Below are 56,993 nucleotides of genomic sequence, written 5' to 3'. Positions count from 1 at the left end.
GACGACTCTCGTTGTCCGGCCCCGAAGTGATCGAGACCGTGCGCGGGGTGGAAGAGTTCGATGCACGTGATCGCGCGCTGGTCTGGCGCGTCACCGGCGGCAAGCACCGCTACCTGATCGACCAGGCGCAGGTGCTGGTACCCGATGCGATGGACGCGTTCGCCCAGGCCGCGTTCGATGCGCTGCACACCGATGCCGACAGCACCGATACCGACGCGGCACTGGCCGCACTGCAGGCCCGCCACGCCGCGCTGAAGGCGCGCGCGCAGGCCTGGGGCGACTGCCGCGATGGCCTGGAGATCTGGGCCCGGCTCGGCATCGCCGATCCACAGCAGCTGCCGCTGCTGGAAACCGACGCCTTCCTGGCCGCCACCGCACAACGGAGCCTGCCATGACCGCCCCGCTCGCCCCACTGCTCGACGCGCTGTTCCCGCGCGGCCATGCCATCACGGTCAACGACGCAGTACTGACCGGCAGCGCCAACACCGACGCTGGCGAGGTGACCGTGATCGGCACCACCGACAAGATCGAGGTCGGTGTCGACCACGCCCTGGTACTCGCCGACACCGTGCTTGCCAGCACGGCGGCGCATCCGCAGCGCCCGATCGTGATGCTGGTTGATACCGCCGGCCAACGCCTGGCGCGGCGCGACGAACTGCTGGGCATCAATGGCTACTTCGCGCACCTGGCACAGACCCTGGACCTGGCCCGCCGCCGTGGCGCACGCCTGGTGACCTTGGTCTATGGCGAATCGGTCAGCGGCGGCTTCCTCTCGTTCGGGCTGATGGCCGACCACATCCACGCGCTGCCCGAGGCGCAGGTGCGGGTGATGGACCTGCGCGCGATGGCGCGGGTGACCAAGCAACCGCTGGAAAAGCTGCAGGCCCTGAGCCAGAGCTCGCCGGTGTTCGCACCGGGCGTGGAAAACTACGTTGCCATGGGCGCGGTGGACTCGGTCTGGCAGGGCGACCTGGCGCAGGCACTGCTGCAGGCCCTGCGTACACCAGCCAACGGCGACCCGCGCGCGCAGCGCGGTGCCGAACGCGGCGGTCGCCACCTGGCCGCCCGCATCGCCGCACAGGTTGCCCGCGGCGATGCCTGACCGGCCCGCCCGCCACACGCTGGTCTGGTTGTCGGCGCACGCCGACTGGCGGGCCGATGTGCCCACACACGACAGCCGCCTGGCGGCCTGGTTCGCGTGCGGCTGGCCGGCCGTGGTGGCGCGCCATGCCGCCGACGATCCCGATCCGCGCATCCGCCTCGGCGTTCCCCTCCCCCCCGCCGAGGGCAAGCAGCGGCTGGCATTGCGCGTGCCGCTGCACGACATCGTGCGCCAGGCGCCGCCGTTGGCCCTGTCCCACGTAGCAGTGCATGCGGGCGTTCCGGCGGATTGGCAGGTGCCGATCCAGGCGCTGGAGAGATTGGCGCCGGCGCACGTGTTCGGCGCGTTCGCCTGGCAGGTGCTGACCGGGCTGGACTACGTGCATGCGCGTTCCGATATCGACGTGCTGTGGTCAGTGCAGACGGCCGACGCCGCCGATGCGCTGGTCGCGAAGCTGCAGGTGTGGGAGCGCCGCTTCGACCGCCGCCTGGATGGCGAGCTGTGCCTGCCCGAAGGTGGCGCGGTGAACTGGCGGGAGTACGCCGGCTGCGCCCGTGAGGTGCTGGTCAAGCGCGTGGATGGGGCTGGGTTGGAGGCGCGTGCGTCCCTGTTCGACGGTGTGGGGTTGCCACGCATGGCGTGGCACTACGATCACGTAACGAAGGTGGCGATGTGAGCGCGGTTCTTCAGCCCCGCGTGGCGCCGCTGCCGCGTACCGCAGTGGCACAGCTCGGCCGGTTGGCCATTGCCAGCCTGCACACGGAGCTGGCGCTCGCGCCCAAACCCGGGCTGGTCACACCGTTCGATTCGGGCAGCCATGACGACATGGAGGCCGGTACATTCCTGCGCAGCCTGTTCGCGCTGCGCCACTACTTCAGCGACATCGCACACGCCGGTGCCGATGACGCGCCGTTCGACGTGCTGCGTCGCCACGGCATCGCGGCCGAGGCCGCCATGCGGCATGCCACCGGTGGGATCAACACGCATCGCGGCGCGATCTTCAGCCTGGGCCTGCTGGTCGCCGCCGCGGCGGCATGCCGGCGGGAAGGCCTGTCGACGTCGGGCGCACAGGTCTGCCTGGCCGTGCAGCGCTGGTCGCAGTCGCTGCAGGACGCACCGCTGGATGCGGCCAGTCCGGGCCAACGCGCCCGTGCACGGCATGGCGTTGCCGGTGTGCGCGAGCAGGCCGCCGCCGGCTACCCGGTCCTGCGCACGCTGGCGCTGCCCACCCTGCGCCACGCGCTGGCCACAGGGTTGACGCGCGACGCCGCGCTGTGCCACACGCTGATGACGCTGGTCGCCGAACTGGATGACCTGAACCTGCTGCATCGCGGCGGCCGCGACGGGCTGGACTGGGCGCGCGCGCAGGCGGCCGCCTTCCTGGCCGCAGGCGGCGCCTTCGCGCCGGACTGGCGCCCGCGCCTGCAGCAGCTGGGGGCCGCCTTCGTCGCGCGCCGACTCAGTCCCGGCGGCAGCGCGGACCTGCTCGCCTGCAGCTGGTTCCTGCTGCAGCAGGAGGCCGCATGAGCCTTGCCCTGCTCTGCCCCGGACAAGGTGCGCAGCATCCGGCGATGTTCGATCGGGTGCGCGATGCGGGCGCCGCGCAGGGCGTGCTCGACGCCGCGAGCCAGTTGCTGGGCCGCGATGTGATCGCCGCCGCCGGTGCCGAGGACCGGTTCGACAACGCGCAGGCCCAACCCCTGCTCTGCGCGGCCAGCCTGGCGCACTGGGAGGTCCTGCGCACCGCGCTGCCGACGCCGGCCGCAGTGGCCGGCTACAGCATCGGCGAACTGGCCGCGCATGCCGTCGCCGGCAGTGTCGACACCACGACCTGCCTGGCCTTGTCCGCGCAGCGTGCGCGGCTGATGGATGCGGCCAGCCCTGCCGACGCCGGCATGCAGGCAGTGCTCGGGCTGGATCGCGCCCAGGTGCAGGCGCTGTGTGCGGCCCATGGTGCCTACGTGGCCATCGCGAACGGCCACGACCACGTCATCCTGGGCGGCACCCTGCGGTCCCTGCATGCACTGGCCAACGACGCGCGTGCGCAACGCGCGGAGATCCGCCTGCTGCCGGTGCATGTGCCTGCGCATACGCCGCTGCTGCAGGACGCCGTGGCGGGCTTCGCGAGCGCCCTGCAGTCCGCGGGCGTGCAGCGCCCGACCCTGACGGTACTGGCCGGGATCGATGCACGCCCGGTACGCGACGCCGCCGGCGCGGTGCACACGCTGTCGGCGCAACTGGCGCAGACCATCGAATGGCAACAGGTGATGCGCCAGCTGTTCGAGCGTGGCGCGCGCGTGTTCCTGCAGTTGGGGCCCGGCACGGCGCTGGCACGCATGGTCGGCAGCGCCTACCCGTGCTGCGAGGTGCGCGCGGTTGAGGAATTCAAGCACCTGGAGGGTGCGGCGGCCTGGGTGCACAGCGCCCTCGGCCGCCAGCAATGAGCGGTTCGCTCCACCTGTAGCACGCCACATCCCGGGGATGGCGGGTTCCCATCCGTGCGGTACGCGCATCACGTGTCTGGGAGGGCGCATGAGTCCACAAATTGCAACGATCATCGGTCTGGTGATCATGTTCATCGTCGCTACTGCCTTGCCGATCAACATGGGCGCAGTGGCCTTCGCGCTGGCGTTCCTGATCGGCGGCATCTTCGTCGGCATGGAGGGCAAGGAAGTGCTGGGGGGGTTTCCCGGCGATCTGTTCCTGACCCTGGTCGGCATCACCTACCTGTTCGCCATCGCGCAGAAGAACGGCACCATCGACCTGCTGGTGCACTGGGCGGTGCGCGCGGTACGCGGCCGGATCGTGGCCATTCCGTGGGTGATGTTCGTGGTGACGGCCATTCTGACCGCGTTCGGCGCGTTGGGACCGGCGGCGGTGGCCATCATCGGCCCGGTCGCGCTGCGCTTCGCCAAGCAGTACAAGATCAACCCGCTGCTGATGGGGCTGCTGGTCATCCATGGCGCGCAGGCCGGCGGTTTCTCGCCGATCAGCGTGTACGGCAGCATCACCAATGGCGTGGTGCAGAAGGCGGGGCTGGAAGTGACCGAGATGGCGGTGTTCCTGACCAGCCTGGGCTTCAACTTCATGATGGCCACGATCTGCTTCTTCGCCTTCGGGGGCATCGCGCTGATGCGTCGGGGTGCGGTCGCCGTCGGTGGAGGCGAGCTCGCCTTGGCGGGTGGCCCGCAGGCCTCGTCGCGGCAGTTCGCGATCGAAGGCCACGGTGCCCTGGTCTCGGCCGGCGGCGGCACGCTGTCGAATGATCCCGATGCACTGGAGGCGGTCGGCATCACCCGCGAACGCCTGTTCACGCTGGTCGGCCTGCTCGGTCTGGGCGTGGCCGCGCTCATCTACAACCTCAACGTCGGGCTGGTCTCCATCACCGTGGCCGTGGTGCTGGCGCTGCTGTCGCCGAAGAGCCAGAAGGGTGCGGTGGATGGCATCAGCTGGTCCACGGTGCTGCTGATCTGCGGCGTGGTGACCTACGTGGGCGTGCTGGAGAAGGCCGGTTCGGTGGACTTCATCGGCAACGGCGTCTCCAACATCGGCATCCCGCTGCTGGGCGCACTGCTGGTCTGCTACGTCGGCGGCATCGTGTCGGCGTTCGCGTCCTCGGCGGCGGTGCTCGGCGCGACCATCCCGCTGGCGGTGCCGTTCCTGCTGCAGGGCCACCTGGGGGCCGCGGGCGTGATCTGCGCGCTGGCGGTGTCGTCCACCATCGTCGACGTGAGTCCGTTCTCCACCAACGGTGCGCTGGTGGTGGCCTCGGCCGCCAAGGAAGAGCGTGAGTCGCTGTTCCGCCGGTTCCTGGTCTACAGCGGCCTGGTGGTGGTGTTCGGCCCGCTGCTGGCGTGGCTGCTGTTCGTGGTCCCGGGCTGGATGTGACCAAGGGGGCGCCGGCCACCGGCCGGCGCTACCGCTTACAATTGCGCATGGCCATTGCCCCTGCCCCGCGTTCCAGCAAGAAGCGTGCGCCTCTGTATGAAGAGGTCGCCGAGCATGTGCGCGAGCGGATCTATGACTACCGGCTGCCGCCGGGCGAGTGGATCGACGAGCCGGCGTTGTGCGAGGAGCTGGGCATCAGCCGCACGCCGCTGCGCGAGGCGCTCAAGCTGCTCGCGGCCGAAGGGCTGGTGCAGATCGACGCAGGACGCGGCGCGCGCGTCACCCGGCTGACGCTGGAAGACCTCAACCAGCTGTTCCCGGTGATGGCCATGCTGGAAGGGCGTTGTGCGCACGAGGCGGTGAAGCACATCGACGATGCCGGTGTGCAGCAGTTGGAAGCGTTGCACGCGGCCATGGAGACGGCAGCAGCCGACGGCAACATCGCCGACTACTACCGCAACAACTACCTCATCCACGAGACCGTGCAGCATTACGCGGGCAATCCGTGGCTGATCCGCATCACCCACGACCTGCACCGCATCCTGAAGATGCACCGCGGTCGCCAGTTGCTGACGCCTGGGCGCACCGCGCAGTCACTGGCCGAACACCGCGAGCTGATGGAATGCTTCCGCCGCCGCGACGCCGACGCTGCCGAGCGCACGATGGAGCGGCACCTGCTGAGCCAGGGCCAGGCGCTGGCCGCGTATGTAGCGGCGGGTGGGTTGTTGAATGTCCCGGCGCCGTTGCCCACCGAAGGCGGCACGTGACCTGAACCGCGAAGCCACCCATGGGGTGGCTCTACGTGGTCGGGCGGGTTTCGCGCAACCCCCACAACACCGGCAGCACCAGCGCGGCGACCACGGCAATCATCGCGCCCGGCGCGGCGGCCCAGCCGGTGTGGCGCACCAGCAGTTCTGCCAGCAGCGGCGTGGCACCGCCGAAGAACGCGGTGGCCATCGTGACGCCCAGTGCCAGTCCGCTGAGACGCCCTTCGCCGGGGAACTGCTCCGCCGTGGCCGGCGCCGCCACCGCGCTGACCCCGCCGGCCAGACAGGCCAGCACCACGGCGGCCATCGCGACCTGCACGACCGTTCCCTCTGCCATCAGCCCGAACATGGTCAGCGGCAGCAGTGCCGACAACAGCGCCAACCCGATCAGCACCGGTCGTCGCCCCACCTTGTCCGACAAGGCTCCGGCCAGCGGGGTCACCGCGATCACGGCCACTGCGGCGACAGTGGACAACCACAGGGCCTGCGATTCACTCACCCCGCCGGCGGAGCCCAGGAAGGCCGGCACATAGGTGATACCCACGTAGTAGGTGATCGAACCCAGCGCGGAAATCGCGAACGTGCGCGCCACGGCAGCGCGATGGAAACGCCAGGTATCGCGGATCGGCGAGGTCGGCACCGTGCCTTCGGCCTGCTGCCGCTCGAACTCCGGCGATTCGTGCATGGTCGATCGCGCCAGCAGGATCACGCCGGCCAGCAGCGCGCCGACGAAGAACGGGATGCGCCAGCCCCAGCCATCCAGCTGCGCCGTGCTCAGCAGCGCCACGGTCAACGCGGACAGCGCAACCGCGAGCAGCGCCCCCACCTCGCTCGCCGCCGAGGCCAGCGAAGTGACCAGCCCACGGCGGCGCGGCGGTGCGGTTTCCAGCAGGTAGGCCACCACGCCGGTGTACTCGCCGCCGACCGAGAACGCCATGACACAGCGCAACAGCAGCAACAGGACACCGGCGCTGGCGCCGATGCTGTCGAAGGTGGGCAGCAACGCGGTGGCCAGCATCGCCGCCGTCATCAGCGCCATCGACGCCAGCAGCATGTAGCGCCGCCCGAAGCGGTCGCCCAGGTGGCCGAAGCACAACGCACCCAGCGGGCGCATCAGGTACGACACCGCAAACCCTGCCAGGGTCGCGAGCAGAGCACTCTCGCCACCGCCGAAGAACACCCGGGACAACACCGTGGCCAGGTACAGGTACAGGGTGAAGTCGTACCACTCCACCACCGTGGACAGGCCGGCGACGATCATGGAGCGGGTGGGCGTGGCCGAGGCAGGCCGGGGCGCGGGGTCTGGATGGGTCATGGGCCAGCAGCCTACCCGTGCAGACCTCCACGCGGTGTCATGGTGGATCCGGGTTCGCCTGGGACACGCATGGCGTGTCGCTACGCGTGGGCGACCGGGGCATGCCGCCAATAGCGGAGCAGCCGCCCGCGTCCGGGCGATGGGCTTTCTTCGTCGCCGAAGCCGCCGACCTCCTCCATCTCGTACCCCTGCGCGGCCATCGCGCGGGAGAACCCGCCCAGATTGCCGCGCCCCGGATCGGTGAGCAGCAGCTCCGCGCTGGGTTTGGCGTGGCGCTCCATCATGGCCGCGATCTGCACCCCATGACCGCGTTCGTACAGCACATCACTGCCGATGATCAGATCGAACCGGCCCAGCGTCGCGTCAGGCAGCTCCCACGGCAGGTCGCGGTAGTGCACCGACGGCAGGTCGTTGAGGCCGGCGTTGTAGGCCAGGAACGACTCGGCCAGCGGATGGTGGTCGCTGGCCACCACGTTGGCACCCCGGTGGGCCAGCACCAGGCTGGACAGCCCCAGGCCGCAGCCCAGTTCGAGGATGCGCTTGCCGGCGATGTCGAGCTGGCTCATCGTCTCGGCGAGTACCCGCCCGGCCGGCCAGACCTGACCAAACAGACTCCACAACGACGAATGGATGCCGACGCGCTCGGCCCGCCCGGTGGGGTCGGCGAACTGCTGCAGGTCGCTGAGCGCGCGGATGCGGAAGTCGTGGCCACCGACCGGAATGGTGAGAATGCGGGTGGTATAGCCCGGCATGTGCGCTCCATGAAACACGGTGAGCCTGCCCGACAGCACTGACGGACGGCTCGAAGGAAGGAGCGAAGCGGGCGACCGGGACACGGCCGCGCAGGACGCGCGAAACGGCGTGGGACGACCTGATCCTACAGGACCGCCGCGGCGCGCCCTTCACCCGTCAGGACACGCTGCGCCAGTCAATACCGGACCTGGCAGTTCGGGCAGAAGAAGGTGCGCCGCCGGCTGTTGCCGGGATAGGTCTTGGACACGGGGCCGCCACAGTTCGGGCAGGTCCGCTTGGTATGGATCTGCCAATGCGCGCGCAGCTCGAACGCACGCTTCCACGCCAGGAACGCGAAACTGTAGTCGCGGGCATCGGCAATGACCCTGCCGAGCACACGCGGCGGCAGATCACCGACTGTCGACTCTGGATGTACGCGCTGACGGAACAACACTTCGTTCTTGATGATGTTCCCGACGCCAGCGAACAGGTCCTGGTCAAGCAGTGCATCGCAGATCAACGTCTCCGGCTGCTGCTTGAGCCGACGCCGCGCCAGCCGCGGATCCCACGCATCGTTCATCACGTCGGTGCGCCAGTCGTAGGTGTCCTCCAGCGGGCCTTCGATGTACTTCACCGACGAGGCATAGATATTGAGCTCACCGGTGTCGAACTGCAGCGACACCCGCGGCGGCGACGGTTTCCGTTCGTCGATGCGGTAGCTGCCGAACATCAGCATGTGCACGCGCAGGCTGAAGCTGCTGAACTGGATCAGGAAGTGTTTGCCCCAGCTGCGCAGCGCCACCACCCGCCGTCCCTCCATGCGGGTGAGGTCCAGGCTGCTGTTGCCCACTGCTCGACGCACCGTCTTGCCGCGGAACTTCGCGGCCGCCTCGCGCAGGATGACGATGGAAGGACCTTCAGGCATGTGCGGCAAGCGCCTGCAGACGCAGCGCATTGGGAACGGCAAACCCGTGCGCGGTGTTGTCGAAGATGACCCACGCCGGTGCCGGCGTCTCCCGCAGCTGCGTGGCCAGGCGCATCAACGCGGTATCGTCGTACTCGCTGTAGTACATCCGCGGGGCGCCGTGCCAGCGCCAGTAGTGCCACGCCGATGCACCGCCCGGCTGCGCTGCCGCCGCCACCCGCGCCGGATCAACCCCCGCGCGTGCCACGCCGTAGCGCAGCAGCATCGCATCGGCGTGGGCGGTGAACCAGCTGGCATGGCGCGGCTCGCAGACCAGCGGCACATCGCTGCGCCGCCGCAGCGCGCGGAAGAAACTGGACGCGCGACGTGCATCCAGCACCAGCGATGGCGGCAGTTGCAGCAGCAGCCCGCCCAGTCTGCTTCCGAGCGCGGCGGACTCTTCCAGGAAGCGGTCCAACAATGCGCCGACCCCAACCAACGCCGAGTCGTGCGAAATGGTCCGCGGCAGCTTCACCGAGAAGCGGAACCCCGGCGGCACGCTGGCGGCCCAGCGTGCATAGGTGGCGGGCTTGTGCGGCCGGTAGAACGACGAATTGATCTCCACCACCGGGAAGCGGGTCGCGTAACGCGCCAGCATGCTGTCGCCGGGACCGAACAGGTCGGCATAGCGGCCCGGAATGGACCACCCGGCGCACCCGACCAACGGCATGGAGGTGGTCGCCATGAGAGCGTGGGCTCAGATCTGGATCTCGCCCTGGTCCTCGCCATCCCAATAGTGGATGCGATGGGCGTGGACATGGATCAACACGATCCCCGGGGTATCGATGCCCTGTTCGAACCAGCGCTCCAGGCTCTTCTGCCAGTGTTGGCGCATCACTTCCTTGTCCCGGACCAACCGTGCCTTGCCCTGGACGAATACGAACAGCGGCGGCTTGCCGAGCAGGCCCTTGCTGCCGGTGAAGCTGAGCGCGACCTTTGGATTGGCCTGCAGCTCGCGCACCATGTCGGTGCTCTCGAACGAGAAGAACCAGCTGTCGCCGTCGTAGTCGACGTCGCCATTGTTGCTCATCGGCCGCCCCGCGATCTCACCGTTGTCGGCGAAGGTCTGCAGCATGGTGAAATCGATACCGGCCATCTTCTTGGCCAGGTCGTGCAGGGTCAGCGTGGTCATGGGCGGCTCCGCGATGGGTTCGTGTGCCGCCAGCGTCGGCGCGCGGCCGTGATCGGCCCGTGCAGGGGGAATGTCGCGGTGTTCACGGCGGGAACCGCGACTGCACGGAACGGTGCGACGTGCGAAGGCATCACCGACGGATGAACACCGGGTTGGAATGGAACCACAGGTCCTGCCACGGATCCTCGCCCTTGGCGTCGGCCAGCGGCGTCGGCTCGTCGGTACTGCTGCCACGCGCGCGGACGAAGCCACCGCCGGCCGGCGCGGGCAGCTCCCAGGTCACCTGCACCCACGCGCCCTGCTGCTGCCACGCGGTCGCGGTGAAGCGGCGCGTCTGCATGTCCGGGGCCTGCCCACCGCCGGTGTCGCTGCCAACAATGAGCTGCAACTGCCGCAGCTGCGGACGTTGCCCGGCCGCGTTCACCCCGTCGGGCTGACGCACGCGCAGCTGCACCCGCAGCGGCGTACCCGGCTGCACGGCCACCGTATCACCCATGCGCCCCGCGGCACCGCTGCCGTCGGCCGCCTGCACCGTGAGCTCCAGCGCATCGATCAGATCGCCGGTCACCGCGAACATGCGCCCGCTCCGGAGCCCCGCGAGAATGTCATCGGCCTCCGGCCGCGCCCACACGTAGGTCCTGCTGTACTCGCCCGGATCGAAGTCGCTGCCGCCGTCGCGAACGTTGACGTGCGAATCGGAACTGGCCGTGATCCAGAAGTGCGTGCCGGCCGCCAGCATCTGGTCCCATGCACCGCCCACCTGCGTGGTCATCTGGTCGAAGCCGCCGAACGTGGGTGCGGCCGCGTTGCGGTACAACCCGCGCTCGGTGCGGGTGGCCTGGTGCCCGGGAGCACCTTCCATGCCCACCAGCACCTGTGGCGCGGCCGCATGCCAGGCCTTCAGTTCGGCAGGTTCCACTTCACCCCACTGCCCCACGCCGGTCGCCGTGCGCGAAGGATGGTTGATCAGCATCAACGGCAGCGGCGTCAGTCCGCGCAGGTGCGCCAAGGCATCCAGCATGTGCTGGTGCGTATCGCGCGCGCCCTCCTGCAGCGGCTCGCCCCGGCTGTAATCGCGCTCGATCGTGACCAGCTGGTCGTTCTCCTGCGGCCCCGGCGCGATGATCAGCGACGCATGCTCGCCGGCCGGCACGTCGAATTCCATGCCGTTGAACTGGATCACCTCGGGTACCGCCTGCCGGGCCTGCAGCAGCGCCGGGTAGGCATGGTCGCGAGTGACCGCCGAATGCCCCGGGCCGCCGTGATCGGTGTGCACCATCCAGCGCAGCCCGAAGTGGCGCGCCTGTTCGGCATTGCGGGTGCGGGAATAGGACGAGTCGCCGCCGCGGATCGGCGTGGGTGGTGTCGTGCTGCGGTCCCAGTCCACGCTCCACTCGCTGTGTACATGGTGGTCGCCGGGCTGCCACTGGCGGCCGAGGTCCGGGTCGGCGTCGGCCGCCGCCGTCATGACCGGCGCCGCAAGCAGCGCCAGCAGAAATGCGTTGTACATGGTGGTGTTCCTGTCAGCGGCCCGTCTGCCTGCCACCCTTATGGGGGGGCAGGCAGCGCGGGCCCTGCGGGCGTGTGCCCGCCGGGAGATCAGAAGTCGGCGCGCAGGCCCAGGCTGATGCGGCGGCCCGAAGCTTCGTACATGGTCGGGAACGACGGATCCATGGTGTAGCCGCTGGTGATCTCGTTGGTCAGGTTGATGCCCTTCAGGCTGAGCTTGATGTTGTCGGTGACGCGGAAGCCGATCGAGACATCCATCTGGCCGTAGGCATCGCGCCAGATCGGGTACATGTCATAGCCGATCGACTCGACGTACTCATCCTTGTGGTTGTAGGAGATGCGCGCGTCGAAACGGTCGTTCTCGTAGTAGGCCGTCAGGTTCCAGGTCTTCTCGGCCAGGCCCGGCATCGGGGTGCGGATGCCCAGGTCGGACTCACCGGCCAGCGAGCTGTCCAGCACGGTGTAGTTGGCGTTGACGCCAAAGCCTTCCAGCATCGGGTGGAACATGCCCAGCGGCAGCTGTGCCACCAGTTCCACGCCATCCACCTGGTAGGAGCCCTTGGCGTTGACCGGCTGGTACACATCGAAGTCGAAGATGCCGTTGAGCGTGCCGTTGGCGTTGTACACCGCCACATCCTGCACCACGCCGGTGAGCGAGTTGATGACCACCCCGTCGATGTTCTTGCGGAAGTACGACGCGGCAAACAGTGCCCCGTTGTCCAGGTACTTCTCCAGGCCCACTTCCCACTGCTTGGCATAGGTGGGCTTGAGCTCGGGGTTGCCGTCGGTGAAGCGGTACGAGCTCCAGCTCGCGGTGCGCTTGTAGGCGATGTCGGTCAGCGCCGGGCGCATCATGGTCTTGGACGCCGCCGCACGCAGCAGCAGCCCCTGCGCCAGTTCGGCGGTCATGTTGAAGCTCGGCAGCAGGTCGTCATAGCTGCCGTCCTTGGACACCGGGGTGTCGGTGTAGCCGGTGCTGCCGTCCGGGCGCTGGATCGGGTGGTAGCCGAACGAGGTGACGCTGGTATCGACGTAGCGCGCGCCGGCGTTGATGTTGACCGGCACCTGGCCGATATCGAAGGCGATATCCGCCATCGCGTACAGGCTCATCACCTTCTCATCGACCTGGTAGTACTGGCCGGCATCGAACGGGGTGTAGAAGCCGTCGTAGCGGAACGCGCGGCGCGCGTAGTCATTGGACACCTGCTGCCAGTCCAGGTCCTTGATGGTGTAGCCGCCGCCCGGCACGATGTCGCCGATCGACTGCAGCGGGCTGTCGGCCATCGTGCGCGTGTTCACCCACGCGCTGCTGCCCGCCGTCGGACCGGTGATCTTCAGCTCGCCGTACTGCCGCTGCTTGGAGCGGTCGGTGTAGCGCGCACCGAACTTCACGTCGCGCAGGGCCGGCAGAAAGGCCAGGTCCAGCATGCGGGTGACGTTGACCTGCGCGGCGTACTTGTCGTCGTCCACCTTCTCCAGCGTGGTTTCATAGGCCTCGAACAGGTACTTGTCCGAGGCGTTGTACATGTCGAAGCCGCCCGGTGTACTCGGGATGGTTTCACCGCTGCGCCCGGTCCAGCGGGTACGCGAGGGCGCATAGGCGACGTGCTTGAGGTTGGAATAGTCCGACGTCTTCTCAGCGCCCGAGTAGCCGGCCATCGCGTCCACGTACCAGTCCTGGCCCTTCCAGTCCAACGCCACGCTGTACTGGCTGTAGTCGGTCGTGTTGATGCGCTCCTTGCTCAGCATCTCGTGCTGGGTGGCGGTGTAGGACACATCGCGCAGCACCACCATGCCGTACTCCGACAGGGTGCTGGCGTCGTACTCGTGGATGGTGGCCAGCGTGCTGCGGCTGGAGGCCGAGTAGGCCGCCGCATCGTATTCGTCTTCGGTGGAATCGTAGCCGCCGAGCATCGCGTCGAAGGTCAGGCTGAAAGTGCTGCTGGGCTTGTACTGCAGCGACGCGGTGGCGCCCCACTTGTCCTGCTCGTTGAGGTAGACGCGGTCGCCGACCTTGTCCTGGAACACCACCAGGTTGGTCTCATCGGTGTTGTTGCGGTTGACGATGTTCACCCCGGCATCGCGTGCCAGCACCGCCTGGGCCTGGGTGCCGCGCGTGCCCGAGGCGCTCAGAAACCGCGACATAGGGCGGAAGTTGATGCCCGACGTGGAGTCGGTGCGGTTGGTGCGCTTGGACTGCGAATACGACACCAGGCCACCCCAGTCGCCCCAGGTATCGGCGGCCAGGAAGGCGAAGCGCGGGTCCACCTCTTCTGAGATGCTGTTGTGCGCGCCCTCGGCCGACAGCACCAGCTTGCGCTCCTTGTAATCGAACGGGCGCGCGGTGGTGATCTTGACCGAACCGGCGATGCCCCCCTCCTCGTCCGCCGCCGTCGGCGACTTCTGCACCGTCACCTGCTGGATGATTTCGGAGGCGAACATGTCGAACTCCACGTCACGCCCGCCGCTGCCCGAGGCGGTAGCCAGGTCGTTGATCGACACATACGTGTATTCCGACGGCAGGCCACGCACGTTTACCTTGGTGCCCAGGCCCTTGCTGCGCTCGATGGTCACGCCCGGCACGCGCTGCAGCGCCTCGGCCAGGTTCTGTTCCGGAAAGTCGGCCACGTCGGTGGCCACGATCGAATCGGAGAAACCGATGTTGGCGCGCTTGAGGTCCACCGCCTGTTCCAGGCTGCGGCTGTAGCTGCCCATGACCTGGATGGTTTCCAGGTTCTGCGGGCCCGCGCCGGTGCCGGCCTCGGCCACCAGCGGCGCGGCAACCCCTTCGGCTGCGCCGTCCGGCGCGACGCTGCTGGTGGCCGGCGCGGTGGCAGCGGCCTCGCTCTCGATGGTCACCGTGGTCGCGTTGAGGTAGCGGTAGCGCAGGCCGGTACCGGCCAGCAGGCGGGCCAGCGCGGCGTCGGCGGACAGGCCCGCCGGTACCGCAGGCGTGCGCGGGTTGCCGGCGGCCTGCGCGCTGTACACGAACTGCAGGCCGGTCTGGCGCGACAGCGCGTTGAGTGCCATGTCCAGCGGCTGCGAGGCGATGGCCTCGGTGGCGGACCGGCTGGGCTCGGCGGCGACCGAGGTGGCGGTGACCTGCAGTGCAAGGGCGATCGAGAGGAACAGAGTGCGGCGCATCGTGGTATCCAGTGAGGGAATGGCGGCGGTCGCGGAACAGGTGTGTTCCTGCATTCCCCTACTACGAGGGCGCAGCGCGCGGATCGGGCACCGCTATTTCGATGAATTTTTTTTGACAGCGCCTTCCGCCTCCACGCGCATGCGCACATGGATGCCATCTGCCTGCTCCTGCGTCTGCAGGGTCGGCTGCTGGTCCAGGAACGCGCGCAGCGATCCCAGGTCACCGCCATGCAGGTTGCCGGTGAGGCGAAGCGCACCGGCCTCGTCACTGATCTGCAGGCGCACCGCATTGCTGCGGTTGAAGCGGTCGGCCACATCGCGCAACGGCTCGTCGCGGAACACGATGCGGCCCTGCCACCACGCGGTCATGCTGGCGGCATCCTCGTCGCGCAGCTGCACGCGCTGGTCGCGGTAGTCCACCTGCGCAACCTTGCCGGCCGACAGATCGGCCAGCAGGCGCCCGCGCCCGCTGTCGCCGCGTACCTGCACGCGCCCTTCGCTCACGGCGATGCGGGCCTGCTCGCGCAGCAGCGAGACATCGAAGGTGGTGCCGATATCGGTGACCTGCAGACCGCCGGCATGCACCGCGAACGGACGCCGGTCGGCGGCGACCACGAAGCTGGCCTGGCCACGTTCCAGTTCCACCCGGCGATCGAACAGGCTCATCCGCACCGACAGTTCGCTGGCGGCGTTGAGATGCACCACGCTGTGGTCAGACAACAGGATCTGGCGTGGCGCGCCGTGTGCGGCCACGTAGTGGGTGGTCTGCGGCCATGCCAGCGGGGCAGCGATGCCCACCGCGAGCAGCAGCGCCGCCGCCACCGCCATGCCCGGCAGCCGTCGGCGCGGGCGGGGCGTCGGCGTCGCGTTGGCTGTCCCGGTACGGCGCAATGGCAAAGCCACCACGTTGTCGGACACGCTGCCGGGTGCCGGTGCCGCAAGCAATGCGTCCAGATCGATCGGCATCGTGCGCAGCGCATCGCCCAGCGCACCGGCGACCTCGCTGATCGCCAGGTACTCGCGCAGGTGGTCGGGCGACACCAGCAGCCAGTCCATGAAGGCGCGCTGCTGTGCCGGCGACACGTCGCCCTGGCGTTGCACTGCATGCCAGTGGGCCGCGGCGTGGGTCAATGCCGAAGGGTGCAGGGAAGGTGCGCTCATCGCGCTTCCGCCACATCGGCCATCGCCCGGCGACACACCGAAAGACCGCGCACCACGTGCTTCTTGACCATGTGCGACGAGACACCCAGGCGCTCGGCGATCTGCTTGTAGCTCAGCCCGTCGCGGTACTGCATGACCAGCACCGCACGCGTATGTTCGGGCAGCGTGGCCAGCAGTGCCTGCAGGCGCTGGCTGCGTTGTTCGCGTTCGGCGGCATCTTCCACGCATTCCCCGCTGGCCAGGCCCTGGCCCAGCTGTTCGATGTCCTCGATGGGCAGGGTCGCCCAGTGCCTGCGGCTGGCCTGCTCACGCGCCAGGTTCAGCGCCACGGTGAACAGATACGCCTCCGGGTTGGCGATCGACTCGCCCGGTCCCTCATGCGCACGCAGCAGACGCAGATACGTCTCCTGCACCAGGTCCTCGGCGTCCTGTCGCGCCCCCCGGCGCACGAAGAACCCCCGAAGCACCGGCGCGTGTTCCACGAACATCCGCGCCAGCCGCCCTCTTGCCTGCTCGGCCACTCTGCCGCCCCACCCCTGAAGTGCGCGCAAGGTAAGCGCTGCAGATGACGTGACGGTGACGGTGGCGGCATGCGGGGGACTTGACAGCGTGCCGGCTGGGGAACACCATCAGTTAACGAATTAGTTAACTGATGGATCATGGACCGCATCTTCGAAGCCCTCGCCTCCACCGCCCGCCGCCAGATCCTGGCCTACCTCAACGGCGGCGAACTCAGCGCCGGCGAGCTCGGCGAGCGCTTCGACTTCAGCAAGCCGGCGCTGTCCAGCCACCTGCGCATCCTCGAGGACGCCGGGCTGATCGAGCGCGAGAAGCGCGGCCAGTTCGTGTATTTCCGCCAGGTACCGGACCGGTTGACCAACACCCTGTTCGCCTGGGCCGCCGAGGTCTGCCCGGTCGGCGGGCCGCTGCAGCGCGAAAGCCGCGCCCGCGCCAAGCGCAAGCCCACCCCTGCCACCTGAGCCCTGCGCCCTGCCACAAGGAGACCGGCATGCTGGACACCCACCGCGTGAGTCGTTCGTTCCCCAGCATCAGCCTGCCGTCGCATGGCGACGGCGCTCCGGTGGAAGTGGCGCTGATCACCCAGCTGGGAATCGGTGCGGGCGACCAGCTGCTGCGCGACGCCGGCATCCGCCAGGCGGCCCACCCGGCCTTCGTCGACGCGCTGGACGAGCCGTCGGCGCGGCTGGGCGGCATGCACCTGGCCCACGGCGACGCCTCCTCGCTGTATTCGTTCTCGGTGGGCCGCCAGGGCCATCCGTTCCATCGCCATGCGGGGCCGCGCATGTTCACCGCCATCGCCGGCAGCGGTGGTGCGCAGCTGCGCTTCTCCACCGCCTCCGACGCACAACTGCAGCGCGACCCGGCCGCCTTCGTGCATGCACTGCGCTGCGTCGACATTCCGCCGGATTGCCTGTTCACCGTGCGCTTCGGCAGCGGCACCTGGCACCAGTTCGTCTCGCGCCACCCACGCCATCCCGCGCTGTTTGCCCTGTCGTGCCATGCCGACGAACGCAGCGGGGCATTGACCGCCGAACAGCGCGCGCGGATCGACGCCGACAGCGCGGACATCCCCTCGCTGACCGATACGCTGCCGCCGGTACTGCAGGACCTGCTGGCGAAGACCGATCTGTCGCGCCTGCCGGTGGTCAGCCTGTCGCTGCAGTCACCGGCGCGTTCGGCACTGGCGGGCCTGTGCGCGCACACCCGCGACCTGGTGGGTGCGCTGCGGGTGCGGCTGGCGCGGCTGCGGCCGGCGCACGGTTACATCGGGCGCAGCGCGGCGCGCCACCCGGTGCAGGCGCAGCGCGATGCACCGGCCGATTCGCTGCTGCAGCAGGCGCTGGCCGAAGGTATCGACCACCAGGACTACAACACCCTGACCCTGCCGCCGCACCTCGCGGCCAGCCACTCGGCCAGTGCGATGCTGGAAGCGGTGCTGGAAGGCTTCGTGCAGAACCCGCCGCCGAGCGTGGGCCGGATGATGGCGCTGCGCAACGTGCTGGTGGCACCGCTGCGGCTGCGTACGTCCCCATTGGGCTGCCCCGTGTCGTCGCTGTTGTCGAACGACCGCAGCACGTTGTTCGCCGGGCGCTTCCCGGTCCACGCGCAGCGGGTGGATGCCACCGACCGCAGCGCCGAAGTGCTGCTGGGCGCCGACGACCGCCACCTGCGCTTCCGCTCCTGCGTCCGCGTGCAGTTACTGGAGAATGGCGCAGCGGTGATCGCGCTGGGCACGCGGGTGCGCACCCATAACCGTTTCGGTCGCTTCTACATGGCCGCCATCGACCACGTGCACCGCAGCCATATCAGCCCGGCGATGCTGCGCATGGCCGTCGCGCACGCGCTGGCACCCGAGCTGGTGCAGGCCACCAACCGGCCTGAGACGGCGCTGGCCTGAACGCGCCGCTTGAAAACGCGGACCGGATGCGGACGTACAGATCTGGACCGGTAGGTGCGGACCAGTAGGTGCGGACTGTTAGTCCGCACACCTCACCGACGGCGCAACGTGATCAGCGTGATCTCCGACGGCACGCCAATGCGCGCGGCGAAGCCCGGCCACAGCCCGGCGCCGTTGCTGACATACAGCGTCATGCCGTCCACGTCATAGCGCCCGGACACATAGCCACCGTTCGCGCGCTTGACCAGCTGGTCCATGCCAACGATGTGGCCGCCGTGGGTGTGCCCAGAGAGCTGCAGCTTCACGCCCTGCGCGGCATTGGCCGCTGCGGCGCCGGGTCGGTGATCGAGCAGGATCACCGGCGCCTGCAGATCGGCGCCGGCCAGCGCCGCCTTCAGGTCCGGCATCGGCAGGCCGTAGCGTGCGGCCACCGGGTCGGTGACGCCGGCAATGGTCAGCGCCGCGCCGTCGCGGGTGACCTGCGTGTGGCTGTTCTCCAGCACCTGCATGCCCAGCCCGCGGAACGCCTGCATCCACTGCGCATACTGGGCGTAGTACTCATGGTTGCCGGTGATCGCGATGACGCCATCCGGTGCCTGCAGCTCGCCCAGCGCGCGCACATCATTGGCGCGGGCACTCACGCTGCCGTCCACCAGATCGCCGGTGATCACCACCAGGTCCGGCTTCAGCGCGTTGCTTTCAGCGACCACGTCAGTCACCCAGTCGCCGGTGAGCAGGCGGCTGGCGTGGATGTCGGTGAGCTGCAACACCCGGTAGCCGTCGAACGCGGCCGGCAGGCCGTCGATGGCCACGTCGATCTGGCGGACCTGTGGCACGGCCATGCCCTGCTGCACGCCATACACCCCCAGTATCAGCGCCAGCACGCCGGCGACCGGGCGCAGCCAGCCGCGACGCAATCCGTCGGCCACACGCGGGAGCCGCAGCAGGCGCGCGCCGAGCAGCAGCGCATCCAGCAGCAGCAGGAACACCGCCACCAGCAGCAGCGCGGTGAAACCGCTGGCCAGCACCGCAATGGCAGCCTTGGGAATCTCGGGCGAGGCCATCGTGCCGGCGAACCGCGCCACGATCCGGTGGTGCAGGGCCAGTGACAGCACCAGCAGACCCAGCGGGCCGCGTACCGACACCGGCATCCGAAGCGGCCAGATCAGCCGCCAGACCACGTACAACGCAAGCACCACTCCAACAACACTCAGCACAGGCAATTCCAGTTTCGATGGGGATGCACGGTCGCCGGTGGCGATCGTGCAGCGCACCATCTTTGCCGAAGTCGGCGGGCGGTGCCACCGCGTAGCGATGGAAATCTGGGTTGCGAGGGACGTAGCGCTACATGCGCTCGCCGGGAAGACGGCTGGCCTGCTTCACCCAGCGGGTGAACTGCGCCTCGTCCAGTGGCGCGTCTTCCACCACATGCAGGTAGCGGGTGTCCTTGCTCTTGGAGGGCTCCGGCGGCGCAGGCGTCAACGCCGCGCCGCGGAAGAACGCCACCTTGATGTAGCGCGCATAGCAATGCAGGCTGAGGAACCAGCCGTCTTCGCCGGCGGCGTAGAGCGGCGAGTTCCACTTCACCGCCTTGTGCACGCCCGGCACCGCCGCCACGATCAGCGCATCCAGCTGGCGCGCCGCCGCCTGCTTCCAGCCCGGCACCGCGGCGATCCACGCCTGCACCGGCCCGTCGCCCTCGCCTTTGGGGATCTGCGGATTGCCGCCGGCCAGCAGGCGTTGGCCTGACGCGGTGGCGTTCGTCCCCTTGGCGGCGGATCGGGTGGTACGCGAAGTCTTGGTCGTGGCCACGGCGATTCCCAGCAGGACGTTCCGCCTTATAGATCGGCACGGCCGGGTTTTCAAATGCCGGCGCGGGCCCTTCCGGCTGAACGGTGACCCGCTCGCCGCTGTGCAGCGCTTGCGCCGGGGCCGCGCCGGGCCTATAAATGAGCAACCACTCAGCTAACTAGTCCGATGGCCCGCCCGCTCAGCGACGCAAAACGTACCGCGATCCTCGACGCCGCCGCCCAGCTGGTGGCGACGCAGGGTGTGGGTGCGTCCACGGCGCAGATCGCCAAGGCAGCCAAGGTCGCCGAGGGGACGGTGTTCACCTATTTCGAGACCAAGGACGCGCTGCTCAACGCGCTGTTCGTGCGGCTCGAGGAGCGTCTCGCATTGGCGGTGGGCGGCAGCTTCCCCGCTGGCGCCGATGTCCAGGAACAGCTTCGGCATGTCTGGAGCGCGCTGCTGGTCTGGGGCGCCGCGCACCCGGTCGACCGGATGGCACTGCGCCAGCTGAAGGTATCCGAGCGCATCACCGAGTGCACCCGCAGCCATTGCGCCGGTCTGTTCGGCACCACGCTGCAGACCCTGGAAGCCAGCCTTGCCCGCCACATCGACCCCGACCGCATTCCGTTCTATCTCGGTCGTGTACTGATCACCCTGCTCGAAACCACACTGGAAGCCATGGCCGCCCAGCCCGACCAACGCGATGCCCTGCAGCAGGCCGGTTTCGACCTGTTCTGGAAGGGCATTCAACGTTGATTTCTTTCTTTTAATTAATGAGTGCGTGCGCACTCATCTACCGCGTATTCCAAGGAGACGCATGCGCATCCTGCCTGTACTCGCTGTCGCCTTCTCCCTCACCGTGCTCATCGGGATGACCCTTACCGTGCCTATCGCCTCTTACGAAACCTCACCGCAGCGCGCCGACGACCAGTTCACCAATGCCACGCCCAAGCCCAAGGACACGCTGGGCAGCATGGCCAAGATTTTCTGGGAGTTCCTGTTCAACCGCCCGCAGGGCACCACCCCGCCGCAGGTGCCGCCGGTACGTTCGCTCACCGCGCAGGCGCTGGCCGCCGCGCCGGACCGCAGCGTGTATCGGCTGGGCCATTCCACCCTGCTGATCAAACTGCGTGGCGGCTGGTGGCTGACCGACCCGGTGTTCTCCGAACGCGCCTCGCCGGTGCAGTGGATGGGCCCGAAGCGCTTCCACGCCCCGCCGATCGCGCTGCAGGACCTGCCGCCCATTCGTGGCGTGCTGCTCTCGCATGACCACTACGACCATCTGGACCGCGCCACCATCAAATACCTGGCCACGCGCGCGCAGGTGTTCCTCGCCCCGCTGGGCGTAGGCGACCGCCTGATCGACTGGGGCGTGCCGCGCGAACGCGTGCGCCAGCTGGACTGGTGGGACGAAACCGAGGTGGATGGCGTGCGCTTCGCCGCCACCCCGGCCCAGCATTTCTCCGGCCGTGGCCTGCGCGATGGCGACCGCACGTTGTGGGCCTCGTGGGTGATTCTTGACGATGACCTGCGCGTGTTCTTCAGCGGCGACACCGGCTACTTCAATGGCTTCAAGCGCATCGGCGAACGCTACGGTCCGTTCGATGTCACCTTCATCGAAACCGGTGCGTACGACGCCAAGTGGCCGTTCGTGCACATGCAGCCCGAACAGACCGTACAGGCGCACCAGGACCTGCGTGGCACGTGGCTGGTGCCGATCCACAACGGCACTTTCGACCTGGCCATGCACCGCTGGGAAGAACCGTTCGAGCGGGTCAGCGCGCTGACCGCACAACGCAGCATCGCGCTGTCCACGCCGGTGATGGGCGAACGCCTGGACCTGGCCGCACCACATGCGGGCACACCGTGGTGGCGCGCGGTCAACGCCACCGCGGCCGAGGGCAGTGGTGTGGCGGCGGGTAATACGCGCTGATCGCGCGGCCAAGCACTGCGACAGCATCGCGCGGAAGGTCGCTCCAGCTGCGCCAGAGCGGCCGTCCACGAACGCACCGGACACTCAATGTCCGGTGCTGGGCACCTCAACCGCCCAAACCGCGTTGTCGCCCACTCCATACCGCACGAGCGAGAACGCAGGATGCCGATACAGCTCGGAACGCACGGCGGCGTCCTGCACCGAAATCTGCTGCGGGGGCAGCATCAGCGGGCTCGATGTCTCGCCGGCAGGCAACGCCCAGAACAGGCCGTCCAGACCACCGACAACCAGCTGCACCTTCCCCGCAAGATCGTTCACCTGGAAATATTCAACGCCTTCGCGCTTGAACCCGTAGACCCGCCAAGCTGGATCCAGGCTCAGGTCAGCAGCGAACGGATGTGATTGACCCAAACCGGTTGCATTAAGCTCCATCCCGTGGTCGCCGCCCGGGCAGCAATAGCCCTTGATCGGACCATCCACCTGTTCCGCGCCGAATCCCGCGACAGGCATCGCTGCCAGCATCGCTGCAGAAGCCGCAACACAATACTGTACAAGGCGCACGCCAACCTCCAGATTCAAGATAATCGTCGGGGTGACTGTAGCGACCTCTGCGCGCTGACGCGTTGAACAGCGTCCTAAAAGAGACGCAGTGCCTCATGTGGAAGCTGCAGCCCCACCGTCATCCAGGCACCCACTGCTCAAACCACCCTGTGAAGCTGCGAAACACGCGTGATCAGCCCGGCCAAAGAGCGCCATTCTCGCCACATGACGCGATGCTCCACCCATGCAGAAAAGGACCAAATAAGACGCGTTCTACCCACAGTTCGGCAGCACGTCCAGCTCTTGAAGTGATAGGCGTCAAAGTCTCCTCTGCAGCCGAGAATTCAACAGATTCTGAAAGTTCATCAGCCCAATTGTCCGCGTGAACCACCGCCGATACCCTCCTCCGCATCGACGTGCCGACATCACACCGTTGCTGCCGTCATGCACTGAACAGGAGAGGTAACGTGCTACTGCACTGGTGGAAGAACGGCCTTCAGCTGAAGATGCGCATCTATCTGGACGGGTTGTTGATTGCTGCTCTCTATGCACTGGCATGCTGGGCAGCCCGACAGATATCAGTCGATCAATTCTATCTGGGGGCAGGCATCAGGGTTGCTGCGCTCCTGGTTTGCCCGGCACGGCTCTGGCCCTACCTGCTCATCGGAGAGTACGCATACTTCGCCCACATCCGTTTTCCGATGATTCAAACCCATGGATTTGGCTGGGTTGTCCTTGGCTCGGTGCTTCTGATGCCAGCCGTGATTTTGATTGTCAAACTGCATAGCAAGATGATGGATCGCACGGCAGATGCCTGGCTGCTATCGGTAGCCGCAGTCGCCGCCATCGTCATTACGGCACTGAACGTGGGCATGTCCCAACTGCTGTGGCCCGTTCCGCCCAGCGTCCCATTGCTCTCCAGAGCAGCACGTTATGTCCTCGGCGACTTCATCGGCATCCTGATCGTGGCGCCGCTCGCTCTGCTGTGGTTGCGGCGAAGCACCCACGCAGATTGGGGAGTCAGGTTTCTCGTTCCGAGCGGCGCATGTCTCTCGCTGATGTTGTTGCTTGGCGTCTACTCGACGCAGATTGCGTCAGATCACGCGACAATCAGAACCACACTGCAGTTCCTCGCATCGCTTCCGGCCATCGTTGCTACCTGCATGTTCGGGTGGCGTGGCGCCGCGCTATCCGTCCCCCTGTTGAATCTGATCATCGGCCTCACGATGCCAACCACTGACCTACCTTGGTCATTCGATTCTGCAACCTTCACCATTCAGCAGATTCTTGCAGTCGCGAGCGCGGCACTGCTGGCACTTGGCTCAACCATCAGCAACCATTACCACCAGTACAAGGCGCACGCGTTCGATGGCAACCGAGCAGCATCATTGGCGAAGACATCACACATGGCTGGCGAAATGGATCTCCGGCAGCGCGCCCTGGACATCAACCGGATCGGCGACGGCATTGATACCTACCTGAGCGAAACCGCCGACTGGCTCAAGCGGCAAGGCCACCACGCCATTGCCAGCAACCTGATCGGTGCCTCCAGCCTGTACTCACGCCGGTTCCGCGAACAGGCCAGCATGGTCTACCCCACCGCACTGGAACATGTGGGCCTGTACCTGGCATTGCAGGTTGGCGGCATCAGCGAGGCATGGTCGAACACTGAACGCATGGTCCAACCCCGGTTGATGGGCGATCCGTGCCGACTGACGGTCGCGCTGCAACTGGCCACGTACCGGACGCTGACCGAAGCGGTATCGCTTCTGCTGCAGCACGCGTCCGGGCAGCTGCGCGTCAGCGCGCGTTGTGGGCGTTTCAGAGGCCGTGAGGGCATTCTTGTCGTGGTTGCGGTGCTTGATCCGCGGTACCGGTTGTCGGACGCCGCCTGTGCCCTGGCGATCGACCGGCTGTCAGGTCGCACCCTGGCCTACGGCGGCACCGTGCGGTGCCGTCGCAATCGGATCCGCCTTGTCTTCCTTGATACGGAGAACGCGCAGCATCGGGAGGCCACTGCGCCCCACCGCACCGCGAATACGCGGGCTGCAACCAGATAACTGCGATATCATCCAAGGCTGACCCCGCACCCTGCCGGCTCTGCTCAGGAACGAGCCGCTTACACTTCAAGGACACCGCATCATGCAGATCGACCCCAGCCTGATTCCCGCCAACGGTTGGATCCCCGCTGGCCTGCCGGAGTTTCCGTGCTGCCCGTGCCCGCAGCTGGACGACCTGGCCGAGGTCGGCAGCGACGCTGCGGATATCGATACGCTGGTCGAGTTCCTGCAGGGCAGCTTCGCCAGCACGCTGTACGCGTTCGGCCAGGTGCTGCGCACGCACCTGCCCGCGCAGGACCTGCGCGTGGACGCGGCCGATATCGGTACGCTTTACCAAGGCGCTACCAATGCGATCCTCCACCACGGCAACCTGATCGTGGACGGCGACCTGCAGCCGCCGTCGATCCTGCTGGTCACCGGCAACCTCACCGTCAACGGCGTGCTGCGCGACACCGGCAAGGTGGCGGTGATGGGCGACCTGCGCTGCACGCACGTGGGCTCGGAAGCCTGGTTCATTGTTGGCGGCGACTGCGTGGCCGAGGGCTTCGTGTACGGCTCGTACAACGACAACATGTTCGAGGTGCTCGGCAAGCTGCACGCCCGCGCGGTGGTGACCGACGACCACGCCATGTACGCCGAAGACGGTATGGTCGTCGCGCATGAACCTGCCCAGCCGGGCGTCAACTGGGAGGCCGAAGTATTCGACCTGTGGGACCCCGCGCACTGCGAGGAGCTGCTGGCCGCCGTGGGCACCGACATCCATGCAGTGGTGCCGGCCAGCAAGTTCGTGCAGGAAGAAGAGGCCTGATCCGATGCCACGCACCGCGGCTGTCGCCATGCTGTTCGTCCTGTCAGCCGCTACGCCGCTGGCGGGGACCGCGCAGGACGCTGCCACCGATGACGCGGCGGTGCGCGCCAACGCCCAGCGTGACGCCGAGGAGATCGCGCAGGCCCTGCTGGAGGTACGCGCTGACAAGGTGGACCTCGACTGCCTGAAAGCGGTGGAGAACGCCCGCTACGGCGTGGAAACCATGCTGGACGTTGGCGAAAAGAACGTCAGGGGCGGTTACATGAAGGCCGAGCAGTTCAACACCGCCGCCGTGCCGCTGCGCGCGTTGCTGCCGCAGCTGACCGTGGCCGACTGCGAAGCCGCGGACGGCAACAAGCGCGCGTTCTACCAGTGCATGTCCGACGACTACAACCATGTGCTGGCGTGCGGGAAGGCATACCCGTACTGAGTTGCCGCCCCCCCTACGCGGGGCGCCTGCCCGGCTTCAGGCGACGAATGAAGACGCCGGCACAGGCGCCGACCATGCCGGCCAGAATCGACACCGACGTACTTAGGGCATTGACCCGCAACAGGTCGACGATGCTCAGCTGCATGTACCTCTGAAGGAAATACGCCGCCAGACACGTCAGCCCGAGGTACAGCGCGCCCACGGCGATGGCGAATCCATACCGTCTCGACACCAGGCCGCCCGCAAGCGCGAACCACATTCCGCAGAGAGTCCAGACCATGTCGCTGGACGTAAACGCAGGCTGGCTCCCAACCGAGGGCGCGATGTGGAAGGCAGACGCCGCCGCCAGCACCAACGCCAGCACGATCAGGAATGCCGCGGCCTGTCGCCAGATCGCGTTCCACTTTCTCATTGCGACCACGTCCATTCGCACGTCATCCATTGCGCGCCCCCCCCTTGGTCATTCGCACCATAGTACCGTCAGCACCGGGTCAGGCGGCGCGGCGCCCCGGCAACGCTGACGCATTAGGCCCGCAAAAGTGGGCAGGAACGTTGTACTTCCAGCCGCGACTGGCAATCTTTGCAACACCTGCCCCAGCATGGCCGGATCGCCCCCATGAGCCCTGCATGAGCGCTCTGTCAGCCGTCCTGCCCATTCTGGCTACCGTGGTCCTCTTTCTGCATGGGCTGCAAGGCTTCACGCGGGAGCTGCAGTCCTGTGGGGAGCCGCTCATGCGCGCGTGGCTGCAACGGCTGACGGCCAACCGCTGGAAGGGGTTTGCCGTCGGCGCAGTTGCGACCGCCGTGGTGCAGTCAAGCAGCGCGATCACGGCCTTGACCGTTGCGCTGGTGAATGCCTCGCTGCTGTCGTTCCGGGCCAGCCTGGCCGTGCTGCTGGGCGCGAACGTGGGCACCACCGCCACGGCATGGCTGGTCTCGTTCCAGCTGAGCGGGCTTGGCCCCGTCCTTATCGTGCTGGGGGCCGTGATGGCAGTGCTGCCCCTGCGGGTCCGCACCGCGGGCAGGCTGCTGTTCCAGCTCGGGCTCATCCTGTTCGCGCTGCAGCTGATGACCGCGCAGCTTCACCCCCTGCGCGAACAGCCGTGGGTCGCCGCATGGCTGGCGGCAGCGGCCGACCCGTGGCTCCAGGTGCTGGTTGGCATGACCATCACCGCCCTTGTCCAGTCCAGCAGCGTCACCAGCGGCGTGGCGATCGTGCTGGTGCAGCAGGGAATGCTGCCAGTGGAGGCCGCCATTGCCATGGTGATAGGGGCCAACGTCGGCTCATGCTCCACGGCCTTGATCGCCAGCGCCGCGATGGGCCCGATTGCACGCGTCACCGCAGTGGTCAACCTGCTGTTCAATGCCGTCGGCATGCTGATCCTGCTGCCGTTCCTCGTGCCATTCGCGCGCGCGGTGGCAGCGGCTGTTGGTGACCCCGGCATGGCGGTCGCCCTGGCCCACCTGACGTTCAATCTGGCCATCTCGGCGCTGTTCCTGCCGATGCTGGGGCCGGTGGGCGCATGGGCGGAGAAATGGCTGATGCGGTCAGGCCACACCTGCAGAGCCGGATGATCGGCACGCCAGCTGCAAAGGGATCGAGACGCCCGGGAATGCGTAAAACATCACGCGTAAGCGCCATGCGCTTGGACCCATGTAGCAGCGCACCTGCTCGTCGCCCCATTGCTTGCGTGTGTAGCGGATGATGCCGCGCAGGTCGGCTTCCGCCGCCTTCGTCAGCGTGTAGGAAGTCAAATGCTGCCAGCATGCCGATCAGGCTTGCCATGCGTCGGCTAAAGAAATGGATTCGACACGTGCACTACCGCACCGTCGGCGCGCCCGTCGAACCGCGCACCATCAAACTGAAATCCAGCGTCTGCTGGAGCGGCACATCCACCCCTTCGATGATGGCGAGCAGCAGGTTGACCGCGCGGACACCGATCTCCCGCATGGGCTGCCTGACGGTCGTCAACGCGGGCGTGAGGTAGGTGGAGGACGACAGGTCGTCGAAGCCGACGATGGACAGGTCATCGGGCACGCGGATGCCCAGGTCCCGACAGGCAGCCAACACGCCCAGCGCCATCTGGTCGCTGAAGCAGAAGATCGCGGTGGGCACATCCGCGCCGGCCAACAGCGCCATCCCGGCCGCATGGCCGGATTCCACGGAAAAGTCGCCCGGCGCGACGCTCAAACCGCGCAGACGGCCGCGCGCCCTGCCGGCAGCACGGACGCCTTCCAACCGTTGCTGGTGAAGCGGATTGTCGGGCGGCCCACCCACCACGGCGATCCGCTCATGGCCCAGCCCGTGCAGGTGTTCCATCACCGCGCGGGCGGCGGCCGCGTTGTCGATGTGGACGCTGGGAATGCCCAGCGCGGGGTCGAACTCGCAGCCGTTGACTACAGGCGCGTCGTTGCCCAGTTGCTGGACGATCTCGCGCGCGGTCGGCGGCAGGCGATGCCCCAGCACGATCAGCCCGTCGGCCTCGTTGCGACGGAGCATCTGCGCGTAGCGCTCCTCGCGCTCGGGCCGGTGCTGGGTGTCGCCCAGCAGGACCGCGTAGCCCGCGGCCTGCGCGGCTTCTTCCGCGCCCTGCAGGATCTGGGCGAAGAACGGATTGGCGATGTCCGGAACGGTGACCAGGATCTTGCCGCTGCGCTGGGTCTTGAGCGTCCTGGCGACCGTATTGGGGACATAGCCCAGTGCGGCGGCGGCCTGCTCGATGCGCGTGCGCGTGGCCGGCAGGACTTTCTCCGGCCGGGATAGCGCCCGCGACACCGTGCCTGCGGAGACGCCGACGTGCTTTGCGATGTCGTAGATGGTGGCCATGGTTTTTGAGGTTCTTCTTTTCGCTGTGCAGTGCACAACAGGTTTTTCTGAAGGCCCTGCTAGGGTAATGCAATCGATTGCATCCGGGTGAATCACGTTGAAGACGCTCAAGGGTCCGGCGCTGTTCCTGGCGCAGTTCATCGGCGACACGCCTCCATTTGATCGGCTCGACTCCCTCGCCGCGTGGGCGTCGAGCCTGGGCTATTCTGGCCTGCAAGTGCCCACCAGCTCGCCCCACCTGTTAGATCTGGCCGAAGCTGCACGCAGTCAGGCGTACTGCGACGACATCACCGGCATGCTGGCCGAACACGGCCTGCAGATCACCGAGCTGTCCACGCACCTGCAAGGGCAGCTCGTCGCCGTCCATCCCGCCTACGACAGTCTGTTCGACGGCTTCGCACCGCCGGACACGCGCGGCGATCCTGCCGCCCGCCAGGCCTGGGCCGTGGAGCAGTTGATGCTCGCCGCCAAGGCCAGCCAGCGCCTCGGGTTGACCGCGCATGCCACGTTCTCCGGCGCGCTGGCCTGGCCTTACTTCTATCCCTGGCCGCAACGCCCCCCGGGGCTGGTGGAGGAAGCCTTCGACGAACTCGGCCGCCGCTGGCGCCCCATCCTGGATGCGTTCGACGCCTGCGGCGTGGACCTGTGCTTCGAGATCCACCCTGGCGAAGACCTGCACGACGGCGCGACCTTCGAGCGCTTCCTTGATGTGGTGGACCACCACCCCCGCGCCAACATCCTGTACGACCCCAGCCACCTGCTGCTGCAGCACATCGACTACCTGGGTTTCATCGACCGGTATCACGCGCGCATCGGCATCTTCCACGTCAAGGACGCGGAATATCGCGCCAGTGCGAGCAGTGGCGTGTATGGCGGCTACCAGGACTGGATTGATCGCCCGGGGCGGTTCCGTTCGCTCGGGGACGGCCAGATCGACTTCAAGGCAATCTTCTCAAAATTCGCGCAATACGATTTCCCGGGCTGGGCGGTGCTGGAATGGGAGTGCTGCCTGAAGCACCCGGAGGATGGCGCGCGTGAGGGCGCCGCGTTCATCCGCGACCACATCATCCGCGTGACCGAACGTGCCTTCGACGACTTTGCCGACAGCGGCACTGATCCGGAAGCACTACGCCACATGCTGGGGATCTGAGCCATTACCGCCTGGGAGGGCAAGCCATGACGCACACCATGTCGCGCTTGGGCGCGATGATGTTTCTGCAGTTCTTCATCTGGGGGGCATGGTTCGTGACCCTGGGCACGTACCTGGTGCAGGGCCCGCTCCAGGCCAGCGCAAGCCAGGTGGCCACGGCGTTCCTCAGCCAGTCCATCGGCGCCATCGTGGCGCCCTTCCTGGTCGGCCTGGTTGCCGATCGCTACTTCGCCGCGCAGCGCATCCTGGCGGTACTGCACCTGGCCGGTGCGGTGCTCATGTGGCTGGCGTCCACGGCGACGGACTTCAACACGTTCTTCGCCTGCGTGATGGGCTACATGCTGCTGTTCATGCCGACGCTGGCGCTGGCCAACAGCGTGGCGATGCGGCACATGCATTCGCCTGAAAAACAATTCCCACCGGTACGCGTGGCCGGCAGCGTCGGCTGGATCGTGGCCGGCGTGCTGATCGGCTGGCTGGGCTGGGAACAGGCACATACGCTCGAACTGACGTTCCGGATGGCGGCGCTGGCCTCGCTGGCGTTGGGCCTGTATGCCTTCACCCTGCCGCATACGCCGCCGCTGGCGCAGCAGCGCGACGCAGGACTCGGGCAGGTACTGGGGCTGGATTCGCTGCGGCTGCTGAAGTCGCGCTCGTACCTGGTGTTCTTCCTGGCCTCCATCGCCATCTGCATCCCGCTGGCGTTCTATTACAACTTCACCAACCCCTATCTCAACGACCTGGGGGTGCGCGGCGCGGCCGGCCTGCAGTCGCTGGGCCAGGTGTCCGAAGTGCTGCTGATGCTGGCCATGCCGTTCCTGTTCGTGCGGCTGGGGGTCAAGACGATGCTGGCGGTGGGCATGGCCGCCTGGGTGGTGCGCTACGTCATGTTTGCCTTCGGCGACGCCGGTGGCGGCTTCTCCCTGCTGGTGATCGGCATCGTGCTGCACGGCATCTGCTACGACTTCTTCTTCGTCACCGGCCAGATCTACACCGATGCGCATGCCGGCCCCGCCGCGCGCAGCAGCGCACAGGGGTTCATCACCCTGGCCACCTACGGCGTGGGCATGTTGATCGGCACGTTCCTGTCCGGCGCGGTGGTGGAGCACTACACCACGGCGGCGGGTCCGGACTGGCAGCAGATCTGGCTGTTCCCGGCCGGCGTCGCGCTGGTGGTGCTGATCGCCTTCCTGGTGCTGTTCCGCGACCGGCCGCTCGTCGCGACCGCCCCCTCCACGCCCTGAGGATCCCACCCGATGCGCACGCTCGGAATCGCCATCGTCGGCACCGGCATGATCGGCGCCGTGCACCGTCGCGCGGCCCTGCTGGCCGGTGCGCACATCCGTGGCGTAGCTGCCTCGTCCCCGCAGCGCGCGCGCGAGGTCGCGCAGTCGTGGGGGGTCCCGCGCGGCTATCGCGACATTGAAGAAGTGATCGCCGACCCGCAGGTGCAGGTCGTGCACGTCTGCACGCCCAACCATCTGCACCGCGCCATGGCACAGGCGGCGCTGGAAGCCGGCAAGCACGTGATCTGCGAGAAGCCGCTGGCGACCAGCCTGGAAGACGCCCAGGCACTGGCGGCGTTGGCCGCATCGGCCGGGCTGGTCGCCACCGTGCCCTTCGTCTACCGCTACCACCCGGTGATCCGCGAAGCGCGCGCGCGCATCGCGCAGGGCGAGCTGGGACCGCTGCGCCTGATCCACGGCAGCTACCTGCAGGACTGGCTGCTGGACCCGGCCAGCAACAACTGGCGCGTGGACCCGGCATTGGGTGGCGCGTCACGCGTGTTCGCCGACATCGGCTCGCACTGGTGCGACCTGGTGGAATGGGTCGGCGGCGAACGCTTCGTCGAGGTCAGCGCCGCGTTTGCCACCGTGATCGCCGAGCGCGGCACCCTCACCGGGCAGAGCTTCACCACGCCGGCGGCGGGCGGCGCGATGCAGGCGGTATCGAGCGAGGACGTGGCCGCGGCGATGTTCAGAACCGGCGCCGGTACGCTGGCGTCCTTGACGGTCAGCCAGGTCTCGGCGGGACGCCGCAATCGCCTCTGGTTCGAGATCGACGGCGCCAAGGCCAGCGTGGCGTTCAACCAGGAGGACTCCGAGCGGCTGTGGATCGGCCTGCCCGACCAGCGTGAGGAAATCTTCGTGCGTGGACCGGGCGCCGGCAGTGCCGAACAACGCCGCCTGTCGGTGCTGCCCGCCGGGCACGCGCAGGGCTACGGCGATTGTTTCGAGGCGTTTGTCGCCGACACCTACCGCGCCATCGAAGGCGAGCGGCCACACGGGCTGCCCACCTTCGAGGACGGCGTGCGCTCGGCGCTGATCGTCGACCGCGTCATCACATCGGCCAGGACGCGCGCCTGGACCGCCATTGTTTGAATCCCGGGAGGATGTGTTGATGAAAGCCGCTACACGCAGGACCACGACCCTCGCACTGCTGCTCGCTGCCCTGCCCGCCTTCGCCGGCGACCCCGCCGGTGCACGGCAGCCCATCGCGGTGCAGATGTACACGCTCCGCCACGCCGGCACGCTCGACCAGCAGTTGAAGATCGTGCACGACGCCGGCGTCGGCGCGGTGGAAACGGTCGGCACGCAGAACGTCAGCGCCGCCGAGCTCAAGCAGCTGCTGGACCGCTACTCGATCAGGGCCATTTCGTCGCACGTGCAACTGGCCGATCTGCGCAGCGACCTGGACGGGGTGGTGGCGTTCAATCGCGCGATCGGCAACACCACGCTGGTGGTGCCTTACCTGGATGAGAAGGACCGGCCGACCGATGCCGCGGGTTGGACGGCACTGGGCCAGGAACTGGGCCGGATCGCGGCGCAGGCGAACGCCCAGGGTATGCACCTGGCCTACCACAACCATGACTTCGAGCTGGTCGACTTCAACGGCAAAACCGGCCTGGAGCTGCTGTTCGCTGCAGCCGGCCCCGACCTGCAGACCGAGCTGGACCTGGCCTGGGTGGCGCGTGCGGGCCATGACCCGGTGATGATGCTGGGCAGATTCCGCGGCCACGTGTTCGCGGTGCACGCCAAGGACAATGCACCCAAGGGCAAGGCCGAAGACGAGGGCGGCTTCGCCGCTGTCGGCCAGGGCGTGCTGGACTGGGACGCGATCCTGCCAGCCGCTGCCGCAGCGGGCGTGCAGTGGTACATCGTCGAGCACGACCAACCGCGTGATCCGGCCACCGTCATCAAGACCGGCGCGGACTACCTGCGCCACCACCTGACCGCCCAGCTGCCCGCCAGTGCACAGCGCTAGCCAGCGAAGGAGCCCTGCTTGAAAACGATCCTGACAATGGCTGTGGTTCTAGGTGCAGCGTCGTTGGCCACGCCGGCGTGGTCCAAGGACGACCCTGCCGCCGGCGCGCAGCTGTACGCAACGCACTGCATCGCCTGCCACGGCGCCAACCGGGCCGGCGTTCCGCCGACATTCCCCGCCCTCACCGATGTGGCCAAGCGGCTGCAACCGGCGCAGATCAAGGAAAAGATCAGCAAGGGCGGTGGGTTGATGCCGCCCTTCTCCCAGCTGTCGCCACAGGACATCGACAATCTCGCCAGTTACCTGGCGAAATAGGATGCCGGCGCCGGGGCTTCGCGCCGGCGCTACAGCTCGCGCACCCAGATGTTGCGGTAGCTGACCTTGGAATCGTGTTCCTGCAGGTACAGCGGCGCGCACGCATGGGCCGCATACGAAGGCGCGCCGATGTACTCGGTCTTGCCCGACAGGACGGTGTCGTCCTGCACCAGCACGCCGTTGTGCAGCACGGTGATGCGGGCGGGTGACAGAAGTCCGCCGCCTTGCGAGAAACGCGGGGCCTTCCAGATGATGTCGTAGGCCTGCCACTCACCCGGCGCACGCGAAGCGTTCACCAGCGGGATGGCCTGCTTGTACAGCGATGCGGCCTGGCCGTTGGCATAGGTCGGGTTGTTGTAACTGTCGAGCACCTGCAGCTCATACAGCTCCTGCAGGAAGATGCCGCTGTTGCCGCGGTGCTGGCCGTCGAAGCCCTTGGTCGCAGTGGGCGTGCGCCATTCGACATGCAGCTGGATATCGCAGAAATCCTGTTTGGTACGGATGCCCTTGCTGCCCGGCACCACCGTCAGCACCCCCTTGGCAGCGCTCCAGGGTACGGGTCCGCCCTGCTCCGACTCCCAGGCGGAGGTATCCCTGCCGTTGAACAGCACGATCGCGTCGGAGGGCGCGCCGTTGGACGGCGTGGCCACGGTTGCGGGCACCGGCTTCCACACCTCGGTTCTCGTCGGATCGCGCGCGGGGTCATCGGCCTGTGCAAACGCGGGTGCCGTGACCAGCACGCACGCCACCATCAGAATCGGCTTGATCATCGTGTTCCTCATCAGCTGGTCGCCCACGCGGGCGTACCGGGGACATAGGCCAGGTCGCCGTCGTAGCGCCCCGGCACGGCGACGTACTGCAGTACTTCGGTCGCACCGACCTTCGAGGTGAAGAAACCGAAGATGGCCAGCTGCTTGATCATCGTGAAGTAGTGCGGCATCTTTTCGCCCGCTTCGGCCGTGCCGGTCTCGTTCACCTCGCCCACGCGTTTACGCGCTTCTGCATCCAACGCGCGCAGCAGTTCGGTTCGGTCGTTCGCGGTGAGCGACACGAACCGGCCGCCCGCGCGTTTGTCGATATCGGCCAGGCCGGCGTGGAACGCCGCCTGCTGCGGGGCGGTGTAGCAATCGCTGACGAACCGCGCCATGAACGCACCGGCGCCGGCGTCCTTCGCCCCTGCCGTAGCGGTCCGCGGCAGGATGGTCTCGGCGATCTCGTCCAGTGTGGCGATACCGGCGGCGGAGAAGGCGGCTGTCGCGCCCGCTGCCGGCGCTTGGCCGTGGACCAGCGCGGGCAGACCGACCATGGCCGCCCCCGTGGCGGCAACAATCATCTTCAACAGGTCGCGGCGGTCCATCAGAGGTTCCCCGCTTTCAGTTCGCGCACCGCATGGTCGGCGGCCCGTGCCGTCAGCGCCATGTAGGTCAGCGAGGGATTCACGCAGGCACTGGAGGTCATGCACGCGCCGTCGGTCACATAGACGTTGGGCGCATCCCAGACCTGGTTGTGCTGGTTCAGCACGGAGTTGCTGCGGTCACGGCCCATGCGCGCGGTGCCCATTTCGTGGATGCCCTTGCCCGGGGCGTAGTCGTTGTCGTGCATCTCCACGTCCTTGACGCCGGCGGCCTCCAGCATCTCGGCGGCATCGGCGGCCATATCCTTGCGCATGGCCTTTTCGTTCTCGCGCAGGGCCACATCCATCGCCAACACCGGCAAGCCCCATTTGTCCTTGCGGTCCGCGTCCAGGCGGATCGTATTGTCGTGGTGCGGCAGCATTTCGCCGAAGCCGGTCATGCCGATGCGCCAGTCGCCCGGCACGGTCAGCGCGGCCTTCAGGTCGGCACCGATGTTCAGCTCGGCGATCTCGCGCGACCACCCGTTTCGGCTGGCGCCGCCCTGGTAGCCGAACCCGCGCGTGTAACCACGTCTGTCGGCAGCGACGTTGCGGAAACGGGGAATGTAGAAGCCGCAGGGACGACGACCGAAGTAGTACTTGTCGTCGTACCCCTCGACGCGGCCGGAGGCACCCGCGCCGAAATGATGGTCCATCACGTTGTGCCCCAGCTCGCCCGACGACGAGCCCAGCCCGCCTTCCCAGACATCGGTGGCCGAGTTCATCAGCAGCCAGGACGAGTTGAAGGAGGAGGCGTTGAGGAAGATGACCTTGGCCGTGTACGTGTACGTCTGCCCGGTCTCGGCATCGATGACCTCCACGCCCCGCGCGCGTTTGCGGTCCTTGTCGTACAGCACTTCCTTGACGATCGAGAAGGGCCGCAACGTCAGGTTGCCCGTTTTCATCGCCGCCGGCAGCGTGGCCGACTGGGTGGAGAAATAGGCGCCGAACGGACAGCCCAGGATGCACTTGTTGCGATACTGGCAGTTGACGCGGCCCTGCTCGGGCATGGGCTGGGTAATGTTCGCCGTGCGCGAATGGATCATGTGCCGCGTGCCGCCGAAGGCCTTCTTGATCCGCGCGGCCACGTCCTTTTCGACGATGTTCAACGGGATCGGCGGCAGGAACTCGCCGTCGGGCAGCACATCCAGCCCCTCGCGCGTGCCGGCGATGCCGGCGAACTTCTCCACGTGGTCGTACCAGGGCGCGATGTCGGCGTAGCGGATCGGCCAATCGGTGGCGATGCCGTCTTTCAGGTTCGCCTGGAAATCCAGGTCCGACAGGCGATAGCTCTGCCGCCCCCACATCAGCGAGCGTCCGCCCACGTGATACCCGCGGAACCAGTCGAAGCGTTTGGTCTCGGTGTAGGGCGATTCCTTTTCGTCGGCCCACATGCCCTGCAGGTTTTCGACCAGGCCGTAGTCGCGCATCAACACGGGAAAGTCGGCCTTCATCGCCTGGGTAGGCCGGTTGCGGTGCGGGAAATCCCACGGCTCCTTCATCGCGTTCACGTAGTCCTTGACGTGCTCGATGTTGCGCCCGCGTTCCAGCATCAGGACCTTGAGGCCTTTCTCGGTCAGTTCCTTCGCCGCCCAACCGCCACTGATTCCCGAGCCGACGACGATCGCGTCGTAATGATTGTCTGCCATGGGTTCTACTTCACCTTGGTGGATATCGTTTTCAGACGTCGCAGAGGCGGATGGCCTCGCGAAGCGAGCCGACGGGATCGGGTGCGGTTGGAATGAATTCCTGCGCCAGATACCCATCGAAACCGGTGTCGCGGATCGCGCGACAGATGGCCGGGTAGTTCAGTTCCTGCTGGTTTCCGATCTCGTGCCGGCCAGGCACGCCTGCGGTGTGGTAATGCTTGAAATGCTGGTGATGCCTGCCGATCGTGGCGATGATGTCGCCCTCCATGATCTGCATGTGGTAGATGTCGTACAGCAGGCCGAAATGATCCGAGCCAAGCCGCTTGCACAGCTCGACGCCCCACGCGGAGTGGTCGCACAGGTAGTCGGGATGATCGACCCGGGAGTTCAGCAGCTCCATCACCAGCACGACGCCCCGCTTCTCGGCATGCCCGAGGATGCGCTTGAGCCCGGCTTCGGCATGGGCCAGGCCTTGCTGGGGGTCCATGCCGTTGCGGTTGCCGGAAAAACAGATGAGGTTGCGGTAGCCGGCCTCGGCCACGAGGTCGATATGCCGGGTGTAGCGCTCCACCAGTTCGTCGTGGAACTGGCTGCCCGCGAAACCCTTGGTCAGGCCCAGCTCGGCGCCGTTGCACATCGAGCTGTACACGCCATGGGCCTTCAGCGTGGGCCAATCCTCCGGACCCACCAGGTCGATGGCGGCGAAGCCGATGTCCTTCACCGTCTGGCAAAGCTGGGCGACCGATAGTTGCGGGAACGTCCAGCGGGCGACGGAATGCTTCAGGTTGCCCTTGAGGGGCGCGGTGGCGGCTGCCGCAGGCAGCAGCCCGGCGGCGGCCAAGCCAACGCTTCCGGCGACCGCAAAGCGCAACGCGTCGCGCCGAGTGAGGCGTGCATCTTGGATCGATCCAATCGAGGGGATGGACATCCGCCTGCCGGCCTCCCAACCGGTATCAAATGCAACGATGTATGGAAATGCAATCGATTGCACCATAGGGGACGGAATCGTTTTTTTGCAAGACGCAGTGCACGAAAATCCATGCTGCGCGGCAGCATGCAGGTGAGAGCGCAGCGCCTCTACCCATGCGCCGAGCACCACGTGGCTGTGGTCCAATCGTCTTCTGAACGGAACAGCGCCACACTGGCTGGCACCTGCATCTCCCCCCTTCGCCATGCCTGCAGAGAAGCAAGCACATGACCTTTAGAACCTGTCCACTGGCCTTGGCGCTTCTGACAACGGGTCTTTGTGCTCACGCTTCGGGGGCCGGGAAAACAAACCCACCGGTAAGCGCCGCCTACAGGTGCGGGAGCGATGCAGGCATGACCATCATCGCAACGACAGGCGATTTCTCCAGGTCATCGCCCGGACCGGACAAAGACGGCTATCAGCACGCGCAGACAGGCAGACAGACGTTCCGATGCGAGGGAGGACCAAGCGTGTCCGTCGAGGTTTTGCCACCGCAGGCCACAGCAGCGTGCGGGGCTGATGGACGGGTCGTCGTCACAGACATCACATTTCCCGGAGGACGCAGGGGCACCGAGCTGATTGAGTTCAACAAACGGTGCTTCTTCAGCGATTACATTACGAGAATACGTATTCTCAAACAGGATTCGCACTACTCGGTGGAGCGTTGTTCGGAGAACAACCCGTTCAATGAACAGGCGTTCGTTGGCTGCACGACCAAGTCCACGGCAAATGAATCCGCGCCGTGACCATCCGGTCCGGTCGAGGTTTGCCGCGTTGGGAATCCTGCAATCACAGGTTCGAGTTCGACCACGTTGGGATGGCGCTCATGCAGCCATTGCTCTGTATGCAGGAGCAAGTCTGCAGCGTGATCAATACACGCCTGCAGGGTTGCATCGGACACCGGGTCACCCTCGTAGTCGGTAAGGTTACGCTGGCGACGCAACGCATCCAACACGATGATGTCGTCCTTGGACACTCCCATCGTATGTATCAGGCACTGAATCGCAGTCTGGTGGTGCCCGGGCTGACTGTTGGATGTCCGATAGCCACTCGACCAAAGGCCAATCATTGCGCATTGCATGACACACTTGTAACCGGCGTCAAATCGATTGTCGGCGCTGATCTGATCGAATCGCGCGTCCGCCAGATTCCGCCGTGCGGCGTGCAGCAACTTGCGCAGTGAGATGGGTTCAGGACTGTGCGCCTGAAGCTGCCGGATCGCCAGCAAGTTTTCCAACGTCATCCTTGTCTCCTAGTACCAGCAGCTTGGGCGTTGCCAACAGTTCGGTGGCAAACGCGTCACCGTTCTGCGCCCGTCGCATGAACTCTTCCTTTGAGTACAGCACAGGATTGATCTCCCTACGCAACACCTCCTGCGCTGGGTGGATCGCACGCACCAGATCAACGAACCTCAGATCGCCCAAAACCAGCAGATCAATGTCGCTGCCGTTGACTTCGGTCCCTTTTGCCACCGAACCGAAGACCCACGCCAAAGAGACGTGATCGGCCACTGAAACCAATGCATCGCGCAGGACGGGCACTACCCCATGGGTCTTACGGAACATCGCAGCCAAGTCGTCGAACAGCAGGCAGGCGCGGTTCGCCCGGTAGTGCACCTGATTTCCCTGCGCGCTCCGCAGGAGCAGTCCAGATTCAGTGAGCTTGTCCAGTTCGCGTGCAAGGGTGCCGGCGTGGCTGCCCGTGATCCTGGCCAGCTCGCGCAGGTGGAAGCTGGCCTCCGGTTGTAACAGCAGCGCAGCCAGCACCCGTTGGCGGGTGACCGGGAACAGGATGCCCATCAGCGTCGAAGTGTTGCTCATTTGGCGACAAATGTTGCCTATTTCGCAACAGATTGCAAGTGAGCGCCGCAGCCGCGCTGCACGACCGGGTCAGCCGATAAAAAAGGCCCGCTGAAGAGCGGGCCTGTTGATCGCATGCAGTGCAGGTGCGCCTCAGAACGGAATATCGTCGTCCGCGAAGTCGTCCATCGGCGGTGCCGACTGCTGCGGCTGCTGCTGCGGGCGCTGCTGCTGGCCGTAACCACCGCCGCCACCACCGCTGCGCTGACCGCCACCACCACCACCACCGTATTCCTGACGCGGGGCCTGCTGGCGCTGCGGACGCTCGCCGCCGGCGAAGTTGCCACCGCCGCCACCGCCGCCGCCTTCACCACGGCCGCCCAGCATCTGCATTTCGTCGGCGATGATGTCGGTGGAGTACTTCTCCACGCCGTCCTGGCCGGTGTACTTGTCGTAGCGCAGGCTGCCTTCGACGTAGACCGAGCTGCCCTTGCGCAGGTACTCGCCGGCGATTTCGCCGAGCTTGCCGAAGAACACCACGCGGTGCCATTCGGTGCGTTCCTGCTGGTTGCCATCCTTGTCCTTGCGAACACTGGTGGTCGCCAGGCTGATGCGGGTGATCGCCATGCCGCCTTGGGTGTACTTCACTTCCGGGTCGTTGCCGAGGTTGCCGACCAGGATGACTTTATTGATGCCGCGCGCCATAGGATTGCTCTTCCGTTGTCCGAGGGAAGGCCTGACCGACATCGCACCTTGCGCGGTGCAGCGTCGTGGCCAGCCCCACGGGAATCTGGGTGGGATGACAGAACGGCGCATTCTACCATCCCAGCCGGGGCGGGCCGTGTCGGGGATGCCCCCCTGTGGGACTCGGATTTTGGCTCAGGCCTTGGGGGGCGCGGCTATGGGGCACCTTGTCTGCCTGTGTCCGGGCTAGACTTTGCCCATGAACAAGCGGATGCAGGAGATCTACGTCAGCACGGATGTGGAAGCCGACGGCCCCATTCCCGGCCCGCATTCCATGCTGAGCTTCGGGTCGGCGGCCTACCTGGCCGACAAGACGCTGGTGGCCACCTTTTCGGCCAACCTGGACACCCTGCCGGAGGCCCAGGGTCACCCGGACACGATGGCCTGGTGGGCGACCCAGCCGGCGGCCTGGGCGGCCTGCCGCCGGGCGTGCGAGGCGCCGGAGGCCGCCATGCGGCGCTATGTGGCGTGGCTCAAGGCATTGCCGGGCAAACCGGTGTTCGTGGGGTATCCCGCCGCATACGACTTTCTGTTCGTGTACTGGTATCTGATGCGGTTTGCCGGCGAAAGCCCGTTCTCGCATTCCGCATTGGACATCAAGACCTTTGCGATGGCGGTGCTGAAGACGGATTACCGCGCCGCCACCAAGCGCACCATGCCCAAGCGCTGGTTCGACAGGATGCCGCACACGCATGTGGCGCTGGATGATGCGATTGAGCAGGGCGCGCTGTTCTGCAACATACTGGCCGAGAACAGGGGATAGAACGCGTCATCGCTGCGCGCAACGGGCCGTAGAGCCACGCCCTGCGTGGCTGCCCGTCGTTCAGGACCGCGAAGCCACGCAGGGCGTGGCTCTACGTCGCTCCCGGGTTCCGTGGGGCCATGGCATCATGGCTTCCGTCGTCCCTGCCCTGCCCTCCATGACCATCCGCGGTAAAGCCACCTCCCTGGATATCGCCCACCTGGCCGGGGTTTCCCAGCCGACGGTGTCGCGGGCGCTGCGCGGCAGCCCGATGGTGAACCAGGAAACCCGCGAGCGGATCCTGAAGATCGCCCGGGAGCTGAATTACAAGGTGGACAAGAACGCCTCGAGCCTGCGCCTGCGCAATGCCGGCACGCTGGCGCTGCTGTTCTTTGAAGACCCCACCAACGACGATTCGCTGATCAACCCGTTCTTCCACGCCATGCTGGGTTCGATCACCCGCGCCTGCGCGCTGCGCGGCTACGACCTGCTGGTGTCGTTCCAGCAGCTGTCCACCGACTGGCAGGCCGATTACGAAGACAGCAACAAGGCCGACGGCATCATCCTGCTCGGGTACGGCGATTACCACGAGTCGCGCGAGCGGCTGCAGCGGCTGGTTGAACAGGGCACCCACTTCGTGCGCTGGGGCGCGGCGCTGCCGGACCAGCCGGGGGTATCCATCGGCTGCGACAACTTCCAAGGCGGCTTCGACATTACCGCCCACCTGCTCGATCAGGGCTGCCGGCGCATCGCCTTCGTCGGCCATGCCTCCAGCCACTACCCCGAATTCGAGGAACGCTACCGCGGCTACGTGGCCGCCATGGCGGCACGCGGCGTGGCGGTTGAGCCGGCGCTGCAGTTCGATGCGATCACCACCGAACAGTCCGGCTACGAGGCGTGCCAGTCGCTGCTGGCCGACGGCGAAGCCATCGATGCGGTGTTCGCGGCCAGCGACCTGATTGCCATCGGCGCCATGCGCGCCCTGCGCGAGCACGGCCTGCGCATTCCGCAGGATGTGGCGCTGGCCGGCTTCGATGACATTCCGCTGGCAGCCTCGGTCTCGCCGACACTGTCCACGGTGCAGCAGGACACCAAGCAGGCCGGCCAACTGCTGGTGGAACGACTGCTGGCGCTGATCCAGGGCGAGCCGGTGGAAAGCCAGACCATTCCGGTGAAGCTGGTGTTGCGCGAATCGTCGCTGGCGGCGCGCTGATACCGCGCCGTACCGACCAACGGTCGGTACCTGCCCCCATGATCAATGACACATTGTTGGTAGTCCACGACCGTTGGTCGTGGGTGCGGCAGGGGATTGCCTCAACGCGTGACATTGGACAGAGTGACGATTGGACTCAGGCGTTGGCATCCTGCGCGGTGTCGGCCATGGCGCCGCGCACCGCGTCGCTGAACGCATCGAGCAGGAAGGGTTTGGCGATCATGCTCATGCCCGGCTCCAGGAACGCCGCGCGCTCCTGCGCCTTCTCCGCATAGCCGGTCATGAACAACACCGGCAGCGTCGGGCGCGACTGACGGGCGATCTCGGCCAACTGGCGACCGTTGAGACCCGGCAGGCCGACGTCGGTGACCAGCAGGTCGATGCGCCGCGACGAGGCCAGCACCGGCATCGCCTCATCGGCATCGCCGACCACCTCGACCTGGTAGCCCAGGTCTTCCAGCACCACGGTCACCAGCATGCGCACCTGCGGGTCGTCCTCGACCACCAGGATCGACTGTCCGTCGCCCAGCGCCATCGGCGCGGCAGGCGTGGTCGGCTCCGGCTCGGCGGCGGCGTCCACCAGCGGAATGAACAGCGAGATCGTGGTGCCCTGCCCCGGCGTGGAGTCGATGGCGATGTGGCCGCCGGACTGCTGCATGAAGCCGTAGACCATGGACATGCCGAGGCCCGTGCCCTTGCCGATCGGCTTGGTGGTGAAGAACGGTTCGAACGCGCGTTCGACTACTTCCGGCGGCATGCCGGTGCCGGTGTCGGCCACGGCCACCACGGCGTAGTCACCGGCGGGCACGCTGGTGCGCTCGCCCTCGGCCAGCCGCACCGGGAAGGTACGCAGGGTCAGCGCGCCGCCGGTGGGCATGGCGTCGCGCGCATTGATGGCCAGGTTGAGCAACGCGCTCTCGAACTGGTTGGCGTCCAGGGTGGCGTGCAGCGGTGCATCCGCCACATCGGTGTGGATGCGCACGGTCTCGCCCAGCGTGCTGCGCAGCAGGTGCTGCATCGACCCCACCAGCTCGTTGAGCTCCACCGGCCGCGCATCGAGCGACTGTCGCCGGGAGAAGGCCAGCAGGCGCTGGGTCAGCGCGGCGGCGCGCTGGCTGGACGCGGTGGCGGTGTCGAGGAAGCGTTCCAGGTCGTCCACGCGGCCCATCTCCAGGCGCAGGCGCACGATGTCCAGCGCGGAGAGGATGCCGGTCAGCATGTTGTTGAAGTCGTGCGCGATGCCGCCGGTGAGCTGGCCAATGGCCTCCATCTTCTGCGACTGCCGCAGCGCCGCTTCACTGGCTTCGCGTGCGGCCATCTGCGCCTTCAACTCCCGGGTACGCTCGGCGACGACGGTTTCCAGCTCATGCGCGTGCTGGCGGCTGGCTTCCAGCGCCAGTTTGGCGACGGTGATGTCGGTGGCGAACACGTGGAAGCCGTCGATCGTGCCGTCGACGGCGCGCCGCGGGGTATAGCGCACTTCGCAATCGCGGCGCCGTCCCTCGCGGGTGGGCCAGCTGACCTCGAACACCCGCTCCTCGCCGGCCAGCACCCGCTCCATGGCGGGCAGTCGCTCTTCCAGCACCTGGCTGCCGACCACGTCGCGGATGTGCTTGCCGATCACCTCGCCCACCGGCAGCTCGAACCAGGCCTCGTACGCCTTGTTCGCGAACCGGTAATGCAGGGAGCGGTCGACGAAGGCGATCAGCACCGGCATCGCATCGGCGATCAGGCGCAGCTCGGCCTCGCTGCGCGCCAGCGCGGTGCGGCTGTCGGCCAGCGCGCGCATCTGGTCACGCACCAGGAACTGCTTGGCGCGCGCCCGTAGCGCGCCCTGCACCGCACTGAGCAGCGAGATGCTGCCCAACGGGCGGTCCAGCTCGACCACGTTCACCGTGCGCGGCAGCAGGCTCTCGAACGGGGAACGCCGATGCGCACGCGGTGAACGCAGCAGGATCACCGGCAGGTCGGACCAGGCCGGCTGCCGCGACAACCGCGCCAGCAGCACCTCGGTGCCCCCGGCCACTGCTTCCTCGGTAATCAGGACCACGCCGGCGTGGTCGTCCAGCGCATCGCCCAGCGCCTCCAGGCTGGGCGCCACGCGGGTGTCGAGCCCTGCCGTGACCAACACCGCCGCCACGCTGGAGGCATCACGCCCGAACGGCGCGACGATATGGACGATGCCGCCACACCCGGCGTCATCCGGCATACGGGTGGGCCAGCAGCGAGGCCGAATCGCCCACGAACTCCGGGGTGCCGGTGAGAATGCCCTTGAACTCGTTCAAGGGGGCGCTGAGCGTGAGCCCCTTGCCGTTGATCTTGAGCTCGCGGATGGTGTCTTCATGCGCACCGCCGCGGTTCTTGATGACCGAGATCGCCTTGCGGATCCGACCCTGCGCCTCGAAGAAACGGAACAGGATGACCGCGTCGGCAATGTAGGACACGTTGAGGTTGCCGGTGGACATGGTGCCGACCAGGCCGTGCTGCGGATTGATGAGGAAGGTCGCCACGCCCTTCTGGTTGAGGTAGGACAGCATCTCGTGGAGCTGCAGCATCAGCTGCTTTTCCTGCGGCATGGCGGCCACGTAGCCGTTGAGGCTGTCGATCACCAGCACGCTGCAGCCGCGATCCTCGACGGCCTTCTGCACGTTCCAGGCGAACTCGCCCGGCGAGATTTCGGCCGGGTCCATCTGCACGATTTCCAGCCGGCCGGCGGCGACGTGCGCCTCCAGATTGATATGCAGCGCCTGGGCGCGGGCCATCAGGGTGCCGACACGCTCGTCGAACTCGAAGATGCAGCAGCGCTCACCGCGCTCGCATGCGGCCCACACGTACTGCAGCGCCACGTTGGTCTTGCCGCTGCCGGCCGGACCGGTCAACAGGGTGCTGGTGCCGCGCAGCGGACCACCGCCCAGCAGGTTGTCGATCTCGGCCACGCCGCTGCCGATCGGCGACTCGCCGAAGGTCTCGTGGTGCTGGGAAGCAATCAGACGCGGGAAGACCTCCAAGCCGCCGCTGCGGATGACCATGTCGTGGTAGCCGGCAACGAAGTTCACGCCACGCAGCTTCTGCACCTGCAGTCGGCGCCGGGCCGCGCCGAAGTCCAGCGTCAGCCGCTCAAGCGACACCACGCCATGGCACAGGCTGTGCAGCTGGCCGTCGCGGTCCTCGCCGGTGGACGTCATGTCGTCCACCAGGATCACCGTGGCGCTCTTGGGGGCGAAGAACTGCTTCAGCGCCAGGATCTGGCGACGGTAGCGCAACGAATCCTGCGCCAGCAGGCGCAGCTCGGACAGCGAGTCGAACACCACGCGGTGCGGCCGGATGCGATCGACCTCACCAAGAATCAGGTTGACCGTTTCGTCGAGCTCGACCTCCCACGAATGCAGCACCGACTGCAGGCGGCCGTTGCCCAGCGCGTCCTCGGCCGAACCGAGCTCGAACAGGTCCAGCCCGTCCAGCGACCAGCCGTGGGCATTGGCGACCTCGCGCAGTTCCTCGGCGGTCTCCGACAGCGTGACATAGAGGCAGCGCTCGCCCTGCTTCAGGCCTTGCAGCAGGTACTGCAGCGACAGCGTGGTCTTGCCCGATCCGGGCGGGCCTTCGAGCAGGTACAGGCGACCCTGCGGTAGCCCGCCGGCCAGGATCCTGTCCAGGCCCTGGATGCCCGTGGCGACGCGCGTTGTCTGTGTTTGCATGAAGGTCCCCCGATTTGACGGGGCGAGTCTAGCAACGGCCGCTGTGTAGGGATTGTGTGATCGGCTGCTCTACAAAACGTCGAGTTTCAGCCCCATTCATTGACGTGGCGATCACGTCGAGAAGACGTCAGGCGAAGTCCTTGAGGATCTCGCCGATACCCGCGGGCGACAATTCCAGGCCGAGCGTGGTGCCCGGGTTGACCACCACCCCGTAGCCGCCGGGCACGCGCTTGAGCACCTCAAGCATCTGCATGCGGATCGTGTGCGGGGCCTGCTGGCTGTGGAAGCCGACCCGTGCCATGTCGGTGAACACCGCCACATGCAGTACGCCCTGCTTGTCGAACAGCAGCGGATCGAAGCCGCTGCCGTCGAGGGTCACCAGGCTGCCGGTGAGCAGCACCACGTCGGAGGCGACGAAGGCCTTCATGAAGGCGCCGATCGGCAGCTGGCCGTCCATGGCGGATTTAAGAAGGGTTTCGATCGGGGTCTGGGGAGCAAGGTCAGTCATACAACAATTTTACCGTAGTGCCGGCCGCTGGCCGGCTCCTCGTGAACCGTCATCGCCAGGACACTGCCGGCCGCTGGCCGGCTCCCCATGAACCTTTTATCGCAAGGACACGTAGTGCCGGCCGCTGGCCGGCTCCCTATGAACCTGTCATCGCCAGGACACCGCCGGCCGCTGGCCGGCTCTGCATGAACCGTTTATCGCCTGGAGCCGGCCAGCGGCCGGCACTACTGGCCGAGGCGCCTGCTGCGCTCGGCCTGGTCCGCCACCGCCTTCGCCAGCTCGGCTTCCAGCGCCTGCTGGTTCACCGCCGCGTCCAGCAGGTACACCTTCACCCCATGCGCGGGCACCTCGGCCTTGAGGCTGCGCTTGACCTGCACGCTGCTGCCGCCCAGTGCATCACGCCAGGTACCCGGCTGCAGGTAGCGGCTGACCTCGATGCTGCGTGCGGTGTCGCCCTTGTTGAGCAGCACCAGCGCGGTCTGCGCGGTGTCGCCGTGCTGCAGCACGCGGAAGAACACCGCCTCATCGCCCTGCAGGCGCTCATTGACCTGCAACCCGCGCTGCAACGAAGGGGTTGTCTCACGCAGCCTGGCGATGCGCCGCAGCGGCCGGAAGATCGGACTCTCCGGCGCGGCGTCAACACGCGCTTGGCCAAAGTAGGCGCGGTTGCCGGCGTGCTCGGCACGGCTGCGCATGAAGCCGGTTTCCGAGCCGTAGTACAGCACCGGAATGCCGCGCGCGGTGAACAGCCAGTTGTGCGCGTCGATGAACCCGTTGTCGGTGGCGTCCAGCCGCGCCATGTCGTGGTTGTCGTAGAAACTCATCAGCTCGTACGGATTGGCGTAGGGACCACCCACCAGGTGCAGCGGCTCGGCCAGCGCCTCGAAGCCCTGCTGTTCCTTGCCGAACACGCTCGACAGCGCCCCGCGCAGCGGGAAGTCCAGCACGCTCACGTTGGCGTTGGCCGGCCAGGTGTGTTCGGCAATCTTGCCGGCGTCGTAGTCGAACGCCTCGCCGAACATGAACATGCCCGGGTGCGCGGCGCGGATGCGGGTGACGAATTCATGCCACCACGGATGCGGCAGCCAGCCGATGGTATCGATGCGCAGCGCATCCACGCCCTGCGCGGTCCACTGCAGATAGGCACCCACCAGATAGTCCATCACCGCCGGATTGTGCTGGTTGAAGTCGCTCAGCTCGGCCAGGTTGCCGTCGAAGATCGAGCCCTTGACACCGTCCACCGGCCCGATGCTGTTGTAGAACGAGTGCAGCGGGTTGTGCTGCGGGTCGAGCTGCTGCGGCGGCAGGTTCTGGTGGTCGGCGATCAGCGTGCCGTCCTTGTCGAAGACCTGGCCGAATTGCGGCTGCTTCACCGGCATGGTCCAGGCCGGCGAGCCGTGGTTGCCCACGATGTCCAGCACCACCTTCAGCTGCGCGTCGTGCAGTCCACGGGTCAGCCCCGCGAAGTCCAGGTCCTTGCTGGGCAGGTGCTCGTCCAGCGTGTAGAAGTTGATGCCCCAGTAGCCGTGGTAGCCGGTCTTGCCGCGGTCGGTGAGCGTGCTGGTGCAGCTGATCGGCTTGCTGCCGGTAAAGGCTTCATCGGGGTTATCGATGATGGGCGTGATCCACACCGCACCGAAGCCGAGGTTGCGGATGTACGCGGCATTGTCCAGCACGCCCCGGAAGTCGCCGCCGAGATAACCGATGTTGCCGTCCACCTTGTCCGGGCACGGCACCGGGATGTCGAACGTGCGGTGCGTGCCACCCTGGTCGCGGTGGTCGTTGGACGGGTCGCCATTGACGAAGCGGTCGGTAACCACGAAGTACACCGCATCACTGGCGAACGGCTCCAGCGTGCCCACGTACTCCGGACGCGGGGCGGCAACGGCGCTGCCGGCCAGCAGTGCGAACGACAGGCCCAGCGACAAACGCGAACGAGACAGCATCAGACAACCTCCTGGTGGGACGGTACGCGCAGCACGCACAGGCCGGCGATAAGCAGGCTCACGCCCCCCAGCGCCAGCACGTGCATCGGATTGCCACCCAGCCACAGGCGCAGCATGAAACCCAGCGCACTGGCCGCGACCAGCTGCGGAATGACGATGAAGAAATTGAACAGGCCCATGTAGACGCCCATCTTGGCGGCCGGAACGCTGTCGGACAGCAGTGCATACGGCAACGACAGGATCGAGGCCCAGGCGAAGCCCACGCCGACCATCGACAGCAGCAGCCACCTGGGGTCGTCGATCAGCATCAGCGAGATCAGCCCCAGCCCACCCAGCCACAGGTTGACCAGGTGGCTCACGCGCAGGCCCATCAGCCGCACCATCAGCGGAATCAGCAGTGCAGCCAGTGCGGCGAAGCCGTTGTAGGCGCCGAACAGCACGCCCACCCAGTTGGCGCCTTCGTTGTAGGCCGCCGATTTGGCATCGGTGGAGCCGAAGTGTGTGCCTGCCACCGCGGCGGTCGTGTAGATCCACATCGCGAACAGCGCAAACCACGAGAAGAACTGCACCCACGCCAGCCGGCGCATGGTGCGCGGCATGCTGCGCAGGTCGTCGACGATGGTGGCCAGCATGTGAGGGCCGGGCAGCAGCCTCGCCACGCCGAGCAGTACGCCGTAGGCGACGCACAGCCCGGCCAGCACGTAGAGCATCTTGTCGCCGTCGCGCCACGCGATGGCCGCGGCGAGTGCCAGGCCAAGCGCGATCCATCCGCCGATCTGCAGCAGCGGCGGCGGCCCGGCCACCGGCGCGGACTGGTGCACGGCCGGCGGTTCGGCGTCGTCGAAGCTGGCCAGCTCGGCCGGCGAGTACTCGCGTGTGCTGAACACGGTCCAGGCGATCGAGGCCAGCAGCACCACGGCGCCGAAGTAGAACGCGTACCGCACGGTGGGCGGCACTTCGCCGGCGGCGGCGGTGTTGGCGACGCCGAAGTGGGCGAGGATGAAGGGCAGGAAGCTGGCCACGATGGCGCCCACGCCGATGAAGAAGCTCTGCATGGCATAGCCACGCGGCCGCTGGCGTGGGGCCAGTTTGTCGCCGACGAAGGCACGGAACGGCTCCATCGACACGTTGATGGAGGCATCCAGCACCCACAGCGTGCCCGCCGCGATCCACAGCGTGGGCGAGTTCGGCATCACCAGCAGCGCCAGCGTGGTGAACACCGCGCCGATCATGAAATACGGCCGGCGGCGGCCCCAGCGGGTCCAGGTGCGATCCGACATATAGCCGATGATCGGCTGCACCAGCAGGCCGGTCAGCGGCGCGGCGATCCACAGGCCCGGCACTGCATCCATCGGCGCGCCCAGCGTCTCGAAGATGCGGCTGGCATTGGCGTTCTGCAGGGCGAACCCGAACTGGATGCCCAGGAAGCCGAAGCACATGTTCCAGATCTGCCAGAACGACAGGGTCGGCTTGGCGGTGCGACTCATCGTGCGGCCTCCGCATCACCGGCCACCGGCGCGATCAACAGCGCACTGACCTTGGCTGCGTTGAGCACGCCGTCGCGCCCGCCCTTGCCGCCGTTGTACTGGGCGAAGTGTTCCAGCGCGCTCATGTTGAAGCCCGGTTCCAGGGTGAAGCGGCAGCTGCCCTTGGGCAGGTCGAATTCGGCGGCGGTGGAGTCCTGCGGGCCGACGCTGTGCGGCATCACCACGGTGGCGCGCTGCAGGGGCTGGCCGGCGCACTGCACGGCCAGCTGTTTGACCGCGGCGGTGACGCCGGTGTTGATCGGGCCATTCGGGTTGTCGTAGCGCAGGCGGATGCGCACGCGGGTGGGCGTGGCGGCGGTCCAGTTCCATTTCGTCGCGCCGGCCAGGCGCTGCTGCGGGCCGATGCAGGTCATCGGGCTGTGCAGGGATTCCAGTGCGCCTTCGCGACGGGTGAGGCTGAGGCAGTGCTGGTGGCCGTCGTCGGTAACGATGTGAGTGGTGGTGCCGACCGGATTGCCGTCCTGCCAGAGCTGGTGGTTGGCGGGAATGGCGATCGTCCTGATGTTGCCGCGCTTCTGCGGTTTCGGGGCTGCAGGTGTGGCGGGGGCGAAGCCGTTGGGGTTTGTGGCGTCTGTGCGGAAAGCGGACACGCGTGGCGTGTCCCTACGCGGTTCCAATTGCACGGTGACCGTGTTGCCTTTGCGGGTGATCTTCTTTGCTACCAGCAGATCGCCTTCAAGCGTGTTGGGGCGCTTGAGGATGTACGTGGTTTTGCCGTCGTTGAGTTCGATGCTGCCGCGCTTGCCGAACAGTTGCGGCACCAGCGCCACCGGCAGCTTGGGTGCGACGCTGCCGTCGGCCTCCACGCCGAATACGCCTTCCAGCACCATCGAGAGGTAGCCCGCCACCGACCACAGCTGGCGCGGCGAGTTGACCACGGGCCCACTCAGCGGGCCCTCGTCGACATGCACGGCCAGGGTGCGCATCTCGTAGTTTTCCATGTTCGACCCGGCGAGCGCGCTGCCGCGCATCAGCGACTCGATCTCGCGCTGGATGCGCGTGGCGTCGTCCACTTTGCGTGCCGCCCGCAGCGAATACGCGCTGACGAACGGCCAGACGGCGCGGTTGTGGTAGATCGGCTGCTGCGCCTCCTGCGGCCACACCACCGGGCTGCCACCTTCCACGTAGGGGTAGTTGGCCAGGCTGCGGCGGGCACGCTCGGCGGGAAACACGTCGGCCAGCACGCCCAGCGAGATGCCCAGCAGGTCGTACTTGGCGTAGGGCACCGGGTGCGCCGCCTCGCCGATGTAGCTCATGTACATGCCGGCGTCTTCGCGCCAGAAGCGTGCGTCGATCTGCTTGGCCAGCGCATCGGCCCAGGCAGCGTATTCCGCAGCGCGCGGGTCGTTCAACTCGCGGGCCAGGTGTTCGGCCAGGCGCAGCGACTGGTAGTGCAGCACGTTGGTGGACAGCGCGAAGGAATCGCCGATGAAGCGCACGTCCTGGCGCGTCCAGTCCGGGTAGGTCTGCTCGCGCCAGTCCAGGAACGAGGTCTCGCCGCGGTAAAGGCCGGTGCGCGCGTCGAAGACCATGGCGCGGTCCTGGGCCAGCGTGGCCTGCAGCGCCTGCCAGGTCTGCGTGGCGAAGCTGCTGTCGCCCTCGAGCAGGTGGCGTGCGGCGAGGAACCACACCACGCGGTCGCTGCTGATCGGCCAGCTGCCACCGGAACCGGTGTCCTGGGCGACGAACAGGCCCGGGGTGTGTCCATCACGCGCCGCGGACAGCTTGAAGCGCAGCGAGTTGCGGGCACGGATCGGGTCCAGCCGCGCCAGCGCCAGATCAGTGGCGAAGCTGACATCGCGCGTCCACACGTAGGGCCAGCGCTCGCCGGTCTGGAAGCAGTCGCAGTCCACCGGGTTGCCGTAGTTGAACGCGGGGTCGCGGATCGCGTCCACGCGGTCGGCCGCCAGTTCCTGCTGGGCCAGCGCGAACAGCGCGTCGAACATCACGCTGTCGGTGCGGCTGCGCATGTCCGGGGCATCGATCGCCACCTCGCTGCGCGCGGCGAACAGGCGATAGCCGCCGGCCTGGGTGGCTTCGGCGCGCGCGGTGCGGCCGTCGAATGTGAGGTCCGCCGCCGCAGCGGTGGACACCAGCGCCGCCCCGAGGGCAGCGGTCAGGCAGATCGTCTTCAGCATCGAAAGCGGCAGACCGGCTTGCGCCTGTCAGCCTCCCTCCCTATTTGCACGCGGTGTGGTTCGACAGCACCGGGGCACTGTCGTCGCGGCCCCCTCCCAGGGTGCCTGCCTGCATGGTAGGCGACGACCGGCGCTCGCCGCACAGCCCGACCGCAATGGACGCCCGCATGCATACGTATTCATGGCTCGGCGCCGCGAGGCGGAGGTGGTCGTGGCTATAGTCCGGAGCTGGTACAGGCTGCCCTGGGAGGGGAAATGCCACTCGATTTGCCGTTGCTTCGCGCGCGTTCCGCGCCCCGTCCGCTGGCCTGGCTGGCGTTGTCGTTGCTGCTCTGCGCCGTGGGTGCACAGGCTGAACCGGTCACCGTGGCCAGCGCCGATTCCCCCGGCAAGGTGCTGCGCGTCTCGCTGCAGCTCGATGGCGGCATGCCCAGCTACCGGGTGGAGCGCTTCGGCCAGACCGTGGTGGCCGAGTCGAAGCTGGGCTTCCAGCTGCGCGACGGGCGCCTGGACCGCGACCTGGCGGTGCTCGGGCAGGACACCCGCCGTGTCGATGACACCTGGGAGCAGCCGTGGGGCGAACGCCGCGAGGTGCGCAACCGCTACAACGAGGTCACCGTGCACCTGGGCGAGCGCAGCGGGGCCAAGCGCCGCCTGGACGTGGTGTTCCGCGTCTACGACGACGGCCTGGGCTTCCGCTACCACTTCCCGCAGCAACCTGGCCTGCGCGAGGCGATCATCGACGATGAGCTGACCGAGTTCGCCATCGCGCCCGCCTCCACCGCGTGGTGGATTCCGGCCGGCGAGCCCATCCACTACGAATACCTCTACCAGCGCACGCCGCTGGACCAGGTGCCGCTGGCGCACACCCCGCTTACGCTGCGCAGCCATGAAGGCCTGCACGTGGCCATCCATGAGGCCGCGCTGGTCGACTACGCCGGCATGTGGCTGCGCCGCACCGACGGCCAACGCCTGCGCGCGCAGCTCTCGCCGTCGGCCGAAGGCTGGAAGGTGCGCCGCACCCTGCCCTTCGATACGCCCTGGCGCACCCTGCAGATCAGCGATACCGCCGGCGGGCTGGTGGAATCCAACCTGATCCTCAACCTCAACGAGCCCAATGCGCTGGGGGACGTGAGTTGGGTAAAACCGTCCAAGTACCTGGGTGTGTGGTGGTCGATGCACCTGGACGAGGAGAGCTGGGCGACGGGGCCGAAGCATGCGGCGACCACCGCCAAGACGAAGAAGGTGATCGACTTCGCTGCGGCCCACGGCTTCCGCGGCGTGCTGGTCGAGGGCTGGAATCCCGGCTGGGACGGCAACTGGGTGGGCAACGGCTATGACTTCGACTTCACCCGCGCCACGCCGGACTTCGACATCGAGGCGCTGTCGGCCTACGGCGCGAAAAAAAGCGTGCACCTGATCGGGCACCACGAGACCGGCTGCGCGATCGAGCATTACGAAGACCAGCTGGGCGCGGCGCTGGACCTGTATGCGCGGCTGGGCGTGGATTCATTCAAGAGCGGCTATGTCTGCGACGACGGCCAGGTCGACCGCCGCAATCCAGCCGGTGGGCCGCTGTGGCGTGAGTGGCACGACGGCCAGTTCATGGCCCGCCATCACCTGAAGGTGGTGCAGGAAGCGGCGAAACGGCATATCGCGGTGAACCCGCACGAGCCGATCAAGGACACCGGGCTGCGCCGCACCTATCCGAACTGGATCTCGCGCGAAGGCGCACGCGGCATGGAATACAACGCCTGGGGCCAGCCGCCGAATCCGCCCGAGCACGAGGTCAACCTGGTGTTCACCCGCCTGCTGTCCGGCCCGATGGATTACACCCCCGGCATCCTCAGCCTGAAGGGTCGCCACGGCCAGGCCATTCCCAGCACGCTGGCGCGGCAGCTGGCGCTGTACGTGGTGATCTACAGCCCGATCCAGATGGCGGCCGACCTGCCCGAGCACTACGAGCAGCACCGCGAGGCGTTCCGCTTCATCGAGGATGTCGCGGTGGACTGGGACGACACCCGCGTTCTGGATGGCGAGGTCGGCGACTACGTCACCATCGCGCGCAAGGACCGAAACAGCCGCGACTGGTTCCTGGGCAGCATCACCGACGAGCACGGCCGGGTCCTGCCGGTACCGCTGTCGTTCCTGGAACCCGGCGTGCGCTACCGCGCCGAGATCTACCGCGACGGCGACGGGGCGGATTATCAGACCAACCCGTTCGCCTTCAAGCGCGAAACCCGCGACGTCACCAGCGCCGATACGTTGAATATCGTGCTGGCACCGGGCGGCGGCCAGGCCATCCGATTCAGTCCGATGTAATCGATTCCAATGCGTGCATCTGCATTGAATACGTATGCAGGGTGATTCGCCTTTGCAACGCGCTGCCTACCATAGCCACGCAGTCAGCAGCCACCGTGCCGCGACGCGCCCGGGTCTTCCGGGCAACCACAATTCAGTTTGGCAACATTGCCTGGGAGGGGAAAATGTTGAATTGCAAGCGCAGCGCGCTGAGTATCGCGCTGGCCGTCGCCCTGACGCCGTCATTGGCGTCGGCGCAGTCCACCACCACCGATTCGAGTACCGCGCCGGCCACCGGCAGCGCGGCCACCAACCTGGACACCGTGCAGGTCACCGGCATCCGCCGTGGCATCGAGAACGCCATTGCGATCAAGCAGGACGCCACCTCGGTGGTCGAGGCGATCTCGGCCGAAGACATCGGCAAACTGCCCGACGTGAGCATCGCCGAATCGCTGGGCCGCCTGCCTGGTCTTGCCGCGCAGCGCGTGGCCGGCCGTGCCCAGGTGATCAGCGTGCGCGGCCTGTCCCCGGACTTCGCCACCACCCTGCTCAACGGGCGTGAAGTGGTCAGCACCGGCGACAACCGCAGCGTCGAATTCGACCAGTACCCGTCCGAGCTGGTCAACGGCGTGACCGTGTACAAGACCCCCGACGCCGCCCTGGTCGGCCAGGGCCTGTCCGGCACCATCGACATGCAGACGGTGCGCCCGCTGGCGTTCTCCGATCGCGTCATTGCCGTCAGCGGCCGCTACTCGAAGAATTCGCTGGGCAAGGCCGCCAACGTGGATGCGTTCGGCAACCGCTTCAGCGCCAGCTACATCGACCAGTTCGCCGACAACACCTGGGGCATCGCGCTGGGCTACGCGCACAGCGACAACCCCATCCAGGAAAACCAGGTGGGCCTGTACGAGCCGTGGACCACCGAGCAGACCGACCAGGGCAACCGCCCCGGTGTCGCCCCGGGCACCGCGTTCTCCGACGGTATCAAGGCACTGCGCCGTACCGGCAACGCCAAGCGCGATGGTTACATGGCCACCGTGCAGTTCCGCCCGTCGAACGTGTGGACCAGCACCCTGGACATGTTCCACACCAAGGCCGAGCAGATCGACACGGCCAACCAGTTCGAGCTCAATCTCAGCAACTACAACGGCGGCTATACCCCGGGCCTGCTCATCAGCAACCCGCAGGTGAATGGCAACGGCACCTTCACCGGCGGCACCGCCAGTGGCGTGTACCCGCTGGTGCGTGGCATGTACAACAAGCGCGAAGACAAGATCGATGCGTTCGGCTGGAACAACGAGCTGACCTTCGACAGCTTCAAGATCACCGCCGACGTGAACTATTCCAAGGCCACGCGCGATGAGCTGAACCTGGAAAACAACCTGCAGCTGACTCCGATGCCGCAGCTCGATACCGTCGGGCTGACCATCAATCCAGACGGGTTCTCGCAGATCCGCCCGGGCCTGGATTATTCCAACCCGGAAGCGCTGTACCTGACCAACACCATCTACGGCTCGGGTTACGGCAAGGTGCCGCAGGTGGAAGACCGCCTGAAGGGTGCGCGCCTGCAGGGCACGTTCAACCTGCCCGAGTCGCTGTCGTGGTTCCAGGACGTGGACGTGGGCGTGAACTACGCCGACCGCCGCAAGGAGAAGACCCAGGCCGAAGGCAACATCCTGCTCGGTGCGCAGGGCGATGCCAACATCGCCGGCGACCTGCAGTACGCGCCGGTCAACCTGGGCTTTGCCGGCATCGGCTACATCCCGGCGTGGAATGTGCCGGCCGCGGTCAACCGCTACATGGAATTCAATCCGGTCACCAACCTGGATTACCTGATTCCGAAGTCGTGGGTGGTGCAGGAAAAGACCACCACCGCCTGGGTACGCGCCAACATCAACACCGATATCGGCGAGGTGGGCCTGCGCGGCAACATCGGCGTGCAGATGATCCGCACCGACCAGAGCTCGCAGTCGAACTACTTCGACCGTTCGCGTCCGGCCGGCCAGGAGGTGCTGCCGATCGACGAAGGCAAGACCTACACCGACTGGCTGCCCAGCTTGAACCTGGCTTTCATGTTCCCGCACCAGCAGACGCTGCGCTTTGCGGTGGCCAAGCAGGTCGCGCGTCCGCGCGTGGACCAGATGCGCGCCGGCCTGGAGTTCGGCGTGGACACCTCCACCGGCAAGCCGGGCGGCAGCGGCGGCAATCCGCTGCTGGATCCGTGGCGCGCCAACGCGATCGACCTTTCGTACGAGAAGTACTTCGGCGAGAAGGCTTACGTGGCTGCGGCGATCTTCTACAAGGACCTGAAGAGCTACGTCTATACCCAGTCGGTGGACGACTACGATTTCAGCAACCTGCTGGCCAGTTACGTGCCGCCGCCGGGCATGATCGCGCCGGTGCAGACCACCGGTACCTTCTCGGCACCGCAGAACGGCAATGGCGGTACCCTGCGCGGCCTGGAACTGACCGCGTCGTTCCCGCTGGAGATGCTGGCCGATCCGCTGCGTGGGTTCGGCGTGCAGGCCAGTGCGACCTTCAACGACAGCGACATCAAGATCCTGGACCCGGAAAGCGCGTCCAGCGTGGGCAGCGATCCGATCAGCCTGCCGGGACTGTCCAAGCGCGTGTACAACGTCACCGCGTACTACGAGCGAAGCGGGTTTGAAGCACGCGTGAGCCAGCGTCGCCGTTCGGACTTCATCGGTGAAATCGGCAACTTCAACGGCAACCGCACGCTGCGTTACGTGGTGGGCGAGAACGTGACCGACGCGCAGGTCAGCTACACCTTCGCCGACAGCAGCAGCCTGCATGGCCTGACCCTGCTGCTGCAGGGAAGCAACCTGACCAACGAGCCGTACCGCACCTATGCCGGCACCAAGGACAGGCCGCTGGAATACGTGGAATGGGGCCGTACCTACATGCTGGGTGTGAACTACAAGTTCTGATCCAGATGTAAAAGCGAGAAACGAAGAACCCGCTGCGCGAGCAGCGGGTTTTTTGTTATCGGTCAGCGGCGAATCAAACGCGGCTGCCGGTGGGGCGAGCGCGGGGCCGCCATACCCTTGCCTGCGAATGTCCCCCGGCGTCGGCCTGC

Annotated in this window: 51 protein-coding genes and 1 pseudogene (1 of these 52 running past the window's edge); 24 read left to right on the top strand and 28 right to left on the bottom strand. The window is 66.9% G+C overall.

Going from position 1 to position 56,993, the window contains the following annotated elements; all coding sequences use genetic code 11:
• From RT456_RS05295 to RT456_RS05265, 7 genes are all read left to right on the top strand, one after another.
• Nucleotides 1–395: the final stretch of a biotin-independent malonate decarboxylase subunit beta gene (locus tag RT456_RS05295; protein WP_313343484.1), read on the top strand. Its footprint begins 514 nt before the window's first position; 395 of the gene's 909 nt are visible here — the last part of the coding sequence; its start codon lies off the left edge, out of view; it ends in the stop codon at nt 393–395.
• Nucleotides 392–1,102 carry a biotin-independent malonate decarboxylase subunit gamma gene (mdcE, locus tag RT456_RS05290; RefSeq protein WP_313343481.1) on the top strand — a complete coding sequence of 237 codons (711 nt, stop codon included), beginning with the start codon at nt 392–394 and terminating at the stop codon, nt 1,100–1,102. The genes RT456_RS05295 and mdcE overlap by 4 nt, the downstream gene beginning before the upstream one ends.
• Nucleotides 1,095–1,778, top strand: coding sequence for a malonate decarboxylase holo-[acyl-carrier-protein] synthase (mdcG, locus tag RT456_RS05285; protein ID WP_313343479.1), 684 nt, complete (start codon nt 1,095–1,097; stop codon nt 1,776–1,778). The genes mdcE and mdcG overlap by 8 nt, the downstream gene beginning before the upstream one ends.
• Nucleotides 1,775–2,629, top strand: coding sequence for a triphosphoribosyl-dephospho-CoA synthase MdcB (mdcB, locus tag RT456_RS05280; protein ID WP_313343476.1), 855 nt, complete (start codon nt 1,775–1,777; stop codon nt 2,627–2,629). Before mdcG ends, mdcB begins: the two co-directional genes overlap by 4 nt.
• Nucleotides 2,626–3,546 carry a malonate decarboxylase subunit epsilon gene (gene mdcH, locus RT456_RS05275; RefSeq protein WP_313343473.1) on the top strand — a complete coding sequence of 307 codons (921 nt, stop codon included), beginning with the start codon at nt 2,626–2,628 and terminating at the stop codon, nt 3,544–3,546. Before mdcB ends, mdcH begins: the two co-directional genes overlap by 4 nt.
• 88 nt (nt 3,547–3,634) lie before the next feature.
• Nucleotides 3,635–4,990, top strand: coding sequence for an SLC13 family permease (locus RT456_RS05270; RefSeq protein ID WP_313343470.1), 1,356 nt, complete (start codon nt 3,635–3,637; stop codon nt 4,988–4,990).
• A gap of 47 nt (nt 4,991–5,037) precedes the next feature.
• Nucleotides 5,038–5,757 (top strand): GntR family transcriptional regulator, encoded by a 720-nt coding sequence (locus RT456_RS05265; RefSeq protein WP_313343467.1) that lies wholly within the window; start codon nt 5,038–5,040, stop codon nt 5,755–5,757.
• A 31-nt stretch (nt 5,758–5,788) separates the two neighbouring features.
• Here the strand turns inward: RT456_RS05265 and RT456_RS05260 are convergent, their stop codons facing one another.
• From RT456_RS05260 to RT456_RS05220, 9 genes are all read right to left on the bottom strand, one after another.
• The gene (locus tag RT456_RS05260; protein ID WP_313343464.1) at nt 5,789–7,072 is read right to left on the bottom strand and encodes an MFS transporter; all 1,284 of its coding nucleotides are present in this window, start codon (nt 7,070–7,072) and stop codon (nt 5,789–5,791) included.
• A gap of 80 nt (nt 7,073–7,152) precedes the next feature.
• Entirely contained in the window at nt 7,153–7,824 is a 672-nt protein-coding gene (locus RT456_RS05255) for a methyltransferase domain-containing protein (RefSeq protein WP_313343461.1), read from the bottom strand.
• 176 nt (nt 7,825–8,000) lie between these two features.
• Nucleotides 8,001–8,729, bottom strand: a complete 729-nt coding sequence (locus tag RT456_RS05250) for a DNA-formamidopyrimidine glycosylase family protein (RefSeq protein ID WP_313343458.1) — start codon at nt 8,727–8,729, stop codon at nt 8,001–8,003.
• A complete protein-coding gene (locus RT456_RS05245) occupies nt 8,722–9,453 on the bottom strand; it encodes a DUF72 domain-containing protein (RefSeq protein WP_313343455.1) in 732 nt (243 codons plus the stop codon). Before RT456_RS05245 ends, RT456_RS05250 begins: the two co-directional genes overlap by 8 nt.
• A 12-nt stretch (nt 9,454–9,465) precedes the next feature.
• Nucleotides 9,466–9,900 carry a pyridoxamine 5'-phosphate oxidase family protein gene (locus RT456_RS05240; RefSeq protein ID WP_313343453.1) on the bottom strand — a complete coding sequence of 145 codons (435 nt, stop codon included), beginning with the start codon at nt 9,898–9,900 and terminating at the stop codon, nt 9,466–9,468.
• Between the two features lie 130 nt (nt 9,901–10,030).
• The gene (locus tag RT456_RS05235; RefSeq protein WP_313343450.1) at nt 10,031–11,410 is read right to left on the bottom strand and encodes a hypothetical protein; all 1,380 of its coding nucleotides are present in this window, start codon (nt 11,408–11,410) and stop codon (nt 10,031–10,033) included.
• Between the two features lie 89 nt (nt 11,411–11,499).
• Nucleotides 11,500–14,553 carry a TonB-dependent receptor gene (locus RT456_RS05230; protein WP_313343449.1) on the bottom strand — a complete coding sequence of 1,018 codons (3,054 nt, stop codon included), beginning with the start codon at nt 14,551–14,553 and terminating at the stop codon, nt 11,500–11,502.
• A gap of 93 nt (nt 14,554–14,646) precedes the next feature.
• Entirely contained in the window at nt 14,647–15,714 is a 1,068-nt protein-coding gene (locus RT456_RS05225; RefSeq protein ID WP_313343446.1) for a FecR domain-containing protein, read from the bottom strand.
• Nucleotides 15,711–16,202, bottom strand: a complete 492-nt coding sequence (locus RT456_RS05220) for a sigma-70 family RNA polymerase sigma factor (protein WP_313343753.1) — start codon at nt 16,200–16,202, stop codon at nt 15,711–15,713. The genes RT456_RS05225 and RT456_RS05220 overlap by 4 nt, the downstream gene beginning before the upstream one ends.
• A 171-nt stretch (nt 16,203–16,373) precedes the next feature.
• On the opposite strand from RT456_RS05220, the gene RT456_RS05215 reads away from it, so the two are divergent.
• Both RT456_RS05215 and RT456_RS05210 read left to right on the top strand, forming a co-directional pair.
• Nucleotides 16,374–16,694, top strand: a complete 321-nt coding sequence (locus tag RT456_RS05215) for a metalloregulator ArsR/SmtB family transcription factor (protein ID WP_313343443.1) — start codon at nt 16,374–16,376, stop codon at nt 16,692–16,694.
• 29 nt (nt 16,695–16,723) lie between these two features.
• Nucleotides 16,724–18,133 (top strand): DUF2867 domain-containing protein, encoded by a 1,410-nt coding sequence (locus RT456_RS05210; protein ID WP_313343440.1) that lies wholly within the window; start codon nt 16,724–16,726, stop codon nt 18,131–18,133.
• Between the two features lie 92 nt (nt 18,134–18,225).
• Here RT456_RS05210 and RT456_RS05205 read toward each other — a convergent pair whose 3' ends face one another.
• Nucleotides 18,226–19,350, bottom strand: a complete 1,125-nt coding sequence (locus RT456_RS05205) for a metallophosphoesterase (RefSeq protein WP_313343437.1) — start codon at nt 19,348–19,350, stop codon at nt 18,226–18,228.
• Nucleotides 19,351–19,477: 127 nt separating this feature from the next.
• On the bottom strand, nt 19,478–19,945 hold the full coding sequence (locus RT456_RS05200; RefSeq protein WP_313343434.1) for a DUF1801 domain-containing protein: 468 nt from the start codon (nt 19,943–19,945) through the stop codon (nt 19,478–19,480).
• A 165-nt stretch (nt 19,946–20,110) separates the two neighbouring features.
• Here RT456_RS05200 and RT456_RS05195 point away from each other — a divergent pair, with 165 nt between their 5' ends.
• Together RT456_RS05195 and RT456_RS05190 are read left to right on the top strand one after the other, a co-directional pair.
• Nucleotides 20,111–20,680 (top strand): TetR/AcrR family transcriptional regulator, encoded by a 570-nt coding sequence (locus RT456_RS05195; protein WP_313343432.1) that lies wholly within the window; start codon nt 20,111–20,113, stop codon nt 20,678–20,680.
• Between the two features lie 115 nt (nt 20,681–20,795).
• On the top strand, nt 20,796–21,857 hold the full coding sequence (locus RT456_RS05190; RefSeq protein ID WP_313343750.1) for an MBL fold metallo-hydrolase: 1,062 nt from the start codon (nt 20,796–20,798) through the stop codon (nt 21,855–21,857).
• An 84-nt stretch (nt 21,858–21,941) separates the two neighbouring features.
• On the opposite strand, the gene RT456_RS05185 is transcribed toward RT456_RS05190, so the two are convergent.
• Nucleotides 21,942–22,418 (bottom strand): hypothetical protein, encoded by a 477-nt coding sequence (locus RT456_RS05185; protein ID WP_313343430.1) that lies wholly within the window; start codon nt 22,416–22,418, stop codon nt 21,942–21,944.
• Between the two features lie 446 nt (nt 22,419–22,864).
• Here RT456_RS05185 and RT456_RS05180 point away from each other — a divergent pair, with 446 nt between their 5' ends.
• From RT456_RS05180 to RT456_RS05170, 3 genes are all read left to right on the top strand, one after another.
• Entirely contained in the window at nt 22,865–24,457 is a 1,593-nt protein-coding gene (locus tag RT456_RS05180) for an MASE1 domain-containing protein (RefSeq protein WP_313343429.1), read from the top strand.
• Nucleotides 24,458–24,539: 82 nt separating this feature from the next.
• Nucleotides 24,540–25,265: a hypothetical protein gene (locus tag RT456_RS05175; protein ID WP_313343428.1), complete on the top strand. Its 726-nt coding sequence runs from the start codon at nt 24,540–24,542 to the stop codon at nt 25,263–25,265.
• 28 nt (nt 25,266–25,293) lie between these two features.
• Nucleotides 25,294–25,695 carry a hypothetical protein gene (locus RT456_RS05170; protein ID WP_313343425.1) on the top strand — a complete coding sequence of 134 codons (402 nt, stop codon included), beginning with the start codon at nt 25,294–25,296 and terminating at the stop codon, nt 25,693–25,695.
• A gap of 13 nt (nt 25,696–25,708) precedes the next feature.
• Here the strand turns inward: RT456_RS05170 and RT456_RS05165 are convergent, their stop codons facing one another.
• Nucleotides 25,709–26,122, bottom strand: a complete 414-nt coding sequence (locus RT456_RS05165; protein ID WP_313343422.1) for a hypothetical protein — start codon at nt 26,120–26,122, stop codon at nt 25,709–25,711.
• A 200-nt stretch (nt 26,123–26,322) separates the two neighbouring features.
• On the opposite strand from RT456_RS05165, the gene RT456_RS05160 reads away from it, so the two are divergent.
• Entirely contained in the window at nt 26,323–27,270 is a 948-nt protein-coding gene (locus RT456_RS05160) for a Na/Pi symporter (protein ID WP_313343419.1), read from the top strand.
• Between the two features lie 78 nt (nt 27,271–27,348).
• On the opposite strand, the pseudogene RT456_RS05155 reads toward RT456_RS05160, so the two are convergent.
• Nucleotides 27,349–27,450: pseudogene (locus RT456_RS05155) on the bottom strand (type II toxin-antitoxin system RelE/ParE family toxin); the annotation flags it as partial.
• 64 nt (nt 27,451–27,514) lie between these two features.
• Complete coding sequence (locus tag RT456_RS05150; RefSeq protein WP_313343416.1) at nt 27,515–28,522, bottom strand: LacI family DNA-binding transcriptional regulator; 1,008 nt, start codon at nt 28,520–28,522, stop codon at nt 27,515–27,517.
• A 97-nt stretch (nt 28,523–28,619) separates the two neighbouring features.
• Between RT456_RS05150 and RT456_RS05145 the strand changes: the two genes are divergently transcribed.
• Genes RT456_RS05145 through RT456_RS05125 form a run of 5 tightly spaced genes read left to right on the top strand, consistent with a single transcriptional unit; the run spans nt 28,620 to nt 33,251 of the window.
• Nucleotides 28,620–29,672 (top strand): sugar phosphate isomerase/epimerase family protein, encoded by a 1,053-nt coding sequence (locus RT456_RS05145; protein WP_313343413.1) that lies wholly within the window; start codon nt 28,620–28,622, stop codon nt 29,670–29,672.
• Between the two features lie 26 nt (nt 29,673–29,698).
• The gene (locus RT456_RS05140) at nt 29,699–30,916 is read left to right on the top strand and encodes a nucleoside permease (protein WP_313343410.1); all 1,218 of its coding nucleotides are present in this window, start codon (nt 29,699–29,701) and stop codon (nt 30,914–30,916) included.
• 12 nt (nt 30,917–30,928) lie between these two features.
• Nucleotides 30,929–32,053, top strand: coding sequence for a Gfo/Idh/MocA family oxidoreductase (locus RT456_RS05135; protein WP_313343407.1), 1,125 nt, complete (start codon nt 30,929–30,931; stop codon nt 32,051–32,053).
• A 19-nt stretch (nt 32,054–32,072) separates the two neighbouring features.
• Nucleotides 32,073–32,936 (top strand): sugar phosphate isomerase/epimerase, encoded by an 864-nt coding sequence (locus RT456_RS05130; protein WP_313343405.1) that lies wholly within the window; start codon nt 32,073–32,075, stop codon nt 32,934–32,936.
• A 36-nt stretch (nt 32,937–32,972) separates the two neighbouring features.
• Nucleotides 32,973–33,251, top strand: coding sequence for a cytochrome c (locus tag RT456_RS05125; protein WP_313343402.1), 279 nt, complete (start codon nt 32,973–32,975; stop codon nt 33,249–33,251).
• Between the two features lie 29 nt (nt 33,252–33,280).
• Here RT456_RS05125 and RT456_RS05120 read toward each other — a convergent pair whose 3' ends face one another.
• The 7 genes from RT456_RS05120 to RT456_RS05090 all read right to left on the bottom strand — a co-directional run bounded on the left by RT456_RS05120 (nt 33,281) and on the right by RT456_RS05090 (nt 39,764).
• Nucleotides 33,281–34,021 (bottom strand): DUF1080 domain-containing protein, encoded by a 741-nt coding sequence (locus RT456_RS05120; protein ID WP_313343399.1) that lies wholly within the window; start codon nt 34,019–34,021, stop codon nt 33,281–33,283.
• An 11-nt stretch (nt 34,022–34,032) separates the two neighbouring features.
• Nucleotides 34,033–34,608, bottom strand: a complete 576-nt coding sequence (locus RT456_RS05115) for a gluconate 2-dehydrogenase subunit 3 family protein (RefSeq protein ID WP_313343397.1) — start codon at nt 34,606–34,608, stop codon at nt 34,033–34,035.
• Entirely contained in the window at nt 34,608–36,293 is a 1,686-nt protein-coding gene (locus tag RT456_RS05110) for a GMC family oxidoreductase (RefSeq protein ID WP_313343394.1), read from the bottom strand. Before RT456_RS05110 ends, RT456_RS05115 begins: the two co-directional genes overlap by 1 nt.
• A gap of 31 nt (nt 36,294–36,324) precedes the next feature.
• Nucleotides 36,325–37,119, bottom strand: a complete 795-nt coding sequence (locus RT456_RS05105; RefSeq protein WP_313343748.1) for a TIM barrel protein — start codon at nt 37,117–37,119, stop codon at nt 36,325–36,327.
• Nucleotides 37,120–37,909: 790 nt separating this feature from the next.
• Nucleotides 37,910–38,503, bottom strand: coding sequence for a DNA-binding protein (locus RT456_RS05100; RefSeq protein ID WP_313343392.1), 594 nt, complete (start codon nt 38,501–38,503; stop codon nt 37,910–37,912).
• Nucleotides 38,451–39,080, bottom strand: a complete 630-nt coding sequence (locus tag RT456_RS05095) for a nucleotidyltransferase domain-containing protein (protein WP_313343389.1) — start codon at nt 39,078–39,080, stop codon at nt 38,451–38,453. The genes RT456_RS05100 and RT456_RS05095 overlap by 53 nt, the downstream gene beginning before the upstream one ends.
• Nucleotides 39,081–39,212: 132 nt before the next feature.
• Nucleotides 39,213–39,764 carry a single-stranded DNA-binding protein gene (locus RT456_RS05090; RefSeq protein WP_313343386.1) on the bottom strand — a complete coding sequence of 184 codons (552 nt, stop codon included), beginning with the start codon at nt 39,762–39,764 and terminating at the stop codon, nt 39,213–39,215.
• Nucleotides 39,765–40,002: 238 nt separating this feature from the next.
• On the opposite strand from RT456_RS05090, the gene RT456_RS05085 reads away from it, so the two are divergent.
• Nucleotides 40,003–40,566, top strand: coding sequence for a hypothetical protein (locus RT456_RS05085; RefSeq protein WP_313343383.1), 564 nt, complete (start codon nt 40,003–40,005; stop codon nt 40,564–40,566).
• Nucleotides 40,567–40,723: 157 nt separating this feature from the next.
• Nucleotides 40,724–41,758, top strand: coding sequence for a LacI family DNA-binding transcriptional regulator (locus RT456_RS05080; protein WP_313343745.1), 1,035 nt, complete (start codon nt 40,724–40,726; stop codon nt 41,756–41,758).
• A 136-nt stretch (nt 41,759–41,894) separates the two neighbouring features.
• Here the strand turns inward: RT456_RS05080 and RT456_RS05075 are convergent, their stop codons facing one another.
• The 6 genes from RT456_RS05075 to RT456_RS05050 form a co-directional block, all read right to left on the bottom strand.
• Nucleotides 41,895–43,967 carry a PAS domain-containing protein gene (locus tag RT456_RS05075; protein WP_313343380.1) on the bottom strand — a complete coding sequence of 691 codons (2,073 nt, stop codon included), beginning with the start codon at nt 43,965–43,967 and terminating at the stop codon, nt 41,895–41,897.
• Nucleotides 43,957–45,456, bottom strand: a complete 1,500-nt coding sequence (locus RT456_RS05070) for an ATPase domain-containing protein (RefSeq protein ID WP_313343377.1) — start codon at nt 45,454–45,456, stop codon at nt 43,957–43,959. The genes RT456_RS05075 and RT456_RS05070 overlap by 11 nt, the downstream gene beginning before the upstream one ends.
• A gap of 127 nt (nt 45,457–45,583) precedes the next feature.
• Nucleotides 45,584–45,964 (bottom strand): SseB family protein, encoded by a 381-nt coding sequence (locus RT456_RS05065; protein WP_313343374.1) that lies wholly within the window; start codon nt 45,962–45,964, stop codon nt 45,584–45,586.
• A gap of 224 nt (nt 45,965–46,188) precedes the next feature.
• Nucleotides 46,189–47,910 carry an alpha-amylase family glycosyl hydrolase gene (locus tag RT456_RS05060; RefSeq protein WP_313343371.1) on the bottom strand — a complete coding sequence of 574 codons (1,722 nt, stop codon included), beginning with the start codon at nt 47,908–47,910 and terminating at the stop codon, nt 46,189–46,191.
• Nucleotides 47,910–49,397 (bottom strand): MFS transporter, encoded by a 1,488-nt coding sequence (locus RT456_RS05055; RefSeq protein WP_313343368.1) that lies wholly within the window; start codon nt 49,395–49,397, stop codon nt 47,910–47,912. Before RT456_RS05055 ends, RT456_RS05060 begins: the two co-directional genes overlap by 1 nt.
• Nucleotides 49,394–51,595, bottom strand: a complete 2,202-nt coding sequence (locus RT456_RS05050; RefSeq protein WP_313343364.1) for a Six-hairpin glycosidase-like protein — start codon at nt 51,593–51,595, stop codon at nt 49,394–49,396. Before RT456_RS05050 ends, RT456_RS05055 begins: the two co-directional genes overlap by 4 nt.
• A 255-nt stretch (nt 51,596–51,850) precedes the next feature.
• On the opposite strand from RT456_RS05050, the gene RT456_RS05045 reads away from it, so the two are divergent.
• Complete coding sequence (locus RT456_RS05045) at nt 51,851–53,917, top strand: glycoside hydrolase family 97 protein (RefSeq protein ID WP_313343361.1); 2,067 nt, start codon at nt 51,851–51,853, stop codon at nt 53,915–53,917.
• Nucleotides 53,918–54,081: 164 nt separating this feature from the next.
• Complete coding sequence (locus RT456_RS05040) at nt 54,082–56,844, top strand: TonB-dependent receptor (RefSeq protein WP_313343358.1); 2,763 nt, start codon at nt 54,082–54,084, stop codon at nt 56,842–56,844.
• The last annotated feature ends 149 nt before the right edge of the window (nt 56,845–56,993 follow it).

This window comes from Stenotrophomonas sp. (assembly GCF_032099025.1).
Lineage (GTDB): Bacteria > Pseudomonadota > Gammaproteobacteria > Xanthomonadales > Xanthomonadaceae > Stenotrophomonas.
The sequence above is the reverse complement of the archived record's forward strand: the minus strand, read 5'-3'. Positions and strand labels throughout refer to the sequence as shown.

Coding starts and splice junctions, on each gene's coding strand:
- mdcE (WP_313343481.1), top strand. CDS start 392: ATGACCGCCCCGCTCGCCCCACTGCTCGACGCGCTGTTCCCGCGCGGC.
- mdcG (WP_313343479.1), top strand. CDS start 1,095: ATGCCTGACCGGCCCGCCCGCCACACGCTGGTCTGGTTGTCGGCGCAC.
- mdcH (WP_313343473.1), top strand. CDS start 2,626: ATGAGCCTTGCCCTGCTCTGCCCCGGACAAGGTGCGCAGCATCCGGCG.
- RT456_RS05270 (WP_313343470.1), top strand. CDS start 3,635: ATGAGTCCACAAATTGCAACGATCATCGGTCTGGTGATCATGTTCATC.
- RT456_RS05265 (WP_313343467.1), top strand. CDS start 5,038: ATGGCCATTGCCCCTGCCCCGCGTTCCAGCAAGAAGCGTGCGCCTCTG.
- RT456_RS05260 (WP_313343464.1), bottom strand. CDS start 7,072: ATGACCCATCCAGACCCCGCGCCCCGGCCTGCCTCGGCCACGCCCACC.
- RT456_RS05255 (WP_313343461.1), bottom strand. CDS start 7,824: ATGCCGGGCTATACCACCCGCATTCTCACCATTCCGGTCGGTGGCCAC.
- RT456_RS05250 (WP_313343458.1), bottom strand. CDS start 8,729: ATGCCTGAAGGTCCTTCCATCGTCATCCTGCGCGAGGCGGCCGCGAAG.
- RT456_RS05245 (WP_313343455.1), bottom strand. CDS start 9,453: ATGGCGACCACCTCCATGCCGTTGGTCGGGTGCGCCGGGTGGTCCATT.
- RT456_RS05240 (WP_313343453.1), bottom strand. CDS start 9,900: ATGACCACGCTGACCCTGCACGACCTGGCCAAGAAGATGGCCGGTATC.
- RT456_RS05235 (WP_313343450.1), bottom strand. CDS start 11,410: ATGTACAACGCATTTCTGCTGGCGCTGCTTGCGGCGCCGGTCATGACG.
- RT456_RS05230 (WP_313343449.1), bottom strand. CDS start 14,553: ATGCGCCGCACTCTGTTCCTCTCGATCGCCCTTGCACTGCAGGTCACC.
- RT456_RS05225 (WP_313343446.1), bottom strand. CDS start 15,714: ATGAGCGCACCTTCCCTGCACCCTTCGGCATTGACCCACGCCGCGGCC.
- RT456_RS05220 (WP_313343753.1), bottom strand. CDS start 16,202: ATGTTCGTGGAACACGCGCCGGTGCTTCGGGGGTTCTTCGTGCGCCGG.
- RT456_RS05215 (WP_313343443.1), top strand. CDS start 16,374: ATGGACCGCATCTTCGAAGCCCTCGCCTCCACCGCCCGCCGCCAGATC.
- RT456_RS05210 (WP_313343440.1), top strand. CDS start 16,724: ATGCTGGACACCCACCGCGTGAGTCGTTCGTTCCCCAGCATCAGCCTG.
- RT456_RS05195 (WP_313343432.1), top strand. CDS start 20,111: ATGGCCCGCCCGCTCAGCGACGCAAAACGTACCGCGATCCTCGACGCC.
- RT456_RS05190 (WP_313343750.1), top strand. CDS start 20,796: ATGACCCTTACCGTGCCTATCGCCTCTTACGAAACCTCACCGCAGCGC.
- RT456_RS05175 (WP_313343428.1), top strand. CDS start 24,540: ATGCAGATCGACCCCAGCCTGATTCCCGCCAACGGTTGGATCCCCGCT.
- RT456_RS05170 (WP_313343425.1), top strand. CDS start 25,294: ATGCTGTTCGTCCTGTCAGCCGCTACGCCGCTGGCGGGGACCGCGCAG.
- RT456_RS05165 (WP_313343422.1), bottom strand. CDS start 26,122: ATGGACGTGGTCGCAATGAGAAAGTGGAACGCGATCTGGCGACAGGCC.
- RT456_RS05160 (WP_313343419.1), top strand. CDS start 26,323: ATGAGCGCTCTGTCAGCCGTCCTGCCCATTCTGGCTACCGTGGTCCTC.
- RT456_RS05150 (WP_313343416.1), bottom strand. CDS start 28,522: ATGGCCACCATCTACGACATCGCAAAGCACGTCGGCGTCTCCGCAGGC.
- RT456_RS05140 (WP_313343410.1), top strand. CDS start 29,699: ATGACGCACACCATGTCGCGCTTGGGCGCGATGATGTTTCTGCAGTTC.
- RT456_RS05135 (WP_313343407.1), top strand. CDS start 30,929: ATGCGCACGCTCGGAATCGCCATCGTCGGCACCGGCATGATCGGCGCC.
- RT456_RS05130 (WP_313343405.1), top strand. CDS start 32,073: ATGAAAGCCGCTACACGCAGGACCACGACCCTCGCACTGCTGCTCGCT.
- RT456_RS05125 (WP_313343402.1), top strand. CDS start 32,973: ATGGCTGTGGTTCTAGGTGCAGCGTCGTTGGCCACGCCGGCGTGGTCC.
- RT456_RS05120 (WP_313343399.1), bottom strand. CDS start 34,021: ATGATCAAGCCGATTCTGATGGTGGCGTGCGTGCTGGTCACGGCACCC.
- RT456_RS05115 (WP_313343397.1), bottom strand. CDS start 34,608: ATGGACCGCCGCGACCTGTTGAAGATGATTGTTGCCGCCACGGGGGCG.
- RT456_RS05110 (WP_313343394.1), bottom strand. CDS start 36,293: ATGGCAGACAATCATTACGACGCGATCGTCGTCGGCTCGGGAATCAGT.
- RT456_RS05100 (WP_313343392.1), bottom strand. CDS start 38,503: ATGACGTTGGAAAACTTGCTGGCGATCCGGCAGCTTCAGGCGCACAGT.
- RT456_RS05095 (WP_313343389.1), bottom strand. CDS start 39,080: ATGAGCAACACTTCGACGCTGATGGGCATCCTGTTCCCGGTCACCCGC.
- RT456_RS05090 (WP_313343386.1), bottom strand. CDS start 39,764: ATGGCGCGCGGCATCAATAAAGTCATCCTGGTCGGCAACCTCGGCAAC.
- RT456_RS05085 (WP_313343383.1), top strand. CDS start 40,003: ATGAACAAGCGGATGCAGGAGATCTACGTCAGCACGGATGTGGAAGCC.
- RT456_RS05080 (WP_313343745.1), top strand. CDS start 40,724: ATGACCATCCGCGGTAAAGCCACCTCCCTGGATATCGCCCACCTGGCC.
- RT456_RS05075 (WP_313343380.1), bottom strand. CDS start 43,967: ATGCCGGATGACGCCGGGTGTGGCGGCATCGTCCATATCGTCGCGCCG.
- RT456_RS05070 (WP_313343377.1), bottom strand. CDS start 45,456: ATGCAAACACAGACAACGCGCGTCGCCACGGGCATCCAGGGCCTGGAC.
- RT456_RS05065 (WP_313343374.1), bottom strand. CDS start 45,964: ATGACTGACCTTGCTCCCCAGACCCCGATCGAAACCCTTCTTAAATCC.
- RT456_RS05060 (WP_313343371.1), bottom strand. CDS start 47,910: ATGCTGTCTCGTTCGCGTTTGTCGCTGGGCCTGTCGTTCGCACTGCTG.
- RT456_RS05055 (WP_313343368.1), bottom strand. CDS start 49,397: ATGAGTCGCACCGCCAAGCCGACCCTGTCGTTCTGGCAGATCTGGAAC.
- RT456_RS05050 (WP_313343364.1), bottom strand. CDS start 51,595: ATGCTGAAGACGATCTGCCTGACCGCTGCCCTCGGGGCGGCGCTGGTG.
- RT456_RS05045 (WP_313343361.1), top strand. CDS start 51,851: ATGCCACTCGATTTGCCGTTGCTTCGCGCGCGTTCCGCGCCCCGTCCG.
- RT456_RS05040 (WP_313343358.1), top strand. CDS start 54,082: ATGTTGAATTGCAAGCGCAGCGCGCTGAGTATCGCGCTGGCCGTCGCC.